Below are 57,671 nucleotides of genomic sequence, written 5' to 3' on the forward strand. Positions count from 1 at the left end.
CCAAAGACGCCAATCTGATGACACGCCTCAAGGAAACCGTATTCACCACGCAACGCAAGAATCCCCGTCAGGAACGCGCTTACTACTGGGGCGTATACGTCAACGCCGCCAGCTACAACTTCAAAATCGGCAAGGAAGGCAGGCAGGGTAACGCATACGGAGCCGGTATCAGCGTGGGCTATACCGCTCCGCTCTACGGTTACCGCAATAATTACATCGACCTGGAATTAGGCGGTTCCGCCGGACTGCTTTATACCTCGTACGATGTTTACACCCATGATGCGGAGAGCGGCTGCTACCCTCGCATAGCGGAGAAATGCAAGGGCGGGCACATCGTACCGTTCCCCCTGATAACGGATTTGCGCGTAGCTTTCGTCTACCGGTTCATGTCGGCGGGCAGCAAGTACAAAGAATCGGTCTACCGCCGTGTACAGTTGCGCGACTTCGCCCGTCAGGCGCTCAATGAAAAGATAAATAAGATGCGCGAGCGTATCGACTCCATCAACAACGCGATACGGAAACAGGGTTTCAGCCGTCCGGACAGCCTGCTCGGTAAGGAGGAACTGAAACAATGGAAGCTGATGCAGCAAGAGCGCAAAGAACTTGCCGCAAAGGAGGCCACCGACAAGCTGCGCAAACAGGTGGCCGACTCCCTGGGCATACAACTGAGCGACACGCTTACTTCCGAACAGGAGAAGACCCTGCGCAAGGCGCTGAAAGTACGTGAAGAACAATTGAAGCGGAAAGCCGAAACGCAAGATTCCACCAAGCTCGGCAAACGCGCCGCCAGAGAGGCAAAGCAGTCCGCCCAAGAGAAGAAAGAGAGGAAAAACAAGAAAGACTCCGGAAAAAAGAAGAAAAAGGACGGAAAGCCGGAAGCCGCGGCCGTCAAAGAGGAAAAAGGAGATGCCTCCGGTGAAGCTGCAAGGAAGGAGGATGAAGGATGAAGAACAAGACACTGACATATCTTGTCCTCAGCCTGCTGTGCTGCATGTCCGCCTGCACCTCGGTAGACCTCTGTCCGGAAGCGGAACACCCGCATATCACCGACATGCGGGTACGCCTCAACTGGGGCGACATCAGCAAAGATGAGATTCCGGCAGAGATGCACATCGTGGCAAGCCGTATCATAAACACCTGGCGTACCCACGGCATCGTAGACACATCCGCAGACCCTGCCACAGACAATAATATCACTCTGCAACAAAGCTCTTCCGACAGCGGAACAGCCGTAACCGCCGCTTCCTCTTTTTACCTGCGCGGCGGCGAGTACAACATATTCGTTATCAACGAGCAGTATGCAGACACCCCCGTACAAACGGATGAAACGAAGCCCACTCCCATCATCAGCATAGACAATCTGGACAATTACATCCACGACAACCGGATAAGCGTAAAAGACCTGTATCTGCAAATCAGCAGCATGGGCGACGAGAAGCCCGGTATCGTAGAGGGTAACGACCTGCCCGACTTCAATCCCGACGACGAGTACCTCAAGGAGGTAAAGTCCCCCATCTTCTATGCGGTACAAAAGAATATAAACATCCAAACCGGGCAACCCACCGTTATGGAATTCGATATGCAACGTATCAGCCAGCGCATCAATATCATCTTCAACATCCGCACCGAGGGAAATATCAAAAAGGAAGACCTCTCCGCGCCCATCATCGAACTGTCCGGAACTTGCGGACGCTTCAATATCTCCGACGCCTGTTTGGACACCACCCGCCTATACCGGACGGTACATCAGGTGCAACCGGACGAATTTACGCAAACCGGCGAAGGCACTTACCGATGCGCAGTCCATTTCCATACCCTCGGCATCATCCCCAGCGCGGCCAAAGGACATCTCAACGGGCCGGGCATCTTACAAGTGGCCTTGCAGGTGTCCACTCCCCAGTTGGACGCCGCCGGAGCACCGGTACTGGATGCGGATGGCAATCCCGTCAAGAACAGCCGTTACATCTACGGCGCCATCAATCCTTATGACGAGCTGACCGCGGCACAGCTTATCGAAGTGCGCAACAGCAAGACCTACCTGCGTTACAGCAAAGAAGACGTGAACATCGAGATAACAACTCCTTTGGTGATAAAGGCCGATAAGATAGTACCCAACGACACCGGTATGGGATGGCAGCCCCACGACCCTTCCAATCCGGATGACGACATAATAATAGAGATATAACCATGAAACGCCTGACATATAGTAATAAGATACATAGGCGGAAACGCCGGCATATGCTTGTCCTGCCCCTATGGTGTATGTTGCTGCTTGTTGCCAGTTGCGGTAATCTGTACACCGGTGACGAATCGCTTTACGACCCGAATCATCAGGACAACGAGGGCGACCGGACACAACTGCCCGTCATGGTAGCCTTCAGCGACCCTATATATAATGTACTGACGCGCGGTTCGGGAGTGCTGAACCCCACGGACGAAACGAATTTTGGCCAACGCATATCCGACGGAACATTCTTTGTATACGCTTTCCGGCGCGACAACCCCAACGGCATGACCTATGCCCATCGGCGGGCAGAGGATGCCGACCGCCGTTATTGCCTTATCGACGGCAGCCTGGACGAAATTTCCGCCGAAGAGTGCGCCGCGCTGGGACTTACCGCCGAACAATGCAAGCTGCACGGCAAACGGGCAGCCTATGCCGGAAACGGCTCGTTCATCAATTGGAAAAGCTCCGGCTACATTCCCTATTATAACTTGCAGGAAGAATTCGACGCTTTCAACTTCTTCGCCTATTACTACGACAATGCAAAAACGGGCGAAGTAAAGCGTGAAGCAGACCGTATCTGCTTCGATGTCACGGTAGATGGTTCGCAAGACCTGATGTGCGCCGCGGCTTCCGACCTGAAAACGCTGATAGAGGATGTGGAGAACGGCCAGAAAATCGCCGCCGATTACAGCGAGCAGGCCGACCGGCTGAAACAGCTTGGCGCCGACGAACGTCAACTGATGCGCAGTTGTTACTACGGCACCTACACGGCACGCCGAAATATCTGGCCTATCATCCGCATGAAACATCAACTGTCGTACGTCAAGCTGAAATTCTACCCCGCGAGTAAAAGCACGGAAGACATCGTTTACATTACGGGTGTCTGGATAGAATGCGTCAATAAGGGCGTTTTCACGGTAGCGGCATCAGACCCCGCAAACATAGGCGTCTATTTCCCGGCAGACGGAGAACGGGGCAAGATACCTGCACGCGATGCCGATGGGAAAGAAATTCCCTGGACCGATGCCGACGGGAACTCCCTCTACCCTATGCAGGTGAAAGAAGAAGACGCAAACAAGGAGGTAAACCAGCGTCCGGCGACAGACGGCGGCATATTCCTGCTACCGCCGGGCAACAATGCCAAACTCCTAATCAGCACGGTGTATTATCCCAACGACACTGCAAGCGAACCTTACGCCACTACTTTCAGCTATGATTTAAAGGATGCCGTGTACAACAAAGACGAGAACGGCGCCTACCTCTCCAGTGGATTTATGGGCGGACGCGAATACAGCATCAGCGCCTACATATACGGACCGCAGGATATAAAACTGAACGTACAGGCTGCCTCGTGGGTGAACGGTGGGGATATAGAGATAGGAGAGGATGAATTATAAGAGCAAACAAACAGAGATTTATATATTTTCTTTTATTAATTAAATTTTAAATGATTATGAAAAAGCAATTTTTCTATGCAGCAATGGCTCTTGCAGTAATGAGCAGCTGTTCAAAGGACAATGATCCGGGTAATGGTAATCCGGAAGAAAGTAACGACCGCGCAGTGATTGCATTAGGCGTGGATGCTCCTGCTGTGACAGCCAGTACCAGAGGTACAGGTTCGGTAGGAGATGTAGATGGCGTCAACAACAAGTGGGATAGCCAACGGCTGTATATTCACATGGTAGATAAAGAGACCGGATTAGAGGCTGAAGAAGCTGACGGCACAAAAATCTTTGATAATACGGCGCTTGAGTTCAGAGCACCGAGAAAAGATGCGGCAGATGATAACATCAGAATTTACCAAACCGGCTCAATAACCGATGATAAGGGTACCATTCAATATAAGTATTACCCAACTAACGGAACCTATACATTCTATGGGTATCACGTTGATGATGCAGCTCATGATGATGCAACTATTACAGCAGATACAAAAACCGTAACGGGCGTTACAATTAATGGTACTCAAGACTTGTTATCTGCAAAAACCATTGCATTGCGAACTGAAGATGCAACGGAAACAGACAGTCCGTATTATGACTTCGCTACTCACTTACCAACCAGTGACACATGGGCTAATTTGGTTCAAAACTACCAGTTCGGAGCACGTACTGCCCGCAATAATATTATTCCTGTCCTGAAATTCACTCACCAATTAGCACGCTTAAAGTTTTTTGTAAGAGCCGGCGATGCCAAAGCGGCAGCAAAGAAATGGAATACAGGTACAAGCCAATGGGATGAGAATGCTGACGGCGCTAACAAACTGGGTATGCAAGTTACCAAAATTATGCTGACAGAAATGGTTAGCAAAGTAGATATGGATCTTGAAAACGGTACCTCTGCAAAGAATGGTGATGCAACAGATAATTTTACTGTATGTCAAAAGAATGCGGTAACAGGTCAATTGGAAGCTATCACATCTGTAATTCCTACATATCCTCATGGAAACGCAAATATACCTTCCAGTGATCCGGACAAGAACGGAACACCAATAGGAGAACCCGTATTATTCTTCCCCGACGGAGACGTAACGTTATCTATCGACCTTAAACAATATGTAGTAGATACGGAAGACGAAAATAATGGCGGAACCAAGACCTATAAAGAAGTAACAAAAGAAGGGCAAAAGTTAGTTGTTTATCAAAACAAGATAAACACAGATGCAGCAGACGGAACAGATACATTCAAACCCGGTTATTCTTATAATGTATACATCACTATCTATGGTCTCCAAGACATCAGAGTCAGTGCAGTCCTGACCGCATGGGAAGAAGGCGGTGATATCAATACCGACATCGAGGACGGAAAATAAGAGCCTGCCCCTCTAACGAAGACAGCCCTTGACACAATCCAACTACCAACGGGTGGTACACTAAATACCAACCGTTGGTACTTGCAATACCAAAGCGTGGTACGGGAAGTACCAACTGTTGGTATAACGAATACCCAAGCATGGTACGAGGAATACCATTCGGGGAACATCAGAGAAGAACGATATGTTTAACCAATTACTCACTACAATCATGAAAAAGAACTTATGGATTCTGGCGGCCGCCCTTTGCATGACAGCCTGCTCGCAAAACGAGGATATCATAATAGAGCAACCTGTTACCGACAGCGACTTCGAGTCGCCGGACGGACGCCTCATCATTCAATTAGGGGGAATAGAATCCCGCATAGGAGCCAGCGTAGGCGTAACACGCGCTCCGCTGGACAAACTGTATGATGACACCGACGGCGCTACCACCCAATTAGGAATCTTCGCCCTTGCCACCAATGACGCTACAAACAACACCGTCATTACCGATGCCAACCGAACAGCCGCATGGGGCGACACGGACAATTACGGCATTCTGTTGAACAACGTACAGGCAGCTGTAACCGCCTGGCCTCAACAAGGCGGTACGGACGAAAAGCCGGACGGCTTGGAAAACGACAAGGCGCAGAAGATTACATTATATAAAGATAATGCCGCAAACGGTGTCTACTACTATCCGATGCAAAAGAAATACGACTATACTTTCTACGGCTACGCCCCCTATCAAGCCGACCAAACCATCAGCGCCGCAAAGCCGGAAATAAGTTTTACCGAATTCGACGGCTCGCAAGACATCATCTGGAAAAACGCCGCTGCCGCCCCGATAGCTCCCGGCTCCATCTACCTGAAAGACGGCGTAACAAACGATACCGAGCTGACCGGCTACAATGCCCGGTACATCCGCCAGTTGAAGTATCACTTTGAGCTGAATAAGACGCCCCACGATAAGTCGGACTACCCGTGGATACCCAACATCAACTTCGAGCACCGGCTGGCACAACTGCGTTTCTCCGTGATTCCCGCAAGCGACCAGTCCGAAGCGGACAGAACCGCCGTTCAAAACATGAAAGTGAAAAACATCACCATCAAATACCACGGTACAACCGCCACCCTCAACATTCTGACCGGCAAGCTGACCTTTACCGACAACGGTTCCCTGCTGATGAGGGAAGCCACCGACGACGGCAACGGAAATATCGCTTTCACGAACGAGAATGCCGACGGAACAGCCGAAGTTCCCAAAGACATTTACGTCCAGAAATACGAGAACGGACAATACACGCTTGGCGGCGTATCAAGCCCAGCCCCGTTGGTGCAAGGCTATCTGATGGTGAAACCGGATATGGAACAATTCCTGATGGACGTTACCATCATGGCTCCCGACGCCGGCGGAGTGCCCCAAGACCTGATTGTGCACGACATCCCCGTCAACGCCCCCACTCCCTCTGCCGATTTGAATAAAACCGACAAATTATTCTATGCCGGCTATTACTACAACGTGCGTATCGGCATCTACGCCACCCAGCAAATCAACGCCACCGCCACTTTGGCCACATGGAAACCGGGCGGTGATCCCGTAGACGTACCCATCGAGTAAAAGCGGAACGTACCCGCACGAAAAACAAAAACTGTGTAATGAGTAAAAAGAAAAACATATCGTACCTCTTCAGTCTCGCACTCCTGCTACTGGCAGGATGCGACGCCGATACTGCCACAGTCCCTCTTCCCTGCGAGGAGAAGGCTGTGGAAGTGCGGCTGAAAGCATCGGTATGCACCGTAGAGGCTACTGTCAGCCGGAATGTCATTGAAGGCACCGCCCTGAATACAGGAGATAAAATAGGCATGTTCCTCATGAGAGACAGTAATTTCAGCACCCCATACTTGCAGAATCTTCCATACCTGTATGCAGAGGACGGGCAACTGAATTTGCAGCCGGAAGGGACGAAAGTGTACTACCCCGCCCGGAAAGATACGCTCTACCTGTACGGTTACTATCCTTATACAACGGAAGCCGCCACAGACGGGCATGGCAAAGTATCCATTCCCGTCACCGCCGCTCTGGAAGCGAATGAAGCGACGGACTACCTTTACACCGGCGAAATAAAAGGCAGCAAGAAAGCGGCGGCAACCGCGGCAGGCATTCCCGTCTCCTTGAAACATGCCCTGGCACGGCTATGCCTCAACATATCCACCAATCGCCCCGAATATACCGCCGAATCATATCCCGTATTGCAAAGCATCGGCTTCACCACCCGTGAGGGACAAAAGGGAACCATGGATTTGCAGACAGGCGATATCACGTCCGACAGTCCGGACACAGGGACATCCGTCATCTCCGATTACCAGGACGAAGCAACCCCACCCGCCCTTATACCCGGAACGTCCGTCCTTCAAAAGGATTACCTGTTGCTGCCATACAAGCACGGCTCTACCGGAGCGCTCCGCCGGTTGGCGTTCAGCATAAAGGAACCCAACGGAACCGTGAAGGACATTGTTGTGTTCGACGAAGCCGATGCCGATGCAAACACTCCCCCGTCAATTGTACTGGAAGCAGGCAAAACCACTACGCTCAACATTATATATACGCAAAGCATGGCCGCCAAAGCTTCCGTAAACGATTGGGACAAGGGTACGGAACACACCTTTCAATAATGCGGAACTTACAACCATCAATAACCCAAACGATAAACACCGATATGCCGAAAACCCATCACCATACACTTCTTCCAAGCAGTATCTTCTTTCTGCTGATACTGTGCAGCGCTCCTGCCCTGCATGCCCAGCAACTGGCGGTAAAAACCAACGGACTGATGCTTGCCGCCATGGCTCCCAACATCGGCTGCGAATTCGTTGTAGGCGAACGGAGCAGTATCGACATCTCGGCTTTCGGCGCAATCAACATCTATGGCAACAAAGCCAAAATGATAGGACTTCTGCCCGAATACCGTTACTGGTTCAACGGACGCCCCATGACACGGGAGTTTGTAGGAATAGCCGCCCTCGGCGTTTCCTACGACATCACATGGGGAGAGCGTATCTATCAGGGTGATGCCGCCGGCGCCGGAATCACGTTCGGCTACGCGCTGAATCTGAGCAGACGCCTCAACGTAGAGTTTTACGGCGGATTCGGCGCCGTATACTTCAAGCAAAAACAATACTACAAAAACGACAACATAGCAGACTACACCGACGGAACGGCACAAGCCAACGCCAACGGTTACAAACTATTGCCTATCAAGATAGGTGTCTCTGTGTCCTATATCTTCAAATAAAGAACAACCGCCATGAAACATTTCATCATAACATCAGCCGTTTGTCTTGCTATGGTTTCATTTTCCGCATCAATCATGGCGCAGCAAATCTCCATCGTGTCCGGCAAAGTGCTGAACCTGCCCGAAGGCGAAAAGAAACCGAGGCCTTTCCCCATGGGCGAAACCGTACGTATCTTCGCTTTCAACACCGTAGCCTCCGCGCGCGATGCTCTGAAAGCGCTCGAAACCGGCGGTGGCGGGACACTGCTCTTCGATGCCGACGCCGTGGCAGGCGCCGACGGGTACTACGAAATACGCGTGGCGGAAAACGGCGCGCTTATCTTTAACGTACAAATGAAGAACGAACTGCGCGAGGTAAACTACAAGCAGGAGATTAATGCCAACATCGACGGCGGCATCGCCCTTGAGGAAGTGGAAGTCGTGGCTGAGAACCCGAATCCGCAGCCCCGCCCCGTAGCCGGGAAAATAGTGGGAAACAAGCTGATTGTAAACAACTCGGTAGCTATTCCCAGCAATTACGGCGCTCCCAACCGCCGGCTCATCATGCAGCCTTACATCATGGACTGTACCACCGAAGAGGTGGTGAGCTACATGGACCCCACCGTCATGGATGGCCCCGAATACGGACTGACGCAAGACCGCCGCATGGCCTACGACATAAAGAACGACAAACTGGCGCCCTTCATCAATACCCGCCGCCAGCTGGATGCCACGCGCTTCAATCTGGACATTAACGACTCAGTGCCCGTGCCCGACCCCAGACGCATTTACAGCGTATTGTCCAAAGTTATTATAGCCGATTATACCCACTCCACTTACGAAGCGGAATGGAAAATGACTACCTGCAAAATAAAACGCCCTTTGCAGTTTCTGGAGTTCTCATTCCCCGATTTCGAATTAGACCCCGATAAATACAAAGAAACGCCCCGACGCGAACGCCGGAATACGGCGGGCAATATCTCGCTGACATTCCTCGTAGGCAAGGCCGAACTGGATCCGGCGGACTCTGCCAACGTGGTGCAGATGAATAAATTGCAGGAAGACCTGATGGGCATCGTCAACGGCGAGGGCACCACGCTGAAAGAATTTAAGATTACCGGCGTATCGTCTCCCGAAGGACGCTATGCCGGCAATCTGGCGCTCGCCAAACAACGAACGGCTTTCGCTCTCCAAAAAATCACTTCGGTAATACCTGCCGCCAAATGGAGCCGGGTGTATAAGCATCCCACGGAAACGCGTGTCGCCACCTGGAATGAGGTAGCCTGCTTGCTGGAGCGGGACAGCCTCACCGCGGAAGCGCGGGAGATAAGGGAAATCACCGGGAAATACAAGAACCCCGATGCGCAATTTGCCGCCGTATCACGCCTGCCCTATTACTCCACCGTCATTAAAGAGCGGCTACCCAAGCTACGTACCGTACAGTACGAATACAAACATGAAATATTCCGTGAGCTGAACCCGGACGAAATATTGGACAAATACTTGCACGACCCGCAATATGCCGACGGCAAGAAGTCATTCACACGCTACGAGTACTGGCATTTGTTCCAAATGATAAAAGAGCCGAAAGAAGCGGAAAAGCTCTATCGGCGCGCTTACAGGGAGACAATGGCATACGACGCGAAAGGGAAAGAAAAGCCGTGGATTCTGGCGGCCAACAACCTTGCCATAGCGCTGTTGCGCAGGGATACTTTCGATGTAGAGATACTGAAACCCCTGATTGACCTCAAACGAAAAGTGAACATGGTGGATTCGTTCAACGACGGCATCAGCATAACGAAGACCGAAGTAAACCCCGAAACAATCGTCGCCAACCAGCTCGCGATGTACATACGCGCCTATAACTTTGAAGAGGCCAGCATCCTTGCCGACAAGCTTCCCGACACCGAGCGTTTCCAGATGATAAAGGCGTTTGCCAACTGTCTGGGCGGCTACTACGACTACCGGGGCGCAGCCACCGTGAAAGAGGGTGAGGAACGCAAAAAGGTATTCAAAGCAGTGAAAGAGTCGTCACCGCTCAATAATATCGTAATGTGCATGGCCATGGAAACGGACAATTACAATAAAGAAGCGGAGAAAGCATTGGACGCGCTGCCCGAAACGGCCATGACAAAGTACATGAAGCTGGTGATTTACATCCGGGAAAAGAAACTGTATGAATGGAGCTACGATAACGCCCTGGATTTTGATGAAGCCTGCAAGAAACTGGAAGAAATCGTCAAACTGGATGAGAAATACTACAAAATAGCCGTTAATGACGGCGAAATCAGTAAAGAGTTTATGGAATATTACGACCAGGGTGACTGGAAACTTTATTAAACGGATATAGAGAGAGCTGAAAACCATGAAGAAGCTACCGATAATATTGATTGTATTGAGCATAACGATACCCGCCGCCTTTGCCCAGCAGCAAGGCAGCGACAATTCTCCCCGAACAGCGCATCCTAAAGATACGGTCAGCACAGGATTCGACGCTACCCGGCAGATGTTCCAAAAACGTTACCAGCATCCGGACGCCGTTCCCTTCGATACGTTATGGAAGAACAATGTGTATATCTCCTTATTCGGCGGTATGGATAAAATGATTCCGCGCGGAAACACGGATTTCAATACAGGCCCTGCGGGCGGTATTGCCGCCAGCTGGCAGTTCGCTCCCGCGCATGCCCTGCGGGCTTCATTGCTCGCCGGCAACTTTTCCCGCAAAATAGATAACGAAACCTTAATGCGCTTCGGGTTGCAAGCGGACTATCTGTTAAACGTATCGTCCTACGTCAACGGCTATAATCCCGGACGTATCTTCGAGTTCCTGACCGTAGCGGGAGTCGGTTATCAACTGTCCTCGCTGGCCGGCAGGACGGAGCATGTGGCCGACCTGCACTTAGGTTTTCAGTTGAAGCTGCACCCTACCGCGCATGTGGACTTTTATCTGGAACCGCGCTTCACCATTATGAGTGACGGCATAGACCACTCTTTTCAAAAGAACTGGCATAAATACGATATGACCTACGGCGCGACAGTGGGCATGAACTACCGCCTGAAAGCATGGAAGCCTTTCGGCAAAATACGCATATTGGAAGGAAACCGCTTTTTGGACAATACCTTTGTCAGCGTTGCCGCAGGCGGACAGTTACAAGCTTCCCGCCTGACAAGCGAAATAGGATTGGTGAACTCCGTCGGGCCGCACATCAGCCTGTCCGCCGGCAAATGGCTGATACCCGCATTCGGCTTGCGACTATCGGCATTCAAATCCTCCGATACCTGGCACAAAAAAGTAACCGCTTCTTCGGCAAATTCCGCCGGTGAAGAATTCTATGAGATGTCCGCATACGCGGGGGGACGTCTGGAAGGTATGCTGGACGCCACGTATTTCTTTAACGGCCGGCAGATGAATCCCAAGTTTTCCGTCAATGTACTGGCCGGCGGTGAGTTGGGATATATCTTGAAGGAGAACGGTTATCGCCCCGCGAAAGGCGGATATACGGGCTTTACAGGTGGGGTGCAACTTAAATACAAGCTCTTTGGGGATGTCTCTTTGTTTGTGGAACCACGTACCAGCCTGGCATCGTATTCATTAAAGACCAGCGAAAAAGAAGAAGGAAGATATGTGGCCAAAAAGTTCACAGACAATCTGTACAGTATCAATGTAGGTATCGAGATACGGCGTGCCGACGAGGAGAACCGTATGGCACGCTCTTTGAACCGGGAACTGTTTCGACCTTCTTTCTTCGTGAGCGGCGCAATAGGTTTCTCCACTCCCATACAGATGAAGCGGTATGAACTGAAACGCTACTTTGACTATCAGGCCATGATAAACGCGGGACGCATCTTTACTCCGCTATCGTCGCTCCGCTTAGGAGCGGACTACACGCCTCTTTCCACAGACCTGAAAGGGGAAAACGTGAAATATGATATGGCAAGCGGAAGCCTTGACTATATGCTGAATCTTACCAACCTGATGACAGGATACGACCCTGAACGCAAATACGACATACAGCTATTTGCCGGAGTAGTGGCATCCGTGCGGATGCAGCATGAAAGCCGTTTCTTTATCGGTGGAGAAGCGGGACTGCACACCTCTTATCGAGTGAGCCGCCGCTTCAAAGTATTCCTCGAACCCAAAATCCGCATTTACGGAAAGGAACTGTTGATGCAGGATAACGTGCAGGGAAGCGACATCATGATGTCGCTAAATGCCGGCACAAGCTTTTCTTTCTAAAACCGGAAGCCGGAAGAAAGCTATTTCAGAAGTTCATCAATCTTCCTGACCAGAGAGGAGAACTCCTCAGGATTGTAAAGACGGGTAAGCATCACGATGCGCCCTTCTTTATCAATCAGCACATTACGGGTGATACCAGCCTGACGTAACGCATATTTGGCAAAAATATCAGCGCCCGGATCCAGTCCCAAGGGATAGGTAACACCCGTGGACTTGCCAAAAGCGATGACTTTATTCAACGGTTCGTCACGGTCGATCCCCATTAACATGAAGTCCGGATCGGACTTATGCTTCTGCCATATATCTTTTTCGATAAAAGGCATTTCTTTACGGCATACGCCGCACCAACTGGCAGTGAATTGCAACATCACCACCTTGCCACGGAAATCGGAAAGTTTAACGGTTTTGCCGTCCGTCAGCGTTACGGTAAAATCGGGAGCCGTCTGCCCCACTTTCACAATATAACCGGTACTGTCCGCTTTTGCTTCCTGTGCCACAGCCGCTATGCCGCATAATGCAAACAGGCCGAGCAGCCATAATCTGAGTTGCTTCATCTTCTTCGCTTTTTAAGTATTCATAAACAAATTTCCTGTCGCAAAAGAAGCTAATTAGCCATAAGAAAACAAATAGAGCATAAACTCTTTGCGAATATTTAACGCAGGCTGCTCCGGAACCTTATGCTCCGGAGCGCCATCCTTTAAATATTAGGTTTGATATCCAACTTCACAGGCTTAATCATGTTTTCCGGCTTCAGGATGGTATCCAAATCCTCTTTGGAAAGTATGTTGTGTTCCAATACCAGTTCATAAACGCCTTTTCCCGTTTCGAGGGCTTCTTTGGCTATCTTGGTGGAGTTCTTATAACCGATAACCGGATTCAGCGCGGTCACCACGCCGATACTATCGTGTACATAGCTGCGGCATACTTCCTCGTTAGCGGTGATTCCGTCGATACAGAGAGTACGCAAGGTATCGAATCCGTTCATCAGCAAATCAGCCGACTCAAAGCAACATTGCGCCATAACAGGCTCCATCGCATTCAGTTCCATCTGCGCGGCTTCACCGCTCATGGCTACACAAAGGTCATTGCCTATTACTTTGTAATCTATCTGGTTCATCACTTCGGGGATAACGGGGTTTACCTTGCCCGGCATTATAGAGGAACCCGGCTGCATGGCAGGAAGATTGATTTCTCCCAGTCCGCAACGCGGCCCGGATGCGAGCAGACGAAGGTCGTTGCATATCTTGTTCATCTTCACCGCCACTCTCCGCATCGCCGAAGAATAACCTACAAGACAAGAAGTATCCGAAGTAGCCCCCACCAAATCAGCGGATAGCTTAACTTCCCATCCGGTAATCTTCCGCAAAGCCTTTACACACCGCTCCGCATATTCCGGCTCTGCCGTAATGCCCGTACCGATGGCGGTAGCTCCCATATTGACAGTGAGGAATTCTTCTGCCGCAAAGTTCAGGTTCTTTATCTCATCGCGTAAGATACTGGCAAAGCCATTGAACGTTTGTCCGAGTGTCATAGGTACAGCGTCTTCCAACTGCGTACGTCCCATTTTAATGATATGCCTGAACTCTTCTGCCTTGCGCTGGAACGCATCGATTAACTCCTCAAAGTGTTTCACCAGCTTGAGATGTGTATAGTACATTCCTATATGTATAGCGGTAGGATAAGCGTCATTGGTAGACTGTGAGCGATTGACGTGGTCGTTCGGCGAACAATATTGATATTCACCGCGTTTATGCCCCAGGATTTCAAGAGCGCGATTGGCGATTACCTCATTGGCGTTCATGTTGGTAGTGGTTCCGGCTCCGCCCTGAATCATATCTACCGGGAACTGTTCATGATGCTTGCCTTCAAGTATTTCCTTACAAGCTTCAAGAATAGCATCCGCCTGTTGTTCGGTAAGCAAGCCAAGCTCGAAGTTGGCAACAGCCGCTCCCATTTTAGTGATAGCAAGAGCATTGATGAACAAAGGGTATTCATTCAGATGAAATTTACTGATACGAAAGTTTTCGATACCTCTGAGGGTTTGTACTCCATACATGGCAGTTTCCGGTATTTCACGGCTGCCGATCAAATCACTTTCTGTGCGAGTTTTTTTTGATAGTTCTTCTTTCATAATATATATTTATTAACCATTTCTATAAGCGGTTACCAAAGAATAACCAAAGATAGCATAAAATGTTTTGTAAATGCTATGCCTTATTATTAAGTTAACAAACTTTAATCACAAGTGAATATCACACATAATTCTATACTTAATATGACAAATTGTAAACCATAAGAATAAATCAGAAGTTTATCCATGTTTGGTTAATATATGTTTTATTTAGAAAATATAAAGTAATACAGGCAACACATTTACCCCCTTTTCTTGTTATATAAAAGATATTTTCAGAAATTAGCCAATATTAAAGAAACGGAACAGCCTTTATTTAATTTTTAAATAACAAGTATATGATCTTACAATTATTATTTGTACTGACCGCTATTATCATAGGTGCGCGTTTAGGCGGCATAGGTCTTGGAGTAATGGGCGGTGTAGGCTTAGGTATATTGACTTTTGTATTTGGCTTACAACCTACCGCGCCACCAATCGACGTAATGTTGATGATTGCCGCCGTTATTTCCGCGGCTTCCTGTATGCAAGCGGCCGGCGGACTTGACTATATGGTAAAATTGGCGGAAAAGCTGCTACGCAAAAATCCGTCACAGGTTACTATCCTCAGTCCTATCGTAACTTATTTATTTACTTTCGTAGCAGGAACAGGACACGTTGCTTACTCTGTCCTTCCCGTCATAGCCGAAGTTGCGACAGAAACCAAAATCAGACCCGAGCGTCCGTTGGGTATTGCGGTTATCGCTTCACAGCAAGCCATCACGGCAAGTCCTATTTCGGCAGCCACGGTGGCACTGCTTGGCCTGCTCGCCGGATTCGACATCACTTTATTCGATATACTCAAAATAACGATTCCTGCGACGATTCTCGGCGTGCTGGTAGGAGCATTGTGCTCCATGCGTGTGGGAAAAGAACTGATTGACGACCCTGAGTATCAAAAACGCATGGCAGAGGGATACTTCGATGGCAGAAAGGTGAAGATTGATGACGTAAAAAACAAACGCCACGCCATGATTTCGGTACTTATATTCATCCTCGCTACCGCATTCATTGTTCTTTTCGGTTCGTTTGAGGGTATGCGCCCTTCTTTCCTGATTGATGGAAAAACAGTCACTTTAGGCATGTCAGCCATTATCGAAATCATCATGCTTACGGCAGCCGCCCTTATTCTGTTGGTTACCAAAACCGACGGAATAAAAGCGACACAGGGTTCTGTTTTTCCCGCCGGAATGCAGGCCGTAATCGCTATTTTCGGTATTGCCTGGATGGGCGATACTTTCTTGAATGGCAATATGGCGCAACTGACCGCCTCTATTGAAGGAATCGTGCGCCAGATGCCCTGGTTGTTCGGTATCGCTTTATTCGTTATGTCCATCTTGTTGTACAGCCAGGCAGCCACGGTACGCGCTTTAGTACCGCTGGGCATCGCTTTGGGCATATCGCCATATATGCTGATAGCCATGTTCCCTGCCGTAAACGGATATTTCTTCATACCGAACTATCCTACCGTAGTCGCGGCTATCAACTTTGACCGCACAGGAACAACACGCATCGGCAAGTATATACTTAATCACTCCTTTATGATGCCCGGTATTGTCTCTACGGTAGTTGCCATAGCGCTGGGATTGTTATTCATACAAATATTCTGAGATATTATACTTCAACCTATTTTTTAATTTAAACAATGTAAGTTATGAAAAAATTAGCAAGACTTAGTATGGTAGCCGTTATGCTACTGTTTTCTGCAGCAATGGCTTTCGCTCAACAAAAGCCTAATATTCATATCCTTGCCACCGGTGGAACCATCGCCGGAACCGGAGCGTCTGCAACCGCCACCAACTATACTGCCGGACAGGTGGCTATCGGCACTTTGCTTGATGCCGTACCCGAACTGAAGAATATAGCTAACGTAACAGGTGAACAAATCGTCAAGATAGGCTCACAGGATATGAACGATGATGTTTGGCTGATTCTTGCAAAGAAGATTAACCAGCTTTTGAAACGCTCCGATATTGACGGTATCGTCATTACTCACGGAACCGATACAATGGAAGAAACGGCATATTTCCTCAATCTGACGGTCAAGAGCGACAAACCGGTCGTTTTAGTCGGAGCAATGCGCCCATCCACCGCCATCAGCGCCGACGGACCTCTCAACTTATACAATGCCGTTGTTGTGGCCGGAGCTAAAGAATCCAAAGGTAAAGGCGTTTTAGTGGCAATGAACGGAAGCGTACTTGGCGCCGCAAGTGTATTGAAGATGAATACCGTTGACGTACAAACATTCCAAGCTCCCAACGCAGGTGCACTCGGTTATGTTTTGAACGGTAAGGTTACCTATAATATGTCGTCCGTAAAGAAGCATACCACCCACTCCGTATTTGATGTTACCGATTTGAACTCACTTCCCAAAGTAGGAATCGTTTATAGCTATTCGAATATCGAAGCCGATATGGTTACTCCGATGCTGAGCAACGGCTATAAGGGTATCATTCATGCAGGAGTAGGCAATGGAAACATCCATAAGAATATATTCCCCGTATTAATGGATGCACGCAAGAAGGGTATTCTTGTTGTCCGTTCATCAAGAGTACCGACAGGTCCCACTTCTCTTGATGCGGAAGTAAACGATGCGCAGTATCAGTTTGTCGCATCACAGGAGTTAAATCCTCAGAAATCACGTGTTCTGCTAATGCTTGCATTGACCAAGACCAACGACTGGAAACAGATTCAAGAATACTTCAACGAATACTAAAAACAGATGGACATGATAAAGAAACTAACATTTATACTCCTGATAGCGGGCTGCGCACAAGGCATGTACGCTCAGAACACGGAGAAGAGTGAGAAGTTCCTTGAGAATAAAACTCTGTTTGAAGAACTTACCAACGTAAAGAAAAAACAGGATAAGTTCAACTTATTTCTCAATATGCAAGGCAGTTTCGATGCAAACTTCCACGACGGCTTTGAAGAAGGGGCTTTCAAAATGAGGCAACTTCGCATTGAAGCCAAAGGAAACATCAACAACTGGCTTTCATATCGGTACAGACAGCGTCTGAACCGTTCGAATGACAGCAGCGGAAACATCGACAATCTTCCTACCTCCATCGACATTGCCGGAATCGGTGTGAAACTCGGAAAAGGTTTTTCTATCTTTGCCGGTAAACAATGTGCCGCATACGGCGGTATTGAGTTCGACCTGAATCCTATCGAAATATACGAGTATAGCGATATGATTGAGAACATGAGCAACTTCATGACCGGTTTGAATATCGGATATGACATCAACTCCAACCAGCAGTTGAACCTGCAAATCCTGGACAGCCGTAATGGTTCTTTCAGCAAAACATACGGAGTTGAAACCGAAGATGGAGAGCTCCCTACAATAGAATCGGGCAAACTTCCGCTTGTGTATACCCTGAACTGGAACGGTAATTTCAATGACGTATTCAAAACACGTTGGTCTGCTTCCGTTATGAATGAGGCTAAAGACAGGAATATGTATTATTACGCATTCGGTAATGAATTAAACTTGAACAAGTTCAATATGTTTCTCGACTTCATGTATTCAAGAGAAAGTATTGACCGTAAAGGAATCATGACGGGAATTACAGGCAGCATGGAAGGTCACAACGCTTCCGATGCCGGGTATTTTTCAATGGTAACCAAGTTGAACTATCGCTTCCTGCCCAAATGGAATGCTTTTGTAAAAGGAATGTACGAAACAGCATCTCTTACCAAGCAACAAGGAGATTTAGAGAAAGGCAAATACCGTACTGCATGGGGCTACTTTGCCGGTGTGGAGTTCTATCCCATGGATACAAACTTACACTTCTTCCTTACTTACGTAGGACGCTCCTATGATTTCACAGCTCGCGCCAAAGCGCTTGGACAAGAGAATTATTCCACCAACAGGGTATCGGTAGGATTCATCTATCAGTTACCGATGTTCTAAATATCTTCTTATAATATAAAATAGCCGGCATAACTTTATGTCGGCTATTTTATATTATAAGAAAAACTCCGAAATATCACATTCGGATATTTCGGAGTCTTCTTTGAGGTTCCTGGCGGATTCGAACCGCCGTACACGGTTTTGCAGACCGCTGACTAAGCCACTCATCCAAGGAACCAATCTTTCTCGTTTGCGGATGCAAAGGTAGTACATTTTTTGGAACTACCAACTATCCGCAACAATTTTTCTTTATTTCTTTTCTCTCATCACTGCACTCGGAACGTTTCTTCTCGTACAACCGCTTTAATTCACAGCCAGTTGCACAATTCTCACAAGGATTACGTTTTTCCTTCACTTTACGAAAAAAAAGATAAACACTCTGCCCTATACGGACAATGCACAACAACAAGATGAGAGCTACCGCCCAATTCTGCCAATTATTCATCCAAATAATCCTCCTATCTGATAAATGGCAAAGGACACTACCCATGCGAGTGCAGTAGTGTACACTGCCGTAAACAAAGCCCACTTCCAACTGCCCGACTCTCCCTTAATGGCCGCCAACGTAGCAATACATGGAAAATATATCAACACAAACACCATATAGCCAAAGGCTACCAACGGCGTAATCGGAATACGTTCGCCCAAGCTCACAGCATCAGCTTCGGCATCATCCGCATATAGCACTCCCAGCGTACTCACCACCAATTCCTTGGCTCCTACTCCGGAAAGAATACCGATACCTAACTTCCAGTCAAAGCCCAACGGCTCTATCACAGGCTCTACAGCCTTACCTATCCTGCCGATATAAGAATTTTCCTGCTGTTCCGCCACATCCTGATATGCATCATGATTCGGATAATACCCCAATGCCCATATCACAACTGAAGCCACCATAATAATACCGCCCATTTTGCGCAGATACTGCGCGCCTTTTTCCCATGTATGACGGAAAATGGACTTGGACGTCGGTATACGGTAAGGGGGAAGTTCCATTACAAACGGCGTATCGTCTCCTTTCACCAGAAAACGGCAGAAAAGCCGCGCCATAACTACCGCCAGCAAAATTCCGATGGCATAGATTGCTAACAACACCAAACTGGCATTGTTCGGAAAAAACGCCCCTACCAACAGTAAATAAATAGGCAGGCGTGCACTGCACGACATCAGCGGATTAATGAGCATGGTTACCAACCGGCTCTTTCGGTTTTCGATGGTACGCGAGGCCATAATAGCCGGCACATTACAACCGAATCCCATAATCAGAGGAATAAAAGATTTGCCATGCAGCCCCATTTTATGCATTATCTTATCCATAATGAAAGCCGCACGCGCCATATATCCGGAATCCTCCATTAACGATATAAAGAAATATAAAATCAAGATATTAGGCAAGAAGACAATCACCCCGCCTACACCGCCGATAATACCATCGACCAACAAATCTTTCAACGGACCTTCAGACATATTATCACGCACCAAATCTCCCAATGCTCCAACCAGCCATTCAATACCTTGCATGGGATAATCTCCCAGTATGAATGTTCCTTCAAACATCAGATACAAGAACAGGAAAAAGATAGGGTATCCCCATACACGATGTGTCACGATGGAGTCTATCACGCGTGTCGTACGTGCCGTATCCTCATGATTGTCCACATAAGTTTCACGCAGAGCACCGGAGATAAAACCATATTTGGCATCCGTAATGGCTTGCTCGCTATCCTCGTTTATCGCATTGCGCAGACGTTGCTCCTCACGATTGCGGACTTCAAGAATCTCTTTTCCATTAGGAAACTCCTCTACCGTACCCTCTAAGTCATCATCATTTTCCAGCAGTTTGATGGCCAAAAAACGGGTAGAATATTTATAGCGTATGTTCTCGTTGACACTGATAACCCGTTTCACCTCCTCAATACTCCGCTCCAGTTCCGGTCCGTGATTAATGTGGATGTGGCGATAAAAGCCCACCGGATGCTCCTTTTCCTCTTTATGAGTACCAAAGTCATGGTCGGGTACATATTCCTTATGCCAGTTACGCAGGTCATTCAAAATTTCGGCACGCACCTTGCCTTTCTTATCCAGGAAGTCACCGCCTTCATAAATATCGATGATAACATGGAACAGTTGTTCAATCCCTTTTCCGGTACGGCTGATAGTAGGCAGCATCGGCACGCCGAACAGCTGGCCGAGTTTTACATAATCCAACGTATTTCCGCTCGCTTCCAGCTCATCGTACATATTGAGCGCAATAACCATACGTACATTCATGTCAATCAGCTGGGTAGTGAGATACAGGTTACGCTCCAAATTGGAAGAGTCCACTACATTGATAATGATGTCCGGAGTTTCGTTGATAATGTGGTGGCGGACATAAATTTCTTCGGGAGAATAAGCAGAAAGCGAATAAGTGCCCGGCAAGTCTACGATGCGAAAGTGATAACCCTGAAAGTCGAAATAACCTTCTTTGGCATCTACGGTGACACCGCTGTAATTTCCCACGTGCTCATGCGAGCCCGAGGCTATATTGAAAAGAGATGTTTTACCGCAGTTGGGATTTCCTACCAAAGCCACATTGATGGTACGACGCTTTCCCAAAGCAATGCGTTTCAGTTCTTCTTCTCCCAAACGCATATCTTCGCTCAGCCCTTTGTGATAATCGAGTTGCACGGCTTCCCGGCACATTTCCTTTTCACCGACGATTTCAATCATCTCGGCTTCCTGGCGCCGCAAGGAAATTTCGTATCCCATTACCTTATACTTAATAGGATCTTTCAGAGGAGCATTCAGCAACACCTCTACGGTTTTTCCCTTGATAAAACCCATTTCTACAATTCGCTTACGGAAACCGCCGTGTCCCAGCACTTTAACGATTACACCTTTTTCACCGGTTTTTAATTCGGATAAACGCATAGTCTTTCTGCCTTTCTTTATTTTTGCCGCAAAGATAAAAGATAAGTTCATACAGCACAAATAATTTAGAATGTTTTTAAATAAGAGACATAAAGGAAAACAACGTTTCTGCACAGAAATAATAAAATTCAAGAAGAAACATGTATATTTGCCCCTATGGAAAAGGAAAGAGTAGCACGATATATCAGCCAGAAAAAGTTTTTCATGCCTGCGGACAAAATACTCGTCGCCCTAAGCGGCGGTGCAGACTCCGTTGCTCTATTGTGCTTACTGCAAACGTTGGGTTATGAATGCGAAGCCGCACATTGCAATTTCCACCTTCGCGGTGAAGAATCCGACAGAGATGAAACATTTGTCCGCCAATTATGCGCGAAGCGCCAAGTTCCGCTACACATCGTCCACTTCGATACTTTACGTACCGCCGAAGAACGACACATCTCCATCGAAATGGCGGCAAGGGAGCTGCGTTACGAATGGTTCGAGAAAATACGGACAAAAAGTAATGCCAACGTTATCGCCGTAGCTCACCATCAGGACGACAGTGTGGAAACCCTTCTGCTGAATTTAATCCGTGGCACAGGTATCAACGGACTACGGGGAATACGCCCCAAGAACGGACACATCGTACGCCCCTTACTCTGCCTGGACCGTAACGAAATCATCAACTACCTGAACCGTATAGGACAAGATTACGTAACGGACAGCACCAATCTGCAAGACGAATATACCCGCAATAAAATACGCCTAAACCTGCTGCCGATGATGCAGGAAATCAATCCGTCCGTCAAAGAAAGTATTCTCAACACCGCCGAACATCTGAACGAAGCGTCCGCCATATATAAAAAAGGAATAGAAGAAGGAATACAACGGGTACGGACAGCAAAGGGAATACACATCGGTGCCCTGATGCATGAACCCGCCCCCAAAACATTATTGTTTGAAATCTTATATCCGCTCGGCTTCAATGCAACTCAAGTTGAAGATATATGCCGGGCGTTGGAAGGACAACCGGGAAAAGTTTTCACCTCAGGGCATTGGCGTGTAGTGAAAGACCGTGAATATCTGCTGATTGAAACCTGTCAGCAAGCCACACAACCCACTTTAACCATGGAAGAGCGTATTCTTACCCCGGACTTCATCATTCCCCGAGACAAAACAGTCGCCTGCTTCGATGCGGATAAACTCATGCTTCCCCTATCTCTGCGGCTTTGGCAGAAAGGAGACTATTTTATCCCGTTCGGTATGAAAGGCAGAAAAAAAATAAGCGACTACATGACCGACCGCAAATTCTCCCTCCTCCGCAAAGAGCAGCAATGGGTATTATGTTGCGGCAACGACATTATCTGGCTGGTAGGCGAAAGAACAGACAACAGATTCCGGATAGACGAAAACACCCGGAAAGCGTTAATCATAAAAGTGACTGCTTAATCCGCACGCTTAAGAAAACAAATACAATCCGCCTGAAGCTACAAGATAATCCTGTCTTCTTTCTGTCTTTTAAAACAGTCGGCAAGCAAAGCTGCAAACGGCGTATCGAAAGTACGGGCTTTTTGCGGACAGCCCTTTACACAAGCGCAGCAACGAATACACTTTTCCGCATCAGTATTGCACTCATCACCTTTCGCAATAGCACCTGCCGGACAATGTGCCGCACAATACCCGCAGTGATTACAAAGCTCCGCATCGACTGCCGGAATACGGGGCGTAGGCACACCGCTTTTACGCAGCTTCACCACCTTCCGCAAAAAACGGAATAACAGGAAAAACGCCTGACGGGGACGTTGAATACGACTCACATCGACAGCGTATAACTTATCCATATCGACAGCCGCTTCTATTTTAGTCCTTATTTTAGCGCCGAAAGCTTCCGCAAACCGCAAATCATCCGCATCCGGCCGCCCCACAGCTATGGGATTTTGCTCCGTACTATACGAATGTTCGCCTACAAACGTAGCACCGGCAATCACTTTAAATCCCCTTTCCGATGCAAATGCGTCCAGTTCTGCCAATGCTTTTTCATAGGCACGATTACCATATACGACCACCAGCACCGACGGAGCGCCGGAAGTATGAATGTCTTTCATCCGCTCCAATGCCAAAGGCGCCACTTTTCCGCCATATACAGGAACTGTAATCACTGTCAAGGTATTTTCGGGAATTTCAAGCTTACCCACCGGACGCAACGTCAAGTCAGTTTTTGTGATTTCGGAAATGCTTGTACCGCGAACAATTGCCTCGCCTACTTGTTTAGAGGTATGGGTAGGTGAGAAAGTAATCAAATGGACTGCGTATATATTCATAAATCTATTTCTTGATAATAATGAAGCAAAGATAAACTTTTAAAATTAAAAAAAAGACGATTTATTTATGAAACCAAAAATAATTATTACCTTTGCACCGTTGAAACATTCTGTAACTCCTTACTGAGGTGAGGATTGTTAGTCAGATTTCCGGTTCAATAATAAATATCCCTATTAAATCATAATTTACAAGGTAGACTTACCAAATAAGTAAAAACCATTCACACATATACTGTATGTATAATATTATTCAATTAAACGACAAGAATTTGTCGGAATTGCAAGCTATTGCCCAAGAGTTGGGTATCAAAAAAACAGACTCTCTCAAAAAAGAAGAACTCGTTTACAAGATACTTGACGAACAAGCTATTGCAGGAGCAACCAAGAAAGTAGCAGCCGACAAATTAAAAGAAGAACGTAAAGGGGACAAGCAAAAACGTTCTCGCGTAACGGTCAAGAAAGAAGGAGCCGACAAGGTGTTCACAGCCAATAAAAACGGTGATCTTACAAAAGGCAAAGCCGAAGAGACACCTGCCGTACAAACTCCCGTACAAGCGGCAGAGGCAGCTAAAGAACCGGCTGTTGCCACAGCTCCCGCTGCAGAGGCTGAAGCTCCCAAACGCAAACCGGGACGCCCTCGCAAAGTAAAACAAGAGGCCGCTCCCGTAGCGGAAGCACCTAAAAAAGTAGCTCCGGCAGAACCAAAAGCAGAAACTGCAGAACCGAAAAAAGCAGAACCCAAGAAAGCCGTCGCAGCTCCCCAACCTACACCGGATGAAAGCCCTATCTTACCGGAAGTGGAAGACGACTTCATTCCCATCGAGGATTTGCCAACCGAAAAAATAGAATTACCGTCGGAGCTCATCGGCAAATTTGAAGCCACCAAGGCGGAAACTCCCGTTCCTGTAGCAGAGCAACCGCAACAACGCCCCCGTCTTCGTCTCCGTGACAATAATACACCATACAACAACAATCGTAACAATAATAACAACCAGCGTCCTGCACAACAGCAGCAACGTCCTGTACAACAACAGAACAATACCGAAAACTATGTCGCCCCCGAGCGTAAGCCGGCAGCAGAGCGTGAAAAGGCATACGAATTCGACGATATACTCACAGGGACCGGTGTATTGGAAATCATGCAGGACGGCTATGGTTTTCTGCGTTCATCCGATTATAATTACCTTTCTTCCCCTGACGATATTTACGTTTCACAATCACAAATCAAGCTGTTCGGCTTGAAGACCGGTGATGTAGTGGAAGGTGTTATCCGTCCGCCTAAGGAAGGCGAGAAATACTTCCCGCTGGTAAAAGTATCCAAGATTAACGGACGCGACCCGGCTTTTGTACGCGACCGTGTGCCGTTCGAACATCTTACCCCGCTTTTCCCGGACGAAAAATTCAAGCTTTGCAAAGGCGGATATTCCGACTCCATGTCGGCACGCGTAGTAGACCTCTTCGCTCCTATCGGTAAAGGTCAGCGCGCATTAATCGTAGCACAGCCCAAAACAGGTAAGACTATCTTAATGAAAGATATCGCCAACGCTATTGCAGCCAATCATCCGGAAGTGTACATGATTATGCTGTTGATTGACGAACGCCCGGAAGAGGTTACCGACATGGCCCGTACCGTAAACGCAGAAGTTATCGCTTCTACTTTCGACGAACCCGCAGAGCGCCACGTAAAAATCGCAGGTATCGTATTGGAGAAAGCCAAAAGAATGGTAGAATGCGGACATGATGTCGTTATCTTCCTTGACTCTATAACACGTTTGGCACGTGCCTACAACACTGTCTCCCCGGCTTCGGGCAAAGTGCTGTCCGGTGGTGTGGACGCCAATGCACTGCATAAACCGAAACGTTTCTTCGGTGCCGCCCGTAACATTGAAGGCGGCGGTTCGCTGACCATCCTTGCGACGGCGCTGATTGATACCGGCTCTAAAATGGATGAGGTTATCTTTGAAGAGTTCAAGGGTACGGGTAATATGGAGTTACAACTCGACCGCAACCTCTCCAACAAGCGTATCTTCCCGGCTGTCAATATTGTCGCTTCCAGCACTCGCCGCGACGACTTGCTGCAAGATAAGCAAACGCTGGATCGCATGTGGATTCTTCGCAAGTATCTTGCCGACATGAATCCGATAGAGGCAATGGACTTCGTAAAAGACCGTTTGGAAAAGACCAAAGACAACGACGAATTCCTGATGAGTATGAACGGTTAAACTCTTACACGAAAGAGAAAACCTATAAGACATAAAAGCAAACTCTAAAAAAGAGCGGAATAGTACAATCTATTCCGCTCTTTTTTAATGCTATTATAATGAAAAGAATAAAAAAATAAAAGTATAAAGAATCAACATGATTTTAATCTTCCCATTGTTTGAAACGGATATATTTTACGCTTCAGAACAATCTACCGTCAAGCCGTAATAATATTCTGCCCTTAAAAGAAGGCAGTTACAGGTATTTTTTGTACTTTTGCGCCTCAATAAGAGTAAATTGTAATTTAGTAATTGTAATTAGATAATATGTTCGATAATTTAAGCGAGAGACTTGAGAGGTCGTTTAAAATTTTGAAGGGTGAAGGTAAAATCACCGAGATAAATGTGGCAGAAACGCTGAAAGACGTGCGTAAAGCACTTTTGGATGCCGACGTAAACTATAAAGTTGCCAAGAGTTTTACCGATACCGTTAAGGAGAAAGCTTTAGGACAAAACGTGCTGACAGCCGTAAAGCCCAGCCAGTTAATGGTAAAAATCGTACACGATGAGTTGACGCAACTCATGGGTGGCGAAACTGCGGAAATCAATATCGATTCCAAGCCGGCTGTTATTTTGATGTCCGGTCTGCAAGGTTCCGGTAAGACAACTTTCTCCGGAAAGTTGGCACGCATGCTGAAAACCAAAAAGAACCGGAAACCTTTATTGGTAGCCTGTGACGTTTACCGTCCCGCCGCTATCGAACAGTTGCGCGTACTGGCAGAACAAATCGAAGTACCCATGTACTCCGAACCGGACAGCAAAGACCCGGTAGCCATAGCCCAAAACGCCATACAGGAAGCCAAAGCAAAAGGGTATGACCTCGTAATCGTCGATACAGCCGGTCGTCTGGCCGTAGACGAGGAAATGATGAACGAGATCGCTGCAATCAAAGCCGCCATTAACCCGAACGAAATCTTGTTTGTGGTAGACTCCATGACCGGACAGGATGCCGTAAACACCGCCAAAGAATTCAACGAACGTTTGGACTTCAACGGCGTGGTATTGACCAAGCTGGACGGTGATACCCGCGGCGGTGCCGCCCTTTCCATCCGTTCCGTAGTAAACAAGCCTATCAAGTTTGTCGGAACCGGTGAAAAGCTGGACGCTATCGATCAGTTCCACCCTGCCCGTATGGCCGACCGTATTCTCGGTATGGGTGACATTGTGTCACTGGTAGAGCGTGCGCAAGAGCAATATGACGAAGAAGAAGCCAAACGTCTGCAAAAGAAAATCGCGAAGAATCAGTTCGACTTCAACGACTTCCTGAGTCAGATTGCGCAAATCAAGAAAATGGGTAACTTGAAAGAGCTTGCTTCCATGATACCGGGAGTCGGCAAGGCCATCAAGGATATCGACATTGATGACAATGCTTTTAAGAGTATAGAAGCGATTATCTACTCCATGACTCCGGAAGAACGCAGTAATCCTGCCATTCTGAACGGTTCGCGTCGCCAACGCATCGCCAAAGGTAGCGGAACGAACATTCAAGAAGTAAACCGTCTGCTGAAACAGTTCGACCAGACCCGTAAAATGATGAAAATGGTGACCGGCAGCAAAATGGGTAAAATGATGCCGAAACTGAAAAGATAAGAAGAAACTCCCCGCATATACCTCCCGCTGATTTCATATATTAAATGAAATCAGCGGGATTTTTGCTTTATTCGGTTATTTGCTCTACTTTTGCGAATAATGCCATGCAAATAATAACTAATACGATATATTGAATATGACACTAATTGACGGAAAAGCAATTTCCGAACAGGTTAAGCAGGAAATTGCAGCAGAAGTAGCTGATATAGTGGCACGCGGCGGAAAGCGCCCTCACTTGGCAGCTATCCTTGTGGGACACGACGGTGGCAGCGAAACCTATGTAGCAGCCAAAGTAAAAGCTTGTGAAGTATGCGGATTCAAATCCTCGCTAATTCGTTATGAGGCGGACGTAACGGAAGAAGAGTTACTGGCGAAAGTGCGCGAACTGAATGAGGATGCGGATGTAGACGGTTTTATCGTCCAGTTGCCTTTGCCCAAACATATCTCGGAACAAAAAGTGATTGAAACCATCGACTACCGCAAAGATGTGGACGGCTTTCATCCCATCAATGTAGGGCGCATGTCCATAGGACTGCCTTGCTACGTTTCCGCAACTCCCAATGGTATTCTCGAATTACTGAAAAGATACGAAATAGAAACCTCCGGAAAGAAATGCGTTGTACTGGGACGCAGCAACATCGTAGGCAAGCCCATGGCTGCCCTTATGATGCAAAAAGCTTATCCGGGCGACGCCACGGTGACCGTTTGCCACAGCCGCAGTAAAGACCTGGTAAAAGAGTGCCAGGAAGCCGATATCATTATCGCAGCTTTGGGACAACCCAACTTCGTAAAAGCGGAAATGGTAAAGGAAGGCGCAGTCGTTATCGACGTAGGTACCACCCGCGTACCGGACGCAACCAAGAAATCCGGCTTCAAGCTGACCGGTGACGTCAAGTTCGATGAAGTCGCTCCAAAATGCTCATTCATCACCCCCGTACCCGGTGGCGTAGGCCCGATGACCATTGTCTCTTTAATGAAGAACACACTTCTGGCAGGCAAGAAAGCTATTTATCAATAATAAGGATGATGAAAACGCTCATCGCCCTTATCTTTCTACTATATAGCGTAGCCCTTTCCTCACAAGAAAGGATTACGCTATTATTTGTAGGAGACTTAATGCAACACCGGGCGCAAATAGATGCCGCCCGTACTTCCGACGGAACATATGATTACTCCTCTTATTTCTCTCTCGTAAAAGAAGAAATCTCTCGTGCCGATATTGCGATAGGCAATCTCGAAGTAACTCTCGGTGGAAAACCCTATCGAGGCTATCCCGCTTTCAGTGCGCCCGACGAATATCTGCAAGCTATCAAGGATGCCGGATTTGATGTTCTTCTCACAGCAAACAATCATTGTCTGGATCGCGGCAAGACAGGACTGGAACGAACCATCACACAAATCGACTCCCTTTCCATACCCTATGCAGGCACTTACCGGAACGCCGCCGAACGTAAACAACGCTATCCTCTTTTCATCCGGAAAAAAGGTTTCTGTATAGCCATACTCAACTATACTTACGGCACCAATGGAATCAAGCCATCTGCACCCAACATCGTCAATTACATCGACAAAGAAACAATTCTAAAGGACATCCATAGCGCCCGGGCCGTACGCCCGGACGCCATTATAGCCTGTATGCATTGGGGAGAAGAATATCAATCACTCCCCAACCGCGAGCAACGCGAACTTGCCGGCTGGTTACTGGAACAGGGAGTAACCCATATCATCGGTTCGCATCCGCACGTAATCCAGCCTATGGAATTACGCACGAACGGCAATCAACAACATGTCATCGTCTATTCCTTAGGAAACTTCATTTCCAACATGAGCGCTGCCAATACAGACGGCGGCCTCATTTTTACGCTGCAACTTGAGAAATATCCTCTCCCCGAGCCCATCCATCCATTGCAAAACAATTTAAGCTATTCACCGTCGCTCGAACCTTTTGCCCTTTCTTTTCCGTTCGCCCGTGTCGTCCGGTGTGGATACACCTTAGTGTGGACCGGCCGCCCTGCTCTCACCGGAGAAAAAAATTACATTTTATATCCCTCCCATGCACCGGTGGACAGCTTACCGAAATCAGCCCGTAACCGCTTGAATATCTTTATGAAAAACTCCCGAAAGCTCCTATCCCGGCACAATATAGGAATTTATGAGAATAACAAATAGCTGTTTTTTATTGAAAATATTCATCGAAATATTTGTAATATCAAAGATTATCCCTATCTTTGCACCGCATTTAAGAAATGCAACAACATGGTGACTGTAGTTCAGTTGGTTAGAGCGTCAGATTGTGGTTCTGAATGTCGAGGGTTCGAGTCCCTTCAGTCACCCAAAGAAATCCTTAATAATCCATAGATTATTAAGGATTTTCTTTTTTCTCTCACGGAACAAATTAATCCGTCCCATGAAACAAACCAACCCATCTCACGAGATGAATTAATCCGTCCCGCAAGACGTTTTTTTTTATTCTGCGGGACGGATTTACTCAAATACCACAATGATTTTTATCCCTCTCGCTATTCTGCTTCCATACTATAAAGAATAAAAAAAGTCCCGCAAATCTCAACGACTTACGGGACCCCAGAATAAACAGAACTTAGGACACCTTTCGGCATCCCTCAATAAGTTGCGGACAACAGGGCAGATGTACCCAAGACTTGCTTCCTACACCGATTTCAGAATCAACGCCTATGATTCCACCCATACTCTCTACAATAGACTTGCATATCGATAACCCCAAACCAGTCCCCTGTGCAAAAGAGTCGAGCTTTTCAAATCGGTCAAAGATCGTAGAAAGTTTATCTTTAGGTATTCCACACCCTGTGTCAGTTACACTCAATTTCAACTCCTGTTTATTTATTTCATAAGATATATCTATTATATCCTTTGCTTGTACATTTCATGGCATTAGACAAAAGATTATCCAATACTTGTTTTGCACCGCAAAGGAAAGCATTTCCCTATGAAGTATCCTACTTCAATAACCCCTACTATAAAAAATTGTCCTAAAGTTTATAAAGTAAAGTCCTACAATACTGTATAACAACGGTTTATTATTCCATCTCCATTTGAACCTTTTTAAATTCAGAAGGCGTCATACCCGTTTTACTCTTAAACAGATTGTGAAAAGTCGGCATGCTATTAATGCCGGAAGCCTCTGCTATGGCGCGTAAAGTATACTCGGGATGCTCTTTCAACAACTGTATGGCATGATTCAAACGCAGCTCATTGATATAGCCATTCAGATTGGTTCCCGTATTTTCTTTTATCATTTTGGCAAAACGGGTATTATTCATGTGCGCCATTCTCACCAAATCTTCTCTTGACAAATCGGCGGAAAGATAAAGCTCATCTTTCCTTATCAGAGAATCCAATTTCTGAAAGACCAGTTTATTGATTTCATACTCCTGGCCGGCATCGGAAGATTCCGTATCCAGTTCATGATGTGGAAGAAGCGGCTCGGTATCTCCCGATGACTGCTGTTTCTTCTTCTGCGCGGAAAGTTCCTCATTGATATACTTCATCAATGCCCTGTTCTTATCCTTGATATTCCGATTCTGCAACCACACTTTCCATAGGAAAAACAAAGCCAGCAGCACCAAGATACAGATAAAAATCAAAGAGACAGTCCTTATTCTTAATTGGGAAGCCTGCTCCACAATATGCGCTTCTTTCTCATCGACATCGTATAAGGTGTCAAGCTCCAATGCGGCATTCGTCTTTTCACGCTGATGTATACTGTCAGTCACAGCAATAAAAAGGGCGCTTAACTCAGCGGCCTGCTTGTACTCTCCCAAACCGGTATAAGCCATTATTTCTTTGGACAAAATACCACGGTACTGATAATTGATGGTATCCTGTTCCCTGAAAAGCTCTTTCAAGTCACGGCAATTATCCAGTATCTCCCGATACTGTCCTGTGACAAGCAGATAGGGAGTAGCATTATATTTACCTTCGGGAGTTGAAGCGGCTTGTGTGGATTTATATTTTGCAAAGCACTTCTCCGCCTTTTTCTTATCGCCCGAACGATAATACAGATAAGCCAACTTTGAATATAAATATGATTTCTGCAAATCCAGATAAGCTTCCTGCATGCCTTCCGTCCTTTCCATTTTATCCAGTAACTCCTGACGATACAAGCCTACCGCCAAGGCATCATCTATCAAATCATCATCTATCAGAAAGCTCATTTTAACCCCGCAAAAGTAAGAAAGCATACGCAAACCGTACGCATCGTCAGCATCGCTCAAGAGCCGGATAGCTTCATCGAATGTTTCATACGCCTCTTTCTTAAAAGACAAACGGCGTTTGTTCTCTCCCATACAGAATAGCAATTTAGCTTCCGCCTGTTCATCATTCATATTCCTGGCCAACCGAATGCCCTCAACGACATACCGATTACTTACTTCATATTCGCTCAACAAACTTGCCAAGTCCGCCAACTCAATCGTCATCTTTAGTAGATGTTCGGGGGTATTATTCGCCACGGAATCCTGTACATAAGCCCGTCTTGCATAACGAAAAGCCAATTTGCACTGGTACTTATTACGGTAGACCATGCTCCGCAGGTCGTTTATCCGGGCAGGCAGCATTGCCCGCTTTTCTTCGGCTTCATCCAGCAATAGCAATGCACGGTCGGGTTCAGTCATATATATATCCGTGATATACTGCTCTGTATAAGGTGAAGATTGCTCATTATTTTCTTTCTCCTGAGCCATCAGGAAAACATTGTCCACCAAGAATAAAAAGCAGATATAAAGGAAATTTTTCATAGTTTCTGAGCCTATCCGGATTCATTAATAGTCCGCAAATATATACTTTTTTATTTATCCTAACAGTAAAATCACCTATCTTTGCAAGGATGAAACTAAATCAAATATGAAAATTCTCTGGATAGACTTAAATAGTTCTTACGCCCATTCCTCATTGGCGCTTCCCGCACTGCATGCACAAATAGCGGATGATTCCTCGATTGAATGGGCTATCGTTTCCGCCACAATTAACGAAAACACAGGGACCGTTGTGGACGAAGCTTATCGGCACAAGCCCGACATTCTTGCCGCAACCACCTGGCTTTTCAACCACGAACAATTACTGCATATCGTATCAAGGCTGAAAGCTTTACTGCCCGAAACCTGTCTTATATTAGGCGGTCCGGAGTTTCTTGGAGATAATGAATTCTTTCTGCGTAAGAACCCTTTTGTAAACTGTGTATTCAGAGGAGAAGGCGAAGAGGCGTTTCCGCAGTGGCTGGCCTGCTGGAATCATCCGGAACAGTGGAAGGATATTTCCGGTCTGTGTTATCTGGATGCCGATAAACAATATAAAGACAATGGAATAGCCCGTGTCTTAAACTTTTCCGGACTTATCCCACCCGAAAAAAGCCGTTTCTTCAATTGGAGCAAGCCGTTTGTACAACTTGAAACTACGCGCGGATGTTTCAACACATGCGCCTTTTGCGTCAGCGGCGGCGAGAAACCGATTCGCACTCTCTCTATTGACAGCATCCGCCAACGGCTCCTAATCATCCATGAGCATGGTATTAAAAATGTACGCGTACTCGACCGTACATTCAATTACAATGCACGTCGTGCAAAAGAACTGCTCCAACTGTTTTTAGAATATCCCGACATACGTTTTCATTTAGAGATACATCCGGCGCTTCTCTCCGAGGAATTAAAAGAAGAGTTAAAACTGTTACCGCAAGGACTGCTCCACCTTGAAGCCGGGATTCAAAGCTTGCGTGAACCTGTACTTGAACAAAGCCGCCGCATGGGTAAATTATCCGATGCTTTGGCAGGGCTGAAATTTCTCTGTTCGCTTCCGAATATGGAAACGCATGCCGATCTTATAGCCGGACTTCCCCTCTATCATCTCAATGAAATATTCGAAGATGTATATACCCTGGCCCGGTACAATGCGGGAGAGATACAATTAGAATCACTCAAACTGCTTCCCGGTACGGAAATGCGCCGCCGGGCAGAGGAACTCGGAATACGCTATTCCCCTTTCCCACCCTACGAAGTTTTAGAAACAAACGAAATCAGCGTAGGCGAACTGCAGACAGCCCGCCAGCTATCCCGCCTGTTAGACGTTTTTTACAACACTCCCGCCTGGCAGGCACTAACCCGGGAGTTAATCTTAAATGACAGAACTTTCTTGCAGAGGTTCCTTGAACATCTGATACAGATAAATCTTATAGACCAACCCATGAGCTTGGAAAAACGCGGGCTTATACTTTATGAATATTGTAAGTTGGCTTATCCTGAATATCAAATGCAGGCTAGCATTGCCTGGATAGAAGCCGGCATGTCATTAAAGAAAGCTCCTGCAGAAAAGGTAAAGACCAAACATCAAGTTCCACCGGAGAGGTGGGAAGTGATATATGGAGATTATAAAGACAGCCTCAGGCTTTGCTTTCTTCCACAAGACGAAAATACAAAATGCGGTTATTGGTTTGGATTTGAATCTGAAGTACAGAAAACCACTCCTGTATTCAAAGCAAGAACAAGCGGTTAGCAATCTGCCGATATTACCATCGGCACCGACAAACAATGCATCATTCGGCAAAATAGGTGTACCTCTTTACGTTTTTTGCCATTTACCCAAAAATAAAAAGTCCCGTAAATTATTAATTTACAGGACTTTCCTTTAATTCATATTCTATTTCAGCGGAGAGACAGGCTCTCGAACTTATACTTTCACAGAATATCATAAAACTGCAAACGACTGATAATCAAGTGTAAATTACAATATAGAGTAAAAGTAAATGTTTCTAAATGTCTTTTGCTATCTCAATAATTGGGTGTATATTTGGGTGTAGAATTTCAAACGCACCCAATTATGAATATCAAGCGCAACATCATTTTTGCATTGGAGAGCCGGAAAAAGAACGGTGTGCCAATCGTAGAGAACGTACCCATCCGTATGCGTGTCATCTTTGCCAGCCAACGCATCGAGTTTACAACGGGCTACCGGATTGACGTAGCCAAATGGGATGCAGATAAGCAGCGGGTAAAGAACGGATGTACCAACAAGCTAAAGCAAAGTGCAGCCGAAATCAATACGGACTTGCTGAAATACTATGCCGAAATCCAGAATATTTTCAAGGAATTTGAGGTGCAGGAGGTCATGCCAACGACCCAACAGTTGAAGGAAGCTTTCAACATGAGAATGAAAGACACCAGCGAAGAACAGCCGGAAGAAGCCCCTGTCAGCTTTTGGGAGGTGTTCGATGAGTTTGTAAAAGAGTGCGGTAACCAGAATAACTGGACGGCATCCACCTATGAAAAATTTGCAGCAGTGAGGAACCACCTCAAAGAGTTCAAGGAGGATGCAACGTTCAACTATTTCAACGAGTTTGGATTGAACGAATACGTCAACTTCCTGCGTGACACCAAGGATATGAGAAACAGCACCATCGGCAAGCAAATGGGATTCCTCAAATGGTTCCTGCGCTGGAGCTTCAAGAAAGGACATCATCAGAACATTGCATACGATACGTTCAAACCGAAACTGAAAACCACCTCGAAAAAAGTAATCTTCCTGACTTGGGATGAACTGAACAAGCTGAAAGACTACCAGATACCCAAGGATAAGCAATACCTGGAACGTGTGCGTGATGTTTTCCTGTTCTGCTGCTTTACGAGTTTGCGGTATTCGGATGTTCGCAATCTGAAAAGAAGCGATGTGAAGTCCGACCACATCGAAATAACCACAGTCAAGACTGCCGACAGCCTGACGATTGAACTGAACAAATACAGCAAAGCCATACTGGACAAATACAAGGACATCCATTTCGAGAATTACATGGCTCTGCCCGTCATCAGCAACCAGAAGATGAACGATTACCTGAAAGAGCTGGGCGAACTGGCAGAAATCAACGAGCCTGTACGGGAAACCTACTACAAGGGAAATGAACGTATTGATGAAGTCACACCCAAATACGCTTTGCTCAGTACCCATGCAGGAAGAAGGACATTCATCTGCAATGCGCTGGCTCTCGGAATCCCGGCACAGGTGGTCATGAAATGGACGGGACACAGCGACTACAAAGCTATGAAACCCTACATTGACATAGCGGATGATATTAAGGCAAATGCCATGAACAAGTTTAATCAACTATAAAAGTATCAAACAGTTTCATAGATAGTTACCAATGACTATATTTGTAGAAATTATCATCACAATATGAGCAACAAGGAATCCAACATAGAGAAAACGAATTTTGATGCATTCATACAAGCGGTCGGTTCGGAAATAGAACAGGCACAAGTAAGGCTGATTGTTGCAGCCAATGCACAAATGCTGTTCCATTACTGGAAGATAGGCAATTACATCCTTTATCACCAGCAGCTGCACGGATGGGGAAGCAAAATCATCAAGCAGTTGGCAAAGGCTATCCGACTGCATTACCCTGAAAAGAAAGGCTATTCGGAACGTAACCTTACCTATATGTGCCAGTTTGCAAAAGCATATCCTTTAAGAGCGTTGCAAAGTTTCATAGAAACAGATGCAAGCCTGTCTGTCCCAACCATACAGAGTGTGACCAATGAAGTATTAAAACTGAATGACAAGCAATTTACGCAGGAACTTACTGCGCAAATACAATCGATTGATTGTCAATCATTAGCAATTACGCAGGAAGTTCCTGCGCAATTTGAAGATGTGGGAAAAACCGTGTCTGCCATTTACAGGATGGGAATCAGGGAAATAGAAGAAGTTTTCTTGACCTCTCCTATAGCCAAAATAAACTGGACAAGCCAAATGACTATACTTGACAGTTCGCTACCTTTAGGTCTAAGCTACTGGTACATGAAGCAGTCTGTGGAAATGGGATGGAGCAGCAATGTATTGAAAATGCAAATTGACAGTGATTTGTATAGCCGACAAATCAGCAACAACAAGGTAAACAATTTCACGACCACACTTCCGGCTCCACAAAGCGACCTCGCCAATTACCTGTTGAAAGACCCGTACATCTTTGATTTGGCTGGAACTAAAGAGAAAGCAGACGAAAGGGACATAGAAGAACAGTTGGTTAAGCACGTTACCTGTTACTTGCTGGAAATGGGCAATGGTTTTGCTTTCGTTGCACGACAGAAACATTTCCAAGTCGGAAACAGCGATTTCTATGCAGACCTGATACTATATTCTATTCCACTGCACGCATATATCGTGGTAGAATTAAAGGCTACCCCATTCAAACCGGAGTATGCAGGGCAACTGAACTTCTACATCAATGTGGTGGATGATAAACTGAGGGGAGAGAACGACAACAAGACTATCGGGTTGTTGCTGTGCAAGGGAAAAGACGAAGTTGTAGCACAATACGCATTGACAGGCTATGACCAGCCGATAGGCATCAGCGATTACCAACTGAGCAAGGCTATACCTGAAAACTTAAAATCGGCTCTGCCAAGTATAGAAGAAGTGGAAGAAGAACTGGCTTCCTTTCTTGATAAAGACAAAAATCCATAAATCCAAGATATATGGCAGGAGAAATACTGATTATGATTCCCCAATACGGTGAACTCAACCGAATATACAGTGACTTTATTGTAAGCCATACTTTTTCTTTTGACAAGCAGAAATTCATCACGAACTTCTACAAGCAATACAATGACACAAAAGCTTTTGAAGCCGCTATCCTTGAATTGGTACTTGACAAGCAGAAAGAACAGTACACTCTGATTCTCGACAGTCTAAGAGCCGAGATAGAGAAAAACATGATGCTTTACGAAAAATATCCATTGCTTGATGATGAGATAATTTCTCGTGTGTGCTACCATTTCGCTGATAGATATAATATTGATATAGAGGAACAACTGGAGGTTACACAAAAACTAAACAAGCCTTTGAACGAGGCATATAACAGATATGATTCTATTGATTACAGGGAACATACGGCAGAAGAAGAAAAGCAAGCCGAAAAGGAATATGAACGCTGCAAGGCTGAATATGAGAAAGAAAAAGAAGAACTGGACAAGCTTTACGAATTGCAAAAGCAAGCAAGAAAAGAGGCTTTCCAATATATAGAGAACTGCTGCGGAGATATTTATAAATTGAGTTTCCATTTTATGGAAATATTAGCAAAATATATTCCCGTAGCTAAAGATAAACCGGAAGAGCTAACCAAGCCAAGCGAACCCGATATGCAAGAAGAAGCACCCAAAGAGGAACAACACGAATATTTCGACATGGAGTTGCTTTCGCACGTTTACACGACCTGCGTAGGAGAACAATTCGAGAATATTTCCGAATATGATTTCTATGCTTGTATGAATCTGCACCCCGGCAAATGCAAGCTGAAAATAAAAACGAGAGAGAAAATACGTGTCTGCTACCTGATATTCCTGATGGGTGAACAACTGCCCAAACTAGACAGGGAGAATTGGAAAAAGAATATCCTCAAAATGCTGGATATTGAAGAGAACTATTACAAGTCAAAATACAAGGAACCTGTTTCCGATTTCCCAAGTGACAGCAACCAGAAGTTCGCCAAAGAAATGGACGCAATATTCCGATAATCCGTGATATACCCTGACATATTACGAAATAACCACTTTTACCACTCAAATTAATTTTTGAGTGGTATTTTTATTGTCTGATATTCAAAGAAATAATAAAATATTCCATTTACACTAACCACATCCTTACCACTTACAAACCTACCTAATTTTGCATCGTTCGAGAACAGAAATAACAGCCAGTGCGCAGGGCTGATTGTTAAACGACTAAATAGATTGGACGATGACAAATCTTCAAGAGTTATTATCAAAACCCGTCTGGCAGATGACAGGCGAAGAGTTCATATTCTTAAGCAAGCACGCTTCCGGTCAAACGGAAATGCAGCCACAGCCCGTTACGGACACAGAAAGGAAGTATGTGTACGGAATACTGGGCATTGCCAAACTGTTCGGGTGCAGCCTGCCCACCGCCAACCGCATCAAGAAAAGCGGAAAGATTGACAAGGCAATCACCCAGATAGGACGCAAGATTATCGTAGATGTGGAGCTTGCCCTTGAACTGGCCGGGAAGAAAACAGGAGGACGAAAATAACGGGAGGCATGGCTATGGACTATATTAAAGAGACTAAGGACATATCGGCAGAAGAAGCCATTATCCTTTGGCAAGCCTCACGTTTGAGCCTGTCGAAAAGTTATGAGAAAGCACCTGAAATCCTCAAAGTACATGGTTCTGTCATTGGGACATTGGGCAATTTCAGCGCATCCATCGGCAAAGCCAAAAGTAAAAAGACATTCAATGTATCGGCTATCGTAGCCGCCGCATTGAAGAACGGCACAGTGTTGCGATATGTGGCAGAACTGCCGGAAGATAAGCGGAAAGTGCTTTATGTTGATACAGAGCAAAGCCCTTACCATTGCCTGAAAGTCATGACACGCATTTTGCGGATGGCCGGCTTGCCAGATGACAGGGACAATGAAAACCTTGAATTCCTCGCTTTGAGAAAATACACGCCTGAGCAACGTATCAGGATTGTAGAACAGGCTATCTACAACACTCCCGACATTGGTCTTGTAATCATAGACGGCATCCGTGATATGGTGTACGACATCAACAGCCCCGGTGAATCCACACGCATCATATCCAAGCTGATGCAGTGGACGGACGACAGGCAGATACACATCCATACGATACTGCATCAGAACAAGGGGGATGAGAACGCAAGAGGGCACATTGGTACGGAATTGAACAACAAGGCGGAAACCGTATTACTGGTAGAAAAGGACAAGGGCAACGGTGACATCAGCCATGTTTCAGCCATTCACATACGAGCAATGGACTTTGAGCCTTTTGCGTTCCGCATCAACGACAAAGCCCTTCCCGAACTTATAGAGGGTTACAAACCCGAAACAAAGAAACCGGGAAGACCCGAAGAAGAGAAGTTCGACCCTTACAGGCATATCACCGAGCAGCAGCACCGCATCGCGTTGGAAGCCGCATTCGGTCTGAAAGAGGAATATGGTTACAAGGAACTGGAAGATGCTTTAATCAAGACCTATATGTCTGTGGGTGTAAAACTGAACCATAAAAAGGCGGTATCGCTCATCACCATGCTCCGCAACAAGCGGATGATAGTGCAGGAGAACGGCAGGAAATACACCTTCATGCCCAACTTCCACTATTAGCCCTGTATATACAATTAGCCCATTTTCCTGCAATCACTTCACTTTATTCTCGGGGTGTATATATTAGGAATATAGTGAAGTGATTCTGAAATGGGATCAAATCACTTCACTTTATTACCGTATCCTATATATACGAGAATTTAGTGAAGTGATTATAGACCGTACTTCCTAAAAAGGTACGGGCGAAAAGAAAAACAAATCAATTCATCAACTACTAAAACAATCATTTTATGGATATACAGACAGCCAAGCAAATCAAGATAGCGGATTATCTGCACAGTTTGGGTTATTCACCAGTAAAACAACAGGGAATAAACCTTTGGTACAAATCTCCGTTTCGGGAAGAGACTGAAGCATCGTTCAAAGTGAATACCGAACGTGAACAATGGTATGACTTCGGTTTGGGTAAAGGTGGCGGCATCATTGAACTGGCTGCACACTTGTACGCTACTGACCATGTACCTTACATCTTGAAACGGATAGCGAAACAGACACCGTATGTGCGCCCGGTATCTTTCTCTTTTGGCAAGCAAAGCTCTTCCGAGCCGAGCTTCCAACAGTTGGAGATTGTTCCGTTGTCATCTCCTGCCCTGTTTGCCTACTTGCAAGGTAGAGGAATTAACATAGAACTGGCGAAAAGAGAATGTAGCGAAGCACGTTTCACCCACAACGGCAAGCGGTACTTTGCAATCGCCTTTCCCAATATATCGGGAGGATATGAAATCCGCAACCGCTATTTCAAGGGCTGCATCGCTCCAAAGGAAATCTCCCACATCAGACAGTCTGGGAAAGCGAGGAATACCTGTTATGTGTTCGAGGGGTTCATGGACTATCTCTCCTTTCTGACATTGAGACAGGAAAGCTGCCCGAATTATCCGGAGCTGGACGGACAGGACTACATCGTATTGAATTCCGTATCGAATGTGAACAAGGCTCTCTATCCGTTGGGCAACTACGAACGCATCCACTGCTTTTTTGACAACGACCATGCAGGCATGGAAGCCCTCCAACAAATCCGCAAGGAATACGACAGAGACAGATACATCCGTGATGCTTCACAGACGTACAGCGGATGCAAGGACTTGAACGAATACTTACAGAAACAGGTTGAAAGAAAAAGGCAAGTCCAATCCGCCAAAGGGGTGCGCAGCCAATCACCGGAGAAGAAGAACGGCTTCCGGTTATAGCCCACTATAACTACACGCTCCGCTTCCGTAGTTGTGGGCTCTCCCGAGGGGATTAGGGCTTTGCCCTAATAACCCACTCAGGGCGTTCACCCCTGAGAACCCCGAGCAAAGAGTGACCCTCTCTTTGCAATCACCGCTTATGGGTTGCACCCCTAAGAACCCCACTGCGGAAGCGAACAAAGTAATCTAATATAAACAAAAAACTATGGCAACAAAATCAAGCATACATATCAAGCCTTGCAACATCGTATCGAGCGAGGCACACAACCGAAGGACTGCCGAGTACATGCGCAACATCGGAGAGTCCAGAATCTATGTCGTTTCCAAACTTTCCACCGATAACGAGCAGTGGGTAAATCCTGACTTCGGCACTACCGAATTGCGGACACATTACGACAACATCAAACGGATGGTCAAGGAAAAGACCGGACGTGTCATGCAGGAGAAAGAACGTGAACGCAAAGGCAAGAACGGAAAAATCATCAAGGTGGCAGGGTGTTCACCTATCCGTGAGGGGGTGTTGCTCATCAGAGCGGACACCACATTGGCAGATGTGCATAAATTTGGCGAGGAGTGCAAACAACGCTGGGGTATTACTCCGCTGCAAATCTTCCTGCACAAAGATGAAGGACATTGGCTGAGCGGACAACCCGAAGCCGAAGATAGGGAGAGTTTCCAAATTGATGGAAAGTGGTTCAAGCCGAATTATCACGCTCATATCGTTTTCGATTGGATGAACCACGATACAGGAAAGAGCTGTAAACTCAATGACGAAGATATGACCGAAATGCAGAGTTTGGCTTCTGACATTCTCCTGATGGAACGAGGACAATCTAAAACCGAAACAGGCAAGGAACATCTGGAACGTAACGATTTCATCATAAAGAAACAGAAAGCCGAACTGCAACGTATAGAGGAAACCCAAAGGCACAAGAAGCAGCAAGTAACTCTTGCTGAGCAAGAACTCAAACAGGTAAAATCGGAAATACGCACCGACAAACTCAAAAGCGCAGCTACCGATGCAGCCACAGCCATAGCAAGCGGTGTCGGTTCTCTTTTCGGAAGCGGAAAATTGAAAGATTTGGAACAAACCAATGAGAATTTACGTCATGAAATTGCCAAGCGTGACAAGGGTATTGATGAATTAAAAGCCAAGATGCAACAAATGCAGGAACAGCACGGCAAGCAGATTCGTAACCTACAAGGAATACATAATCAAGAGCTTGAAACCAAAGACAAGGAAATATCACGATTGAATACCATTCTTGAAAAAGCGTTCAACTGGTTTCCATTACTCAAAGAAATGTTGAGGATGGAAAGACTATGTTATGCCATCGGATTTACCAAAGATATGATAAACAGTCTTTTGACAAAAAAGGAAGCTATTAGGTGCAATGGTAGGATTTATTCTGAAGAGCATAGGCGAAGATTTGAAATCAAGAATGATATTTTCAAGGTGGAAAAGAATCCAACCGATGATAGCAAACTGATACTTACCATAAACAGACAGCCGATAGGCGAATGGTTCAGGGAACAATGGGAGAAGCTACAGGAAGGATTGCGAAAAACAGAAGAGCCAAGAAAAAATAGAGGATTTAGGTTATAAATTCTGTTCTCTATATCGCAAAACATCAATAAAATAACTAATTTTGTATTCGGATTGGGCTAACCCTCTCCATGACATAAGAAAAAGAAGAAGCGTTATGTTTATCTTGTAGGTGAAAACGTAGGAAACTTTCAAACTGATACAAGAGATAGCATAGTGGTTCTCACGCATATAGCGTGGGCTGCTATTGTTACATCTGTATCAGAGGTTTCCTACGACCTTCACTTAGACGTGGCATAGTTGGCTCACGTTTTTTCAATATAAAATTAATAGCCTAATAGAGCCAATAGGGAATTATACGAATATGAATAAGTTTATTATTCCATTCTTTTTAATCACTGCCTTCCTTGCAGTGGGTTGCAGCGATGATGAGCCAAAAGATGTTGTCAATGAAATCAAGATGTCCGTTTCTGCCGAAACAGGTACGTACATACCATGGGGCAGTGATACTCCTGTAGAGTGTATGCTTGTTATGTCTGAAGACAATCCCGGAGTATGGGAGCCACTTGGCTTTAATAGTATTAAATGGTTTACATACGAAAGAGGACGTGAATATTACCTTTCGGTGGAGAGAACCATTCTCGCTAATACTCCCATGGATGCTCCAGACCGTACCTATTCGCTGTTGAGAATCCTTCAAGACCGTATTGTCACAAAGCCGGAGATACCTGTAGATAAAGAAATCAATTCAGAGGAAGACATTGAGTACTATGATATGTGCCCCTTTAACAAATATGCCATAGAAAAGGAAATCATTGTCAATGAGAATGGAGAAATTTCCTATGCCGACGGTCACAGCCTTCCGTCTTATGATAATGCCCGCATTTGGTTAAAGTGTATTCTTGATAAGGCAGATCCGAATTGGCTAAAATTCAATAAAATACCCTATATGGCAATCTATTCATTTGTATTGTCACCGCTTACGGATGAAATACGGCTGGTGCGCAACGAATCATCCGGTCCGATGTTCAAGGAGGTCATTCCTGAAAGTGAGTTTGCCCATATCACCCAATCCATGAAGCCGGGCGAAGAACTCCGTTACGCCCTCATCCTTGCCAATGTCTATAAGAAAGGACTTCAGAAGCTGGAATTTACGATAAAGAAACAATAACACATAACCATGATGAATAAACTTATCAACCCGATTCTTTTTATCATGTGTCTGCTTGCTATGGCTTGCAGCGATGATAATAATGAAAATGAAACATTTGCTCCGTTCAGTCTTGAGAAAAGATACTATGAAGTACGATTGGAGCGCAATGCTACTTCTATTCCTATAATAAACGGTAGTGGCGATATTAGTTTGGCAATAGAGGATGAAAATATATTGAATGCCATTTACTCAAAATACAACGATAAGGAGGATGACAGAAAAGGACACATCAATTTGTATGGTATGCAGAAGGGAAGTACAACACTGACCATTACCGACAATATTACCAAGGATGTGGAAACCGTTGAAGTGAAAGTGACAGATTGCTATTTGTCATACATGATAGCCGAAAGTAATCATCCTCTATTAAAAGCCAACACAACTCTATTTTTCATAAACAATCCTGCAAAAGAGTCCTATATCTTCGCTAGAGACAATCTCCATGGGACATTATATGACCGACCAACAATGAAAGGCAGTTACGAGTTCTTCATCACCCCCGATTCGAAAGAACAACTGCACGACATACCCGGATTGCGTTTAACATTCCAAACCGATGGAGAAGAAAACGTTACTGACAACAATGACACGACAACATCTTACGACTTTCAAATAATGGGTAATAATCAGATATTCAGTGTTATTCAAGCATTTTTGGGTGTGAAATGGGAGGAACTTTTTGATAACGCCCATACAAAAAGCCCTGCACCAGTAGACTTTACTATGAAGCTGACTGCTCCCAATACAAATTATCAAATTACAGGAGTATTAAGTACTACATCCATTCCGGAACACATATTGGATTGATACATTGCTGCAGTTAGGCAATTAAACTGATATAAAAGCCAACTAAAAGAGCATAACTTGATTGTTCTTTTAGTTGGCTTTGTTTTATTCAGACACTTTTTTCTGAGTAAAGATGCATTTCATCTTAAATAATACAAAAACACCCAATTTTACATTCTTGGGTGTAAAATTGGGTGTTTGTTTTACAACTTACTGATTTTCAGTGTTTATTGCGGAGAGACAGGGATTCGAACCCCGGGTGCCTCGCAGCACAACGGTTTTCAAGACCGCCGCAATCGACCACTCTGCCACCTCTCCAAAACTTCCTTTTCAGAAATGCTTCTCTCTTAAAGCGGTGCAAAGGTACAAATCATTTTTAATTCTGCAAACATACTTCTTATTTTTTCACGAAATAATTGTACTTTTGCATCCATGATATACCCACAGAACTTTGAACAGAAGATAGGCTTCGACCAGATACGCCAACTGCTGAAAGAAAAATGTCTCAGTACGCTTGGCGAAGAACGAGTGACAGACATGGCATTCTCCGACCGCTTTAGTGAAGTGGAAGAGCGTCTGGATCAGGTTACAGAATTCGTACGTATACTCCAAGAAGAAGATAATTTCCCGGCACAATATTTTTTTGATGTACGTCCGTCCCTGAAACGAATACGGGTGGAAGGCATGTACTTGGATGAACAGGAACTTTTCGACCTGCGCCGTTCCCTGGAAACGATACGCGATATTGTACGTTTCCTGCAAAAAAGCGAGGACGAAGAGGAAAGCACATCCCCCTACCCTTGTCTGAAACGACTGGCGGGAGATATAACGGTATTTCCCCAACTTATCGGAAAAATAAACGGTATTCTTTCACCTTACGGAAAAATAAAAGATAACGCATCGGCAGAACTGGCACGCATCCGCCGCGAACTGGCAAGTACGATGGGAAGCATCTCACGTTCACTTAACAGCATCTTACGCAATGCCCAGTCGGAAGGTGTCGTAGATAAAGACGTAGCCCCCACCATGCGCGACGGACGACTGGTGATTCCGGTAGTACCCGCCTTGAAGCGAAAAATAAAAGGTATCGTACACGATGAATCCGCCAGTGGTAAAACCGTGTTCATCGAACCCGCTGAAGTAGTGGAAGCCAACAACCGCATCCGCGAACTCGAGGGTGACGAACGACGGGAGATTATCCGCATCCTTATGGAGTTTTCCAACCTGTTGCGTCCGTCCATCCCCGATGTGTTGCTATCGTACGAATTTCTCGCCGAAATCGACTTTATCCGTGCCAAAGCATTATTCTCCGAACAAATCACCGGGTTGAAACCGGCTTTTGAGAATAAGCAGGTGTTAGACTGGACAATGGCAGTACACCCGCTGTTGCAACTCTCCCTTGCCAAACATGGAAAGAAAGTAGTACCGCTGGATATAGAGTTGAACGAAAAACAACGTATCCTCATCATCTCCGGCCCGAATGCCGGTGGAAAGTCAGTCTGCCTGAAAACCGTAGGACTGCTTCAATACATGTTACAATGCGGCCTGCTCATCCCGATGCATGAACGCAGTCACGCCGGTATATTCAGCAATATATTCATTGACATCGGTGACGAACAGTCTATCGAAGACGACCTGAGCACCTACTCTTCGCATCTTACGAACATGAAGATAATGATGAAGAGCTGTAACGAACGCAGCCTTATCCTTATCGATGAGTTTGGCGGCGGTACGGAACCCCAGATTGGCGGAGCGATAGCCGAGGCCGTTCTGAAACGTTTCAACCAAAAGCAGACATTCGGCGTTATCACCACGCACTACCAGAATCTGAAGCATTTTGCCGAAGACCACGAAGGGGTGGTGAATGGCGCCATGCTATACGACCGCCATTTGATGCAGGCTTTATTCCAACTCCAGATAGGCAATCCGGGCAGTTCGTTCGCCGTAGAGATAGCCCGTAAAATCGGATTGCCGGAAGATGTAATTGCCGATGCCTCGGAGATTGTAGGCAGCGAGTACATCAATGCCGACAAGTATCTGCAAGATATCGTACGTGACAAACGATACTGGGAAGGCAAGCGCCAGACCATCCGGCAACGCGAAAAGCATATGGAAGAAACCATCGCCCGCTATCAGGCGGAGATAGAGGAATTGCAGAAATCACGCAAGGAGATTCTACGGAAAGCCAAAGAAGAAGCGGAACAACTGATGCAGGAAGCCAACGCCCGCATTGAAAATACCATCCGTACCATTAAAGAGGTGCAAGCCGAAAAGGAAAAGACACGTCAGGTACGTCAGGAATTAAGTGACTTCCGCGAATCGATGGAAGCTCTTGCCGCCAAAGAACAGGAAGAAAAGATTGCCCGTAAAATAGAAAAACTGAAAGAAAAACAGAACCGGAAGAAAGAGAAGAAAGCCAATAGAGGCCAGGAAAACGCACTGTCCGCACAAGCATTGGCAGAACAACAGGCGCGGAAAGAGGCCGAACGCCTCGCGGCAATCGTACCCGGAAGCAATGTCAAGATAAAAGGGCAAACTTCGGTAGGCGAAGTGCTGGAGATAAACGGCAAGAACGCCGTCGTTGCATTCGGCAGCATCAAAACCACCGTCAAGCTGGACAGACTGGAACGAACAAACGCGCAGCCCAAGCAAGCGGATGTTTCTACCAAAAGTACTTACATCAGTTCGCAAACCCAAGACAGCATGTACGAAAAGAAGTTGAACTTCAAACAAGACATAGATGTACGCGGCATGCGTGGAGATGAGGCCTTGCAGGCAGTGACCTATTTTATAGACGATGCCATATTGGTAGGAATGTCCCGCATACGGATTCTTCATGGAACAGGTACGGGCATTCTGCGTACTCTTATCCGTCAGTATCTGCAAACCGTACCCGGCGTAAGCCATTTCGCCGACGAACACATCCAGTTCGGCGGGGCGGGAATTACGGTGGTAGACTTGAGTTAATTGAGAATTGAGAATTGTGAAATAGAAATTGAGAAATAGAAATCAAATAAATACTAATTACCCGATAACTAATTGCCAACATGAAATCAATCAAAGAACTCTATCGCATCGGTACAGGCCCTTCAAGCAGCCATACAATGGGCCCCCGCAAAGCCGCCGAAATATTTCTGGAAAGACATCCGGAAGCAACGGCATTCAAAGTAACGCTATACGGCAGTCTGGCGGCAACAGGCAAAGGCCACATGACCAATATCGCCATTACCGAAGTGCTGCAACCGGTAGCGCCGGTAGAGATTATTTGGGAACCTAAGATTTTCCTTCCTTTCCACCCGAACGGAATGAAGTTCGTTTCGGTAGACAAAGAGGGAAAAGAAACCGACCAATGGGTAGTGTTCAGCATCGGCGGCGGCGCTTTGGCGGAAGAGAGCGACGGAGCGTCCTCGGTTAACACCCCCGATGTGTACTCCATGAACAGCATGACGGAAATTCTGCAATGGTGCGAACGCACAGGGAAAAGTTATTGGGAATATGTCAAGGAATGTGAAGACAGCGATATATGGGACTATCTGCAAGAAGTGTGGAAAACCATGCAGAATGCCGTAAAACGGGGTTTGGAACAGGAAGGAGTACTCCCCGGTCCGCTGAACTTACGACGCAAAGCCTCAACCTATTACATACGTGCCAGCGGATATAAACAGTCTCTGCAATCACGCGGACTGGTATTCGCCTACGCATTGGCAGTGAGTGAGGAGAACGCTTCGGGCGGTGTGATTGTTACTGCTCCCACATGCGGTTCGTGCGGCGTGATGCCTGCCGTGCTTTATCATCTGGCCAAGAGCCGTGAGTTTAGCGACACACGTATCCTACGCGCCCTTGCCACAGCCGGATTGGTAGGAAATATAGTAAAGACCAACGCTTCCATTTCGGGTGCGGAAGTAGGATGTCAGGGAGAAGTCGGCGTAGCCTGCGCAATGGCCTCGGCAGCAGCCAATCAGTTGTTTGGCGGTAGCCCCGCACAAATAGAATATGCCGCAGAAATGGGCTTGGAGCATCACTTGGGAATGACCTGCGACCCCGTATGCGGATTGGTGCAAATTCCGTGTATAGAGCGCAATGCCTATGCCGCCGCACGCGCTTTGGATGCCAATCTCTACTCCTCTTTCACCGACGGTATGCACCGCGTATCTTTCGACAAGGTAGTAGAGGTTATGAAAGAAACCGGAAATGACTTGCCGTCACTTTACAAAGAAACAAGCGAGGGCGGTCTGGCTAAAGATTATAAACCGATGTAAAAAAAAGTGGCTCACTCCGCCACTTTTTTATCTATCGGCCAGTGCGTATCGTCTTTATCGCCACTGACATCACGCTGTTGCAATAAAGCGCCGTCCTCAGCATAGAATAACTGATATTCCAGATTACCTTTTTCTACCTCGATAACGTATTGAACGGGCTGTACGGGGTATTCGAGCATATCGATGTCTTCCCGCTTCCAGTTAGCATATTCCCCACTCTCAAAAGCAGTCTGTACCGTAGGGGGCAAACTCCCCCAAAGGATATCAACCTCGGTCAATCGCCAAACGGCCTGAGTATCATACCACACATCCATTTCTTTACCGTCCATCCAGCAGTCGGCCACGAAATAATCACCTTTCCGCTCCCACTCAATATCGGTAGCAGCGGGATATTTATTCTTTAAAGCTTTAGAAACCGCATCCGGAACGGTTATGCCATCGTTCTTGTCATCATCGCCGCACGCGCTGAAAGCCAATGCAGCAATGAACATCATCGCCAATAGTTGAAACTTCATTTTCATATTATGCCATCAAAATTAAAGTGATACATTCCATGTTACAATCAATCGTCCATGCTGACAAACTTACCTTTACTATTGAATTTCAAGGAGTAATCATTGGCGAGTTTAACTTCCACCCCGCTCCGTCCGCGTTCAATCTTGGTGATCATCTCCTGCGGAAAGTTTGTTTTTACGTATTCTCGCACAGATACCGGAATCAATGCTTCGGGTACGGCAGCTTTCTTACAGTCGACTTCGGTCCAGTTACCGTTACTGTCAAAATCAATCTCGGTACGGTCGGTCAACAGTACCTCATACTTTTTAGAGCCCAGCATGCCGGTCTCAATCTTAATATGTGAGATTTGCGGCTTGGTGAAATACTGGTTGATAAAGTTACGGGCGGTCAAAGGCAGCTGCTTGGCATCGCGTGTAATGACATCGCCGGCAAATGCAAACTGAACGGCTATAAGAGCCAATACAAGAATAGACAATACTTTCTTCATAATCGTTATTTTTTAATGTTACTAATTCGTTTCGTATCATTCACACTGCAAATAACGACAGAGAAATAGGAAAGATTTGGGAATAACAGGCGTTAACGGTTATTTTTATTTTCTTTAACAAGCAGGAAGCAATGCATCCCGTCCTGCCATTCGTATGTGAGATTCAAAGCGGAAATCCGAGCGATAGAACGGGCTATGGCAAGCCCTAATCCGGTGGATTCTTTCTTTCCGTCAACGCTGTGATAGAAACGGCGGAACAGCTTTTCACCATCCAAAGGAGTATCGCCCGTATTCTTTATTGTCAATGAAACCGGAGTGGTAAGTATCTGCAACTCTCCCTCCTCTTCATTATGAAGCAATGCGTTCTTCACCAGATTGGAGACCAAAATCTGCGCCAACGAATGATTACAGCGGATAATAAAAGGATGTTCTCCCTGCTTACGCAGCAAGCGTACCTGCTTGTGCTCGTATATATCCATCAAATCAGGCAGAAGATTATCCAGTATCTCGTCTACCGATACATCTTCCGACTCCGTGTACTGTCCGTTCTCTATGCGGGAAAGCAGCAACAAAGACTTATTCAGTTTCACCGCACGCCCCAAAGTGGCGTAGATTTCATCCAGTTCCTTCATCTGTTGTTCTGTCAGACTATCGCTTTCCGCCAGTAATTCCACTTTGCCACGTACAATGGCAAGCGGTGTCTGCAACTCATGCGAAGCGTTTTCTATAAACTGCTTCTGCTCCTCATAGGCTTTATAACTACGGTTTCCCATATCTACCGCCGCCTCACTCAGCTGGCGGAACTCACGTATTTTCGTAGGATTCTCCAACACCGGAACTTCCTTTCCGGGCTGGATGCCATGCAACCAGTCCAGTAGTTTATGCAACGGGCGGAACACTCCTTTCAGCACCAGCTGAATACCGACAGAGGTACAAATCAGGAAAAGCAGGAACAATGCTCCCAGATACCAGAGCATCGCCTCTACCATATCGTCGCGTTCCAAGATGGAAATCATCAGGGTAAGCTCATAAAACTGTCCGTCGGGCATACGAAAAGCCGTGCGCATCACACGTACCGGCTCGTCCTCATCCTCAAGTTCGATATAGACGGTAGAATCATAGAAGACTTCCCGATAATGGCGTCCCTCTTCTTCGGAGATAGGAAGGAATTTATAGAAAGACATCAGAGAGCCTTCCGTTTCAAGAACAGAGGGGTCATGAAGCGCATGTTCCATTAATATCCCGGCATAATTTTCCAGCGTATCATCCGTTTCGTCAACAACCTCATCGATAATGGCATAATAAAACAATACACCCCATACAGTCATCAGGACGAATAGCAATAAGGAGATTTTGCGATATGTGTAATATACCAGTTTCATAACTCGGACAGTTTATAACCAAAGCCATAGACGGCTTTCAGTTCCACGGAAGCGCCGGCCTGCTTCAATTTCTTGCGCAGGTTCTTTACTTGCGAGTAAATGAAATCCAAAGAATCGACCTGGTCTATATTATCACCCCATACCGACTCCGCAAGGCTCATTTTATTAATAACCCGATTGGGATTCACCACAAAGTAATACAGTAAATCGAACTCCTTACGGTTCAGTTGCAAAGGCGCACCGTCCACTTCCGCCTGCCGTTTGTCAGGGTAGAGCAGCAAATTACCTACGGTGACCGTCACATCACCCTGCGTCTGACGGCGGCGGATCAAAGACTTTATGCGGGCATTCAACTCTGCCAAGTGGAAAGGTTTCGTCAGATAATCATCGGCTCCGAGTTCCAGACCGTCCACCTTATCATCCAGCGAATCTTTGGCGGAGATGATAAGCACACTGTCCGTACGGCGCAAGCGCTTTAACTCACGCAACAAATCCAGACCGCTTCCACCCGGCAGCATAATGTCCAGCAGGATGCAGTCGTAATCATAGTCGTTTATCTTATCCAATGCCGAAAAATAATCGGCAGCCGTTTCTACGACAAACTTCTCTTTCAGGAGCGAAGCGCGAATGGTTTCCCGCAAATCTTGCTCATCTTCTACAATCAGGATTTTCATGTCAGCAAAGGAACCTCACAAATCTGGAATCATTCTGGAATTACCCGAACATCAATTGGAAACAGTATCTTCCTCGTACACATCTTCCAACAGTTCTTCTTTCGCCATCGAGATTTTACCGTCGGCGGAAACCGTCAGTCGGAGAGGCACGTAGAGGTCTGTTTGCGGATAGCAGATGCTGGCAGCATACATAATTCCCTGAGGGGTAGTTTTATCATAAACCAACCCTTCCAGAATAGCGTACTTCATAAATCCGGCATCCACCAGCGAGGCGAAACTCTCTTTCGTAAACACCCTGTCTACAATCTGCTTACCGCCACAGGTGATGCGCAAGGTAATGCTGTTATCAACGAACTTCTCGCCTTGTTCATTCTTCACAATGGGCAGGCTGTCATCCGGACGGCGCACCACAGACGAGCGATACTCCTTACCTTTATAAGTAATGGTCACTTTGGTATCGGAAACCTGCATGCGCTGTGGAGCGGAAGTCACGGTGCTGTCCTGCATCAATACCTGCACATCGTCTCCGCCCTTCTGCCGGGATGTACAGGAAACGACTGACAACGCTACCACACAAGTCACTATATAAACAACGGTTTTCATTGATTCGTTTTTTAAATTGACAAGGGCAAAGGAACAAAAAGAGCGGGAGAAATACAAATGAAAGCTATTAAAGCTTTCCGTTTTTTATGAACTTAAAAGCAGCCCGTTAATTAAGGCTCATCCAAATAGTGAACGATAATCCCGACTTGTCTCGGCATAAAAGTCCGTACTCTTACATGATATCCCGTAAGAAGCAGTTCCGCATACAATTCGCGATTGCGTTTAATCCAGCGTGTCAGTGTACGAATGGCGCAGCGTGCCGTAGCATTGGGGCAATACAAACATGCTAATTCTTTTTTCGTATACGTCCTGATACGAAAGTCATTTTCATTTTCCATAGTTTTTTGCAGGTTTATCATTATGTGCCGTTTTTTATTATTGATGTAAAGATACAACATTCGAAAGACGAAGTCAAGTAATCAGAGGAAAGATATGAACCCTTATAAAAAAAGTTCATATCTCCCTCATCTACATCCACTTAGTTTAAACAGATGGAAAGCATATTACCCCAGCGGGTTTTCCTCTTCTCCATTGCCACCGGCATCAGGATTAGAACCGCCTCCCGAAGTTGTTTCCGAGTTTTCCCAATTAGCTCTCGTCACGCTGGCACGTGTCAGCATCTCTTTAAAATACTGCCCCGGAGTAAAAATTATCTTTCGGCGATAAACCGTATCCGATTTCACATCTTCCTGCTTATCCTGACTTTTCGCGTTAATACCCGGACGAAAACAGCCAAAATCACCTAACTGCACAGAAAAGCCCTTGTTTATGTTTATATTCAATGTGTCTATCAACCCATCCAATACCATCTTCACCACACCACGCGGAGCCATGCCTACCTTAGTGACTTCATCGCATAAATCTCCAAACTGTATTATACCCAGCGTCTTCATTTGCGCCACATACTTTTCCGTTTTTGTCTTATCAAAACCGAACACTCTCTTCTTCACTTCATAATTAAATGCCATAATTCTTTTAATTTTAAATGATTAATAAATTTGTTTTCGGCCTTGTTCACTCGTCAGTTTGCAAAACCTGTTTCTCTGTGATCACGATACAAAGATACAACAGGCGCAAACCGGCATGGTGCTTTAACTGTCGTTTCAGTAAGTTTCAGTAAGGATAAAGAAGGATTAATAAGGATAAGTAAGTCTCTGATAAATAAAAAGATATAAATCAATAAAAAATATTTCACTTTTTTCCCGCATACACCACATTCCTGCCCATTCCGTATCTGAACAATACCCCGTTTTCTATGAACAGATTCAAATCGTTAATGGCTTGTTTGTAGCTACGTCCCGTCAGGCGGGCATATTGGGCACGGTTGATACAAGGGTTCCGCTGTAAGTATTCGTCCAGTAATTGAAAACGGCGCTCCATAGATAAAAAGGTATCCGAGGAAGCCGATACCACAGGTCGCGGCTTACGTTCAAGCTTCATCTTACTGCCTAATTCCTCATAGAACCGCTTTCCCAAACGAAAATTCAGTCCGCGCAGAGCCACGGACGCGGCACGCACTTTATCTTTCTCCATTGCACGGCGCTGGCAGCTCAGTGAAGGAGTAAAATAGCCAAGTTCTCCCAACTCTACCGTCCAACCGTTAGCCAGGCAATCGCGTAACTCGTCCATAAAAGCCGCCATTGTCCCCTCAAGCACACTTCGGCTGATACCCGTGAAAAGATGTACGCGGTCTATAAACTCTTTTTTATCAATTGTCCCTTTAGGCACAAAGCGGGCATAAAGAGGCTGTTGTTCTCCGGTCCGACCAATATCCGGCTTTTCAAAAAGGTCATAATAAGCACTCATATTCTTTGATATTAAGCTTCACCATAGTCATACCCGGCATCCTTTCTCACGGTGACAAAGAGAGAAAACCATCCCAATACTAAATCGTTCCACCACGGAGTAAATTTCGTTCCATCATGGTGGAACACAACTTTCTCCATGGCGGAACGAAATTTACTCCGTGGTGGAACGATTTGCTATTAGGAAGTAAAGGTACTACTCTTCCATAGGAAAAGCAATAAAATCACAAAGAAAATGCATCCGATTATCACAGCGCCTTCCAGAACTTCCGGAAGTCCTGATACCGTCCATAACACACCAACTGGTCTCCTGCCTGTATCTGGTCGTTATCCGGCAACTCGTTTACAACATCATGCTCTATGAAAGAGATGCCCAGACAGTTTTTCAGCGTTTCGGCACGTTTCAGCGCAAGCAGCTTCAAGCCGAATTCATTATCGAGCTTCAATTCATTGACACCATAGCCGATGAATCTTTCGGGCACTGTGAACTTCATTACATAATAGTTGGAATCTACACGGAAAGTTTCAATATCCGCGCCAAATTCCAACAGATGAACCAGACCGCGAGCCGCATCTTCTTCGGGAGTAAGAATACGTTCCAACCCGAAAGCTTCAAGCACCGAACGATGAACCCCGTCGATAGCCCTGGCATAAATGCGTTTCACCTTTTTCTGCTTCAACAACGCCACCACGCGGATAGACGCACCAAAATTCTCACCGATGGCCACAATCACGACATCGACACTGTTCAGCGGAAGTACGGACAAAGCCTGTTCGTCAGTCGCATCAATCACAAATGCGGTTGCTATCTTGTCCTTTAAGCTATCCACACGACCGGCACTGATATCCGCACCTATCACTTCATGCCCCAAAGCAGAAAGTTCCTCGGCAAGCACATGGCCGTAATTTCCCAAACCGATAATAATATACTTCATATAAGTCATTAATTAATAATAATCTGTCCACTCGGATACTGATACTTCGTATTTTTTTTCTGCTTGATGATACCAAGCATCAACGTTATCAGCCCTACACGCCCGACAAACATCAAAAGCGCAACCAACAGTTTACTGTCACTGCCCAGCAGAGGCGTGGCGTTTAAACTGGAACCGACCGTACTGATGGCCGAAACACATTCAAAGGTAACCGTGAGCAAAGACAGGTTCGGCTCCAATATGCTGATAATAAATATAAATACAAACAATACTCCGAACGACATCACCACCGTAGCATTAGAACGGCGGATGGAGTCGTAAGACAATTCGCGTCCAAACACCTCTACCCGCTCCGTGCCGCGCAATACAGCCACAAGATTCAATACCACGACAGCAAAAGCATTCACCTTGATACCGCCTGCAGTAGACTGCGAACCGCCTCCAATCCACATAAGAATAAGGTAAATCAATAAGGTCTGCACGCTCAAACCGGCTAAATCCACGCTGGAGAAGCCGGCCGTACGGGGACAAGACGCATTGAAGAACGCCTGCGTCCACTTATCGGCAACCGACATACCCGCAAAAGACGCATTCCACTCAAAAAGAGCGATACCGGCCGTACCGACCACCAGCAACAGGAAGGTAACAATCAGCACGATACGCGTATTCAGATTGTAGAGGTGGTAAAAACGGCGGCCGTCCCACTCCCACGTACGCAGAAATCTCCAGAAACGGCGTATATGGTAAAGGATGATATCCTTGAAATTCACCAATATCGGAAAACCGATACCGCCAAGAATAATCAATAAAGAGATGTATATATAGAACGGATTATGGCCTGACATCAGCAGCGGATTGCCCAAATTGCCCGGTAATGTGGAAAAACCGGCGTTACAGAACGCCGATATGGAGTGGAAAGCCGAGAAAGCCAATTCCTCGTGTATATCCATCCCCATCGTGCCGTGAATATCGCTCCAAATAGCGAGCATGCCCGCCCCCTCTATCGCCAATGTAAAGCCGAGGATATAGACCAGTGTGGACAACAATGAATTCAATGAATTGGAACTGACCATATCACGCACCACCAACTGATTGTACAGCGAAGTATTCCCCATAAAGAACATTGCAAAGAAGCTCGTCAGCGTCATTACTCCCAAACCGCCAATCTGAATCAGCAGGATGATGATTACAAAGCCCGTCGTCGTAAAGGTGGATGCCACATCCACCGAGGTAAGCCCCGTCACACACACCGCACTGGTGGAAATAAACAGCGAATCCACCCACGAGATACCCGCCACCGTAGAACGGGGAAGCATCAGCAATCCCGTCCCGATGAGTATGATAATGAGAAAACTGACTGCCAGAATAAGCGAAGGGTTTGTCCGTCGTCCCAGCAAACGTACCAAGCCATAAGACAGATTCAGGAAAGAAAGCATCAGCAGCAACGCGAGATGATATATCCTGCCGTTCAGAAAATCCCAGACAGCCTGTATGGCCCCTTCCACCTCCGGACGATGAAACACAACCGGAACCAGCGTCAGATAAAGCAGGAAAGTCAATATCCACGTCAGCTTGCTAAAGGTCTGCCTCGTATCTTTATATTCCAATGCGATACGCAAGGATATATCGCTCAGAAAGACAATCCACACTCCATGATACAGACGTTGCAACTGGTGAGCTTCCGCAACCGAAATTGTAAATCCATGTTCATACACCAAACCGACAATCAACAGGATGGATGCCAGGTAGGTCAGGGTCGTCATCACCCCCAACGCCACACGTACATAAGGATGAATCCACTTATTTTGATACAAAAGAAACTTATGATAAATCTTCATAAATATACCGATTGATGAAACGTGGCAAACTTAGACAAATCTACCTTCATAAACAAAAAACAATGGAAAAAAGAAATTGGTTTAAAAATAATAGCTACATTTGGACACTGAATCACTTTTAATTTATAACCACTATGAGCAACAAGACAAAAAGATTCATTCTTCCGGAAGACGAAATTCCACGTTACTGGTATAATATACAAGCCGATATGGTAACCAAACCCATGCCGCCGCTTAATCCCGCTACCAAGCAACCGTTAAAAGCGGAAGATTTGTATCCCATTTTCGCAAAAGAACTTTGCCGCCAGGAGCTCAATCAGGCAGATGCGTGGATTGAAATTCCCGAACAGGTGCGCGAAATGTATAAATACTACCGAAGCACTCCGCTGGTACGCGCCTACGGACTGGAAAAAGCGCTCGGCACACCGGCACATATCTACTTCAAGAACGAAAGTGTCAGCCCTATGGGTTCTCACAAACTGAACTCCGCCATACCGCAGGCTTACTACTGCAAGCAAGAGGGCGTGACGAATGTCACTACCGAAACCGGAGCCGGGCAATGGGGAGCCTCACTGGCCTATGCCGCCCGCCTCTTCGGTCTG

Annotated in this window: 47 protein-coding genes, 3 tRNA genes and 1 pseudogene (2 of these 51 running past the window's edge); 31 read left to right on the plus strand and 20 right to left on the minus strand. The window is 46.2% G+C overall.

The features are described 5' to 3' along the window. The 9 genes from BUB52_RS05645 to BUB52_RS05685 form a co-directional block, all read left to right on the plus strand. Nucleotides 1–947: the 3' portion of a DUF3575 domain-containing protein gene (locus BUB52_RS05645; protein ID WP_009121571.1), read on the plus strand. It extends 385 nt beyond the left edge of the window; 947 of the gene's 1,332 nt are visible here — the last part of the coding sequence; its start codon lies off the left edge, out of view; its stop codon occupies nt 945–947. Further along, nucleotides 944–2,185: a hypothetical protein gene (locus BUB52_RS05650; protein WP_009121570.1), complete on the plus strand. Its 1,242-nt coding sequence runs from the start codon at nt 944–946 to the stop codon at nt 2,183–2,185. Before BUB52_RS05645 ends, BUB52_RS05650 begins: the two co-directional genes overlap by 4 nt. 2 nt (nt 2,186–2,187) lie before the next feature. Continuing rightward, nucleotides 2,188–3,624: a hypothetical protein gene (locus BUB52_RS05655; protein ID WP_254302463.1), complete on the plus strand. Its 1,437-nt coding sequence runs from the start codon at nt 2,188–2,190 to the stop codon at nt 3,622–3,624. 56 nt (nt 3,625–3,680) lie between these two features. Continuing rightward, complete coding sequence (locus tag BUB52_RS05660; protein WP_254302462.1) at nt 3,681–5,039, plus strand: hypothetical protein; 1,359 nt, start codon at nt 3,681–3,683, stop codon at nt 5,037–5,039. Between the two features lie 211 nt (nt 5,040–5,250). Then, entirely contained in the window at nt 5,251–6,642 is a 1,392-nt protein-coding gene (locus BUB52_RS05665; protein WP_039950524.1) for a fimbrillin family protein, read from the plus strand. Between the two features lie 38 nt (nt 6,643–6,680). Further along, the gene (locus BUB52_RS05670) at nt 6,681–7,697 is read left to right on the plus strand and encodes a fimbrillin family protein (RefSeq protein WP_009121565.1); all 1,017 of its coding nucleotides are present in this window, start codon (nt 6,681–6,683) and stop codon (nt 7,695–7,697) included. Between the two features lie 44 nt (nt 7,698–7,741). Continuing rightward, nucleotides 7,742–8,317 (plus strand): DUF3575 domain-containing protein, encoded by a 576-nt coding sequence (locus BUB52_RS05675; protein ID WP_022219651.1) that lies wholly within the window; start codon nt 7,742–7,744, stop codon nt 8,315–8,317. A 75-nt stretch (nt 8,318–8,392) separates the two neighbouring features. Then, a complete protein-coding gene (locus BUB52_RS05680) occupies nt 8,393–10,636 on the plus strand; it encodes a hypothetical protein (protein WP_039950522.1) in 2,244 nt (747 codons plus the stop codon). 25 nt (nt 10,637–10,661) lie between these two features. Then, nucleotides 10,662–12,533 carry a hypothetical protein gene (locus BUB52_RS05685; RefSeq protein ID WP_009121562.1) on the plus strand — a complete coding sequence of 624 codons (1,872 nt, stop codon included), beginning with the start codon at nt 10,662–10,664 and terminating at the stop codon, nt 12,531–12,533. A 20-nt stretch (nt 12,534–12,553) separates the two neighbouring features. Here BUB52_RS05685 and BUB52_RS05690 read toward each other — a convergent pair whose 3' ends face one another. After that, on the minus strand, nt 12,554–13,087 hold the full coding sequence (locus tag BUB52_RS05690) for a TlpA family protein disulfide reductase (RefSeq protein ID WP_009121561.1): 534 nt from the start codon (nt 13,085–13,087) through the stop codon (nt 12,554–12,556). Between the two features lie 143 nt (nt 13,088–13,230). Beyond that, nucleotides 13,231–14,664, minus strand: a complete 1,434-nt coding sequence (aspA, locus tag BUB52_RS05695) for an aspartate ammonia-lyase (RefSeq protein ID WP_009121560.1) — start codon at nt 14,662–14,664, stop codon at nt 13,231–13,233. Nucleotides 14,665–15,002: 338 nt separating this feature from the next. Between aspA and BUB52_RS05700 the strand changes: the two genes are divergently transcribed. Genes BUB52_RS05700 through BUB52_RS05710 form a run of 3 tightly spaced genes read left to right on the plus strand, consistent with a single transcriptional unit; the run spans nt 15,003 to nt 18,619 of the window. After that, nucleotides 15,003–16,313, plus strand: a complete 1,311-nt coding sequence (locus BUB52_RS05700; RefSeq protein WP_009121559.1) for an anaerobic C4-dicarboxylate transporter family protein — start codon at nt 15,003–15,005, stop codon at nt 16,311–16,313. Between the two features lie 44 nt (nt 16,314–16,357). After that, nucleotides 16,358–17,419 (plus strand): L-asparaginase 2, encoded by a 1,062-nt coding sequence (gene ansB, locus BUB52_RS05705; protein WP_009121558.1) that lies wholly within the window; start codon nt 16,358–16,360, stop codon nt 17,417–17,419. A gap of 15 nt (nt 17,420–17,434) precedes the next feature. Then, a complete protein-coding gene (locus tag BUB52_RS05710) occupies nt 17,435–18,619 on the plus strand; it encodes a porin (RefSeq protein ID WP_039950595.1) in 1,185 nt (394 codons plus the stop codon). Between the two features lie 106 nt (nt 18,620–18,725). Here BUB52_RS05710 and BUB52_RS05715 read toward each other — a convergent pair. The 3 genes from BUB52_RS05715 to feoB form a co-directional block, all read right to left on the minus strand. Continuing rightward, nucleotides 18,726–18,797, minus strand: a tRNA-Cys gene (locus BUB52_RS05715). Between the two features lie 51 nt (nt 18,798–18,848). Then, on the minus strand, nt 18,849–19,064 hold the full coding sequence (locus BUB52_RS15835; RefSeq protein ID WP_009121556.1) for a hypothetical protein: 216 nt from the start codon (nt 19,062–19,064) through the stop codon (nt 18,849–18,851). After that, the gene (gene feoB / locus BUB52_RS05725; protein WP_039950594.1) at nt 19,061–21,532 is read right to left on the minus strand and encodes a ferrous iron transport protein B; all 2,472 of its coding nucleotides are present in this window, start codon (nt 21,530–21,532) and stop codon (nt 19,061–19,063) included. The genes BUB52_RS15835 and feoB overlap by 4 nt, the downstream gene beginning before the upstream one ends. A gap of 156 nt (nt 21,533–21,688) precedes the next feature. Between feoB and tilS the strand changes: the two genes are divergently transcribed. Beyond that, entirely contained in the window at nt 21,689–22,960 is a 1,272-nt protein-coding gene (gene tilS / locus BUB52_RS05730) for a tRNA lysidine(34) synthetase TilS (RefSeq protein WP_009121554.1), read from the plus strand. Between the two features lie 38 nt (nt 22,961–22,998). On the opposite strand, the gene BUB52_RS05735 is transcribed toward tilS, so the two are convergent. Beyond that, nucleotides 22,999–23,832, minus strand: a complete 834-nt coding sequence (locus BUB52_RS05735) for a 4Fe-4S binding protein (protein WP_009121553.1) — start codon at nt 23,830–23,832, stop codon at nt 22,999–23,001. A 236-nt stretch (nt 23,833–24,068) separates the two neighbouring features. Between BUB52_RS05735 and rho the strand changes: the two genes are divergently transcribed. The 5 genes from rho (at nt 24,069) to BUB52_RS05760 (ending at nt 30,016) form a co-directional block, all read left to right on the plus strand. Continuing rightward, a complete protein-coding gene (rho, locus tag BUB52_RS05740) occupies nt 24,069–26,054 on the plus strand; it encodes a transcription termination factor Rho (protein WP_009121552.1) in 1,986 nt (661 codons plus the stop codon). Between the two features lie 306 nt (nt 26,055–26,360). Next, nucleotides 26,361–27,683, plus strand: a complete 1,323-nt coding sequence (gene ffh, locus BUB52_RS05745; protein ID WP_009121551.1) for a signal recognition particle protein — start codon at nt 26,361–26,363, stop codon at nt 27,681–27,683. A gap of 136 nt (nt 27,684–27,819) precedes the next feature. Continuing rightward, a complete protein-coding gene (gene folD, locus BUB52_RS05750; protein WP_009121550.1) occupies nt 27,820–28,701 on the plus strand; it encodes a bifunctional methylenetetrahydrofolate dehydrogenase/methenyltetrahydrofolate cyclohydrolase FolD in 882 nt (293 codons plus the stop codon). An 8-nt stretch (nt 28,702–28,709) separates the two neighbouring features. Further along, nucleotides 28,710–29,852, plus strand: coding sequence for a CapA family protein (locus BUB52_RS05755; protein WP_039950592.1), 1,143 nt, complete (start codon nt 28,710–28,712; stop codon nt 29,850–29,852). Between the two features lie 90 nt (nt 29,853–29,942). Continuing rightward, a tRNA-His gene (locus tag BUB52_RS05760) sits at nt 29,943–30,016 on the plus strand. A 266-nt stretch (nt 30,017–30,282) separates the two neighbouring features. Here BUB52_RS05760 and BUB52_RS05765 read toward each other — a convergent pair. Continuing rightward, a pseudogene (locus tag BUB52_RS05765) lies at nt 30,283–30,619 on the minus strand (ATP-binding protein); the annotation flags it as partial. Nucleotides 30,620–30,739: 120 nt separating this feature from the next. After that, entirely contained in the window at nt 30,740–32,458 is a 1,719-nt protein-coding gene (locus tag BUB52_RS05770; RefSeq protein WP_009121548.1) for a helix-turn-helix domain-containing protein, read from the minus strand. A gap of 106 nt (nt 32,459–32,564) precedes the next feature. Between BUB52_RS05770 and BUB52_RS05775 the strand changes: the two genes are divergently transcribed. The 10 genes from BUB52_RS05775 to BUB52_RS05825 all read left to right on the plus strand — a co-directional run bounded on the left by BUB52_RS05775 (nt 32,565) and on the right by BUB52_RS05825 (nt 44,591). Further along, nucleotides 32,565–34,205, plus strand: coding sequence for a B12-binding domain-containing radical SAM protein (locus tag BUB52_RS05775; protein ID WP_009121547.1), 1,641 nt, complete (start codon nt 32,565–32,567; stop codon nt 34,203–34,205). A gap of 324 nt (nt 34,206–34,529) precedes the next feature. Next, nucleotides 34,530–35,813, plus strand: a complete 1,284-nt coding sequence (locus BUB52_RS05780) for a site-specific integrase (RefSeq protein WP_004308773.1) — start codon at nt 34,530–34,532, stop codon at nt 35,811–35,813. Nucleotides 35,814–35,876: 63 nt separating this feature from the next. After that, nucleotides 35,877–37,166: a PDDEXK nuclease domain-containing protein gene (locus BUB52_RS05785; RefSeq protein ID WP_009121546.1), complete on the plus strand. Its 1,290-nt coding sequence runs from the start codon at nt 35,877–35,879 to the stop codon at nt 37,164–37,166. Nucleotides 37,167–37,177: 11 nt separating this feature from the next. Then, complete coding sequence (locus BUB52_RS05790) at nt 37,178–38,215, plus strand: hypothetical protein (protein WP_009121545.1); 1,038 nt, start codon at nt 37,178–37,180, stop codon at nt 38,213–38,215. 223 nt (nt 38,216–38,438) lie between these two features. Next, nucleotides 38,439–38,747: a DUF3853 family protein gene (locus BUB52_RS05795; protein ID WP_009121544.1), complete on the plus strand. Its 309-nt coding sequence runs from the start codon at nt 38,439–38,441 to the stop codon at nt 38,745–38,747. Nucleotides 38,748–38,761: 14 nt separating this feature from the next. Then, nucleotides 38,762–39,838, plus strand: a complete 1,077-nt coding sequence (locus BUB52_RS05800) for an AAA family ATPase (RefSeq protein ID WP_039950589.1) — start codon at nt 38,762–38,764, stop codon at nt 39,836–39,838. Between the two features lie 230 nt (nt 39,839–40,068). Further along, nucleotides 40,069–41,025, plus strand: coding sequence for a toprim domain-containing protein (locus tag BUB52_RS05805; RefSeq protein WP_009121542.1), 957 nt, complete (start codon nt 40,069–40,071; stop codon nt 41,023–41,025). A gap of 205 nt (nt 41,026–41,230) precedes the next feature. Continuing rightward, nucleotides 41,231–42,631 (plus strand): coiled-coil domain-containing protein, encoded by a 1,401-nt coding sequence (locus BUB52_RS05810; protein WP_009121541.1) that lies wholly within the window; start codon nt 41,231–41,233, stop codon nt 42,629–42,631. A 304-nt stretch (nt 42,632–42,935) separates the two neighbouring features. Continuing rightward, complete coding sequence (locus BUB52_RS05820; RefSeq protein ID WP_009121540.1) at nt 42,936–43,742, plus strand: DUF4377 domain-containing protein; 807 nt, start codon at nt 42,936–42,938, stop codon at nt 43,740–43,742. A 9-nt stretch (nt 43,743–43,751) separates the two neighbouring features. Continuing rightward, nucleotides 43,752–44,591 carry a hypothetical protein gene (locus tag BUB52_RS05825; protein WP_009121539.1) on the plus strand — a complete coding sequence of 280 codons (840 nt, stop codon included), beginning with the start codon at nt 43,752–43,754 and terminating at the stop codon, nt 44,589–44,591. A 212-nt stretch (nt 44,592–44,803) separates the two neighbouring features. Here BUB52_RS05825 and BUB52_RS05830 read toward each other — a convergent pair. Further along, nucleotides 44,804–44,888, minus strand: a tRNA-Ser gene (locus BUB52_RS05830). Between the two features lie 114 nt (nt 44,889–45,002). Here BUB52_RS05830 and BUB52_RS05835 point away from each other — a divergent pair. Both BUB52_RS05835 and BUB52_RS05840 read left to right on the plus strand, forming a co-directional pair. Further along, nucleotides 45,003–47,537: an endonuclease MutS2 gene (locus BUB52_RS05835; RefSeq protein WP_009121538.1), complete on the plus strand. Its 2,535-nt coding sequence runs from the start codon at nt 45,003–45,005 to the stop codon at nt 47,535–47,537. 80 nt (nt 47,538–47,617) lie between these two features. After that, nucleotides 47,618–48,829, plus strand: a complete 1,212-nt coding sequence (locus tag BUB52_RS05840; protein ID WP_022217940.1) for an L-serine ammonia-lyase — start codon at nt 47,618–47,620, stop codon at nt 48,827–48,829. A gap of 11 nt (nt 48,830–48,840) precedes the next feature. Here the strand turns inward: BUB52_RS05840 and BUB52_RS05845 are convergent, their stop codons facing one another. The 11 genes from BUB52_RS05845 to BUB52_RS05890 all read right to left on the minus strand — a co-directional run bounded on the left by BUB52_RS05845 (nt 48,841) and on the right by BUB52_RS05890 (nt 57,069). Next, a complete protein-coding gene (locus BUB52_RS05845; RefSeq protein ID WP_009121536.1) occupies nt 48,841–49,350 on the minus strand; it encodes a PepSY-like domain-containing protein in 510 nt (169 codons plus the stop codon). A 41-nt stretch (nt 49,351–49,391) separates the two neighbouring features. Beyond that, nucleotides 49,392–49,832 (minus strand): PepSY-like domain-containing protein, encoded by a 441-nt coding sequence (locus BUB52_RS05850; protein WP_009121535.1) that lies wholly within the window; start codon nt 49,830–49,832, stop codon nt 49,392–49,394. A 92-nt stretch (nt 49,833–49,924) separates the two neighbouring features. Next, nucleotides 49,925–51,214 carry a sensor histidine kinase gene (locus BUB52_RS05855; RefSeq protein ID WP_009121534.1) on the minus strand — a complete coding sequence of 430 codons (1,290 nt, stop codon included), beginning with the start codon at nt 51,212–51,214 and terminating at the stop codon, nt 49,925–49,927. Next, nucleotides 51,211–51,888, minus strand: a complete 678-nt coding sequence (locus tag BUB52_RS05860) for a response regulator transcription factor (protein WP_009121533.1) — start codon at nt 51,886–51,888, stop codon at nt 51,211–51,213. Before BUB52_RS05860 ends, BUB52_RS05855 begins: the two co-directional genes overlap by 4 nt. Nucleotides 51,889–51,939: 51 nt before the next feature. Further along, nucleotides 51,940–52,491 carry a DUF4738 domain-containing protein gene (locus tag BUB52_RS05865; protein WP_009121532.1) on the minus strand — a complete coding sequence of 184 codons (552 nt, stop codon included), beginning with the start codon at nt 52,489–52,491 and terminating at the stop codon, nt 51,940–51,942. A gap of 110 nt (nt 52,492–52,601) precedes the next feature. After that, the gene (locus tag BUB52_RS05870) at nt 52,602–52,829 is read right to left on the minus strand and encodes a DUF4248 domain-containing protein (protein WP_039950587.1); all 228 of its coding nucleotides are present in this window, start codon (nt 52,827–52,829) and stop codon (nt 52,602–52,604) included. 165 nt (nt 52,830–52,994) lie between these two features. Beyond that, the gene (locus tag BUB52_RS05875) at nt 52,995–53,459 is read right to left on the minus strand and encodes an HU family DNA-binding protein (protein ID WP_009121530.1); all 465 of its coding nucleotides are present in this window, start codon (nt 53,457–53,459) and stop codon (nt 52,995–52,997) included. Nucleotides 53,460–53,682: 223 nt separating this feature from the next. Further along, entirely contained in the window at nt 53,683–54,297 is a 615-nt protein-coding gene (locus BUB52_RS05880) for an HU family DNA-binding protein (RefSeq protein WP_009121528.1), read from the minus strand. An 11-nt stretch (nt 54,298–54,308) separates the two neighbouring features. Continuing rightward, nucleotides 54,309–54,437, minus strand: coding sequence for a hypothetical protein (locus BUB52_RS15940; RefSeq protein ID WP_009121527.1), 129 nt, complete (start codon nt 54,435–54,437; stop codon nt 54,309–54,311). A gap of 107 nt (nt 54,438–54,544) precedes the next feature. Further along, nucleotides 54,545–55,231, minus strand: a complete 687-nt coding sequence (locus tag BUB52_RS05885; RefSeq protein WP_039950585.1) for a potassium channel family protein — start codon at nt 55,229–55,231, stop codon at nt 54,545–54,547. Between the two features lie 8 nt (nt 55,232–55,239). Next, entirely contained in the window at nt 55,240–57,069 is a 1,830-nt protein-coding gene (locus tag BUB52_RS05890) for a TrkH family potassium uptake protein (RefSeq protein WP_009121525.1), read from the minus strand. A gap of 134 nt (nt 57,070–57,203) precedes the next feature. Here BUB52_RS05890 and BUB52_RS05895 point away from each other — a divergent pair, with 134 nt between their 5' ends. Continuing rightward, nucleotides 57,204–57,671: the 5' portion of a TrpB-like pyridoxal phosphate-dependent enzyme gene (locus tag BUB52_RS05895; RefSeq protein ID WP_009121524.1), read on the plus strand. It continues 900 nt past the right edge of the window; 468 of the gene's 1,368 nt are visible here — the first part of the coding sequence; it begins with the start codon at nt 57,204–57,206; its stop codon lies off the right edge, out of view.

It is taken from the genome of Bacteroides clarus YIT 12056, from assembly GCF_900129655.1.
Classification (GTDB): domain Bacteria; phylum Bacteroidota; class Bacteroidia; order Bacteroidales; family Bacteroidaceae; genus Bacteroides; species Bacteroides clarus.

What these genes read in the sequence shown, in the direction of transcription:
- ffh (WP_009121551.1), top strand. Translation starts at nt 26,361, where the DNA reads ATGTTCGATAATTTAAGCGAGAGACTTGAGAGGTCGTTTAAAATTTTG.
- BUB52_RS05670 (WP_009121565.1), top strand. Translation starts at nt 6,681, where the DNA reads ATGAGTAAAAAGAAAAACATATCGTACCTCTTCAGTCTCGCACTCCTG.
- BUB52_RS05865 (WP_009121532.1), bottom strand. Translation starts at nt 52,491, where the DNA reads ATGAAAACCGTTGTTTATATAGTGACTTGTGTGGTAGCGTTGTCAGTC.
- BUB52_RS05795 (WP_009121544.1), top strand. Translation starts at nt 38,439, where the DNA reads ATGACAAATCTTCAAGAGTTATTATCAAAACCCGTCTGGCAGATGACA.
- BUB52_RS05775 (WP_009121547.1), top strand. Translation starts at nt 32,565, where the DNA reads ATGAAAATTCTCTGGATAGACTTAAATAGTTCTTACGCCCATTCCTCA.
- BUB52_RS05780 (WP_004308773.1), top strand. Translation starts at nt 34,530, where the DNA reads ATGAATATCAAGCGCAACATCATTTTTGCATTGGAGAGCCGGAAAAAG.
- BUB52_RS05755 (WP_039950592.1), top strand. Translation starts at nt 28,710, where the DNA reads ATGAAAACGCTCATCGCCCTTATCTTTCTACTATATAGCGTAGCCCTT.
- aspA (WP_009121560.1), bottom strand. Translation starts at nt 14,664, where the DNA reads ATGAAAGAAGAACTATCAAAAAAAACTCGCACAGAAAGTGATTTGATC.
- BUB52_RS05735 (WP_009121553.1), bottom strand. Translation starts at nt 23,832, where the DNA reads ATGAATATATACGCAGTCCATTTGATTACTTTCTCACCTACCCATACC.
- BUB52_RS05685 (WP_009121562.1), top strand. Translation starts at nt 10,662, where the DNA reads ATGAAGAAGCTACCGATAATATTGATTGTATTGAGCATAACGATACCC.
- BUB52_RS05770 (WP_009121548.1), bottom strand. Translation starts at nt 32,458, where the DNA reads ATGAAAAATTTCCTTTATATCTGCTTTTTATTCTTGGTGGACAATGTT.
- BUB52_RS05800 (WP_039950589.1), top strand. Translation starts at nt 38,762, where the DNA reads ATGGACTATATTAAAGAGACTAAGGACATATCGGCAGAAGAAGCCATT.
- BUB52_RS05875 (WP_009121530.1), bottom strand. Translation starts at nt 53,459, where the DNA reads ATGGCATTTAATTATGAAGTGAAGAAGAGAGTGTTCGGTTTTGATAAG.
- BUB52_RS05835 (WP_009121538.1), top strand. Translation starts at nt 45,003, where the DNA reads ATGATATACCCACAGAACTTTGAACAGAAGATAGGCTTCGACCAGATA.
- BUB52_RS05790 (WP_009121545.1), top strand. Translation starts at nt 37,178, where the DNA reads ATGGCAGGAGAAATACTGATTATGATTCCCCAATACGGTGAACTCAAC.
- BUB52_RS05880 (WP_009121528.1), bottom strand. Translation starts at nt 54,297, where the DNA reads ATGAGTGCTTATTATGACCTTTTTGAAAAGCCGGATATTGGTCGGACC.
- BUB52_RS05690 (WP_009121561.1), bottom strand. Translation starts at nt 13,087, where the DNA reads ATGAAGCAACTCAGATTATGGCTGCTCGGCCTGTTTGCATTATGCGGC.
- BUB52_RS05820 (WP_009121540.1), top strand. Translation starts at nt 42,936, where the DNA reads ATGAATAAGTTTATTATTCCATTCTTTTTAATCACTGCCTTCCTTGCA.
- BUB52_RS05680 (WP_039950522.1), top strand. Translation starts at nt 8,393, where the DNA reads ATGGCGCAGCAAATCTCCATCGTGTCCGGCAAAGTGCTGAACCTGCCC.
- tilS (WP_009121554.1), top strand. Translation starts at nt 21,689, where the DNA reads ATGGAAAAGGAAAGAGTAGCACGATATATCAGCCAGAAAAAGTTTTTC.
- feoB (WP_039950594.1), bottom strand. Translation starts at nt 21,532, where the DNA reads ATGCGTTTATCCGAATTAAAAACCGGTGAAAAAGGTGTAATCGTTAAA.
- BUB52_RS05845 (WP_009121536.1), bottom strand. Translation starts at nt 49,350, where the DNA reads ATGAAAATGAAGTTTCAACTATTGGCGATGATGTTCATTGCTGCATTG.
- ansB (WP_009121558.1), top strand. Translation starts at nt 16,358, where the DNA reads ATGAAAAAATTAGCAAGACTTAGTATGGTAGCCGTTATGCTACTGTTT.
- BUB52_RS15940 (WP_009121527.1), bottom strand. Translation starts at nt 54,437, where the DNA reads ATGGAGAAAGTTGTGTTCCACCATGATGGAACGAAATTTACTCCGTGG.
- BUB52_RS05665 (WP_039950524.1), top strand. Translation starts at nt 5,251, where the DNA reads ATGAAAAAGAACTTATGGATTCTGGCGGCCGCCCTTTGCATGACAGCC.
- BUB52_RS05885 (WP_039950585.1), bottom strand. Translation starts at nt 55,231, where the DNA reads ATGAAGTATATTATTATCGGTTTGGGAAATTACGGCCATGTGCTTGCC.
- BUB52_RS05825 (WP_009121539.1), top strand. Translation starts at nt 43,752, where the DNA reads ATGATGAATAAACTTATCAACCCGATTCTTTTTATCATGTGTCTGCTT.
- BUB52_RS05785 (WP_009121546.1), top strand. Translation starts at nt 35,877, where the DNA reads ATGAGCAACAAGGAATCCAACATAGAGAAAACGAATTTTGATGCATTC.
- BUB52_RS05840 (WP_022217940.1), top strand. Translation starts at nt 47,618, where the DNA reads ATGAAATCAATCAAAGAACTCTATCGCATCGGTACAGGCCCTTCAAGC.
- BUB52_RS15835 (WP_009121556.1), bottom strand. Translation starts at nt 19,064, where the DNA reads ATGAATAATTGGCAGAATTGGGCGGTAGCTCTCATCTTGTTGTTGTGC.
- BUB52_RS05675 (WP_022219651.1), top strand. Translation starts at nt 7,742, where the DNA reads ATGCCGAAAACCCATCACCATACACTTCTTCCAAGCAGTATCTTCTTT.
- BUB52_RS05860 (WP_009121533.1), bottom strand. Translation starts at nt 51,888, where the DNA reads ATGAAAATCCTGATTGTAGAAGATGAGCAAGATTTGCGGGAAACCATT.
- BUB52_RS05805 (WP_009121542.1), top strand. Translation starts at nt 40,069, where the DNA reads ATGGATATACAGACAGCCAAGCAAATCAAGATAGCGGATTATCTGCAC.
- BUB52_RS05890 (WP_009121525.1), bottom strand. Translation starts at nt 57,069, where the DNA reads ATGAAGATTTATCATAAGTTTCTTTTGTATCAAAATAAGTGGATTCAT.
- BUB52_RS05660 (WP_254302462.1), top strand. Translation starts at nt 3,681, where the DNA reads ATGAAAAAGCAATTTTTCTATGCAGCAATGGCTCTTGCAGTAATGAGC.
- rho (WP_009121552.1), top strand. Translation starts at nt 24,069, where the DNA reads ATGTATAATATTATTCAATTAAACGACAAGAATTTGTCGGAATTGCAA.
- BUB52_RS05700 (WP_009121559.1), top strand. Translation starts at nt 15,003, where the DNA reads ATGATCTTACAATTATTATTTGTACTGACCGCTATTATCATAGGTGCG.
- BUB52_RS05870 (WP_039950587.1), bottom strand. Translation starts at nt 52,829, where the DNA reads ATGGAAAATGAAAATGACTTTCGTATCAGGACGTATACGAAAAAAGAA.
- BUB52_RS05855 (WP_009121534.1), bottom strand. Translation starts at nt 51,214, where the DNA reads ATGAAACTGGTATATTACACATATCGCAAAATCTCCTTATTGCTATTC.
- BUB52_RS05850 (WP_009121535.1), bottom strand. Translation starts at nt 49,832, where the DNA reads ATGAAGAAAGTATTGTCTATTCTTGTATTGGCTCTTATAGCCGTTCAG.
- BUB52_RS05650 (WP_009121570.1), top strand. Translation starts at nt 944, where the DNA reads ATGAAGAACAAGACACTGACATATCTTGTCCTCAGCCTGCTGTGCTGC.
- folD (WP_009121550.1), top strand. Translation starts at nt 27,820, where the DNA reads ATGACACTAATTGACGGAAAAGCAATTTCCGAACAGGTTAAGCAGGAA.
- BUB52_RS05655 (WP_254302463.1), top strand. Translation starts at nt 2,188, where the DNA reads ATGAAACGCCTGACATATAGTAATAAGATACATAGGCGGAAACGCCGG.
- BUB52_RS05810 (WP_009121541.1), top strand. Translation starts at nt 41,231, where the DNA reads ATGGCAACAAAATCAAGCATACATATCAAGCCTTGCAACATCGTATCG.